This is a genomic window from Streptomyces sp. M2CJ-2 (genome assembly GCF_016757295.1).
Classification (GTDB): domain Bacteria; phylum Actinomycetota; class Actinomycetes; order Streptomycetales; family Streptomycetaceae; genus Streptomyces.
Window position 1 is genome coordinate 57,350 of sequence record NZ_JAESIF010000021.1, and the last position, 56,192, is coordinate 113,541.

Genomic DNA, 56,192 nt, shown 5'->3' on the forward strand with positions numbered 1-56,192 from the left:
AATGACCACGACGGCGAGTACCCGGTCCGCGGAAGCGGTGCCGGCTGAGGCGCAGAAGGGCGCGCGCGGTGTTGGGGGACGACGCGGAGTTGACCGCCGCGGTGGGGGCGGCACAGGACGGGGACGAGACCGCGTTCCGGACCGTGTACCGAGCCGTGCACCCGCGGTTGCTGGGATACGTGCGCACACTGGTCGGCGATCTCGACGCAGAGGACGTGACGTCCGAGGCATGGCTGCAGATCGCCCGGGACCTGCAGCGGTTCAGCGGTGACGCGGACCGGTTCCGCGGCTGGGCCGCCCGGATCGCCCGTAACCGCGCACTCGACCACATCCGCATGCGCGGGCGCCGCCCCGCGATCGGCGGTGACGAGACCGAACTGACCGGGCGGGCCGCGGCGTTCGACACCGCCGACCGGGCCATCGAGGCGATGGCCACCGACGGCGCCCTCGCCCTGATCGCCCGACTGCCGCAGGACCAGGCCGAGGCCGTCGTCCTCCGGGTGGTCGTGGGCCTCGACGCGAAGACCGCCGCCGAGACGCTGGGCAAACGGCCGGGTGCCGTACGCACGGCCGCGCACCGGGGCCTGAAACGGCTGGCCGAGATGCTCGACGGCGATCCGGAGGCACATCCGGAATCCACCGGGGTGCTCGATGCCCTCCCCCTCCAGAGAGAACCGCGCCGGCCCGCGGTGACGTCCGCGAGTGTGACGCATATGCGAGCGCGGACGCAGAAGGACATGTGATGGCCGACGAGCAGTACAGGTGGCTGAACCGCGAAACCGCGGAGCGACTGCTGAACGGAGAGCCATTCGAAGCTGCCGACCCGGCCACCCGTGACCAGGCAGAACGCCTCGCCCGAACGCTCGGCGCGCTCTCCTCTCCACCCTCGCCCCCGTCGGCCGACGAGGAACTCCCCGGCGAGGCCGCCGCGTTGGCCGCCTTCCGCAAGGTGCGCGAGGAGCGCGTGGGACAGTCGCACGCCGACTCGTCCGCCCCATCCGCCCCGTTCGACCCGTCCGCCGCGGACCGGGCCGGAACGCGGTCCGTCGACGCCGGGCTGATCCGTATCGGCACCCCGGGTGCGGACGGTTCCGGAGCCAGGCAAAGGCCCCGCTGGGCGCGCCCCGTGCGCTACGGGCTGGCGGCCGCGCTGACCGTGGGCATGCTCGGTGGAGCGGCGGTCGTGGCCGCGACCGGTGTCCTGCCGGTGTCGTCCGCGGGGTCCTCGGGCTCCGACCCCGCGGCCTCCGCCACGGCCACCGCCACTCCCGAACGCCTCCAGCCGCCGTCCCCGCCGAAGGGGGACCCGCGGGACGGAGCCACACCGGAGGGCGACCCGGGCAAGCGGTCCGGGGGCGACGAAGCGGTTACGGGGCAGGGGGACGGGCCGGGCGCCGACGAGGACGGCGGTACGGCGGCGCGACCGGGCGACCCGGTGGTCGGTGCCGGCCGCGGGCAGATCGCCTCGGCCTGCCGTGCGCTGCGCGACGGCAAGAAGCTGCAGGGCAACCGCAAGCGCGTCCTGGAGAAGGCCGCGGGCGGCTCCTCCCAGGTCGGGCCGTACTGCGAGAACGTCCTGGCCGCCCGAGCCGGGGGAGCCGGCTCAGGAGACGGCACGAGCTCCGGCGACAGCTCCGGTTCCGGCTCCACGGAGCAGAACGACGGCGACCCCGACACCCGCGACGAGGGCAGGGGCAACGGCAACGGCGGCGACGGCGGCAACAACGCGAACGGCGGCAACAACGCGAACGGCGGCAACAAGGGGAACAAGGGGAACAACGGCAACCAGGGCGCGGGCAACGGCAACGCCGACAACGGCGGCAAGGGCACCGGCGGCAACAACGGCAAGGGCGCCAACAAACCCGGCTGACCTGTGGCTTTGCGGGATTTGGTCACCTCTTGGCCGCCAAGTGTGACGTTTTTGGCCGCCGGTGCGCAGTAATGAGTGAGCCGACTGGTCATCGGCTTCGGCACTGAGCCAGGGTTCCCCCCGTACCTGTGGCTCGTGCATCTCGGCGCGGGCGGGACACGTTCCCCCGGTCCCGCCCGCGCCCTTCTCACCCCTCCGTGCCCGCGCGACGCTCACCCGTGGACGACGACCTTGTCGCCGTTGCGCACCTGCCCGTACAGCCGGGCGATGGCCGCCTCGTCCCGCACGTTGACGCAGCCGTGCGAGGAGCCCGCGTAGCCCCGCGCGGCGAAGTCCGCCGAGAAGTGCACGGCCTGGCCGCCGCTGAAGAACATGGCGTACGGCATCGGCGAGTCGTAGAGCGTCGACCAGTGGTCGCGGGACTTCCAGTAGACCTGGAAGACGCCGTCACGGGTCGGTGTGGGGTCGGCGCCGAAACGGACGGGCAGCGTCATCACGGTCCGCCCGTCGATCATCCAGCGCAGGGTGCGGGTGGACTTGCTGATGCACAGCACCCGGCCCGTCCGGCACCGCGCGTCGGGGGCGGCGGCCGGCTGGCCGCCCATCAGATACAGCTCCCACTTGCCCGGTTCGTGCGTCATGCCGAGCAGCCGCTGCCAGGTGACGGTGTCGGTCCTCCCGGTCCGCGGCAGTCCGCGCTTGCCCTGGAACCCCTCGACCGCCTCCCTCGTCCGGTCGTCGTACGTCCCGGTGGGACCGTCGAACAGCCAGGCGACCTGACGCAGCCGGGCCTGGAGCTCACGGACGTCACGCCCCGAGTCGCCGGGCGACCAGAGCACCCGTGCGGGCGGCCGTGGCGGGACGGCGGTCTCCGCGCCGCCGCCCTTCCCTCCGCCGTCGGAACCGGAACCGGAGCCGGAGTCCGGGGGGCGGTAGGCGGACGGCGTCCCGCCCGGTCTCTCGACGTGTATCGGTGACCGTTGCCTGCCGTCCGCGTCGACGGGCTGCACCGTGCACCCCACGACACCGCCGGCCAGGGCGGCCGACGCCAGGAACACGGCCACCGCTCTCCCCGTCCCCATGCCCGTACTACGCACGCGGCCCCCCCGTCGTCTCACCGGTCGCGGTCGGTCGTCATCCAGGGTTTTTCCCTGAGATGTTCCCCGGACGTGACCGCTTCCGAACCACGGGGCATGGTGGTGTGTGACGGGAAGACGGCCGGGGCGGCGTGTGCTGTGAGCGCGGTCCCACCGGCTCTGTGAGCAAGGTCCCAGCGTGCGCCTCTGCACCGGGCCGCATCCGCACGGCTACAGTCCGTCGAAGCGTCGGGTCTTTACTGGCGGGTAACTGACGGGTAACAGGCGAGCGGGCCGAGCAGCACCGCTCAGCGGGAGGCATCACACCATGGCGCGCGAGTCGGACAGTGCCCGGACCACCGAGAGCGGACTGCCCATCGAACCGGTCTACGGGCCGGATTCCCTCGAGGGCTGGGACCCGGCCGAGCAGCTGGGTGCCCCGGGCGCCTACCCCTTCACCCGGGGCGTGTACCCGACGATGTACACCGGCCGTCCCTGGACGATGCGCCAGTACGCCGGTTTCGGCACGGCGACCGAGTCCAACGCGCGGTACAAGCAGCTGATCGCCAACGGCACGATGGGCCTGTCGGTCGCCTTCGACCTGCCCACCCAGATGGGCCACGACTCGGACGCCCCGATCGCCTCCGGCGAGGTCGGCAAGGTGGGCGTCGCCATCGACTCGATCGACGACATGCGGGTGCTGTTCGACGGCATCCCGCTGGACCAGGTCTCGACGTCGATGACGATCAACGCGCCCGCCGCCCTCCTGCTGCTCCTGTACCAACTGGTCGCCGAGGAGCAGGGCGTGCCGGCGGGCAAGCTCACCGGCACGATCCAGAACGACGTGCTGAAGGAGTACATCGCGCGGGGCACGTACATCTTCCCGCCGAAGCCCTCCCTCCGGCTGATCGCGGACATCTTCAAGTACTGCAGGGCCGAGATCCCGAAGTGGAACACGATCTCGATCTCCGGCTACCACATGGCCGAGGCGGGGGCCTCCCCCGCGCAGGAGATCGCGTTCACGCTGGCCGACGGCGTCGAGTACGTCCGTACGGCGGTCGCGGCCGGGATGGACGTCGACGACTTCGCCCCGCGCCTGTCGTTCTTCTTCGTCTCCCGGACGACGATCCTGGAGGAGGTCGCCAAGTTCCGGGCGGCCCGCCGGATCTGGGCGCGGGTGATGAAGGAGGAGTTCGGGGCGAAGAACCCGAAGTCCCTGATGCTGCGTTTCCACACGCAGACGGCCGGTGTGCAGCTGACGGCCCAACAGCCCGAGGTCAACCTGGTCCGCGTCGCCGTCCAGGGCCTCGCGGCGGTGCTCGGCGGCACCCAGTCCCTGCACACCAACTCCTTCGACGAGGCCATCGCACTGCCCACCGACAAGTCCGCCCGGCTGGCCCTGCGCACCCAGCAGGTCCTGGCCTACGAGACGGACGTGACGGCGACCGTCGACCCCTTCGCGGGTTCCTACGTCATCGAGAAGATGACCGACGAGGTGGAGGCCGCGGCGCTGGAGCTGATGCAGAAGGTCGAGGACCTCGGCGGCGCGGTCAACGCCATCGAGCACGGCTTCCAGAAGAGCGAGATCGAGCGCAGCGCCTACCGCATCGCCCAGGAGACCGACTCCGGCGAACGGGTCGTGGTCGGCGTCAACCGCTACCAGCTCGACGCGGAGGAGCCGTACGAGCCGCTGCGCGTCGACCCGGCGATCGAGGCCCAGCAGGCCGAACGCCTGGCCAAGCTCCGCGCGGAGCGCGACCAGGGCGCCGTGGACTCGGCGCTCGCCGCCCTGAAGAAGGCGGCGGAGGGCGAGGACAACGTCCTGTACCCGATGCGCGAGGCCCTGAAGGCGCGGGCGACGGTGGGCGAGGTGTGCAACGCGCTGCGGGAGGTGTGGGGGACGTACGTGCCCAGCGACGCGTTCTGAGCCGACGGGTTACCCCGGACGGGTGATCATGGGCGGAACGTGCCCGGTTCCGGGTTACGGCCATGAAGGGTGTTCCCGGAAGGGGGTGCCGTGGCTGTGAACCTTGACAAGTCGCCGCTTGCCGATGCCGCTGAACGGATCTGTAAGGAGCTGCCCGCACACCGCGTGGAGATCCTCAACGGATGCATGAGCGTGACCCAACCACCGGGCGGCCCGCATCAAGAGTCGCTGACCTGGCTGGTCGAGAAGTTTTTCAGGGCCGGAGCCAGGCAAGCGGGACTCAGGTACATGCAGGGCATCGGCTTGTGGCTGCCGACGGGGCCGGACGACTACGCGGTACCGGATTTCTCTGTCGTCCACGCCGACTACAGGGACGCCTTGGTCGAGAAGAATCGCTACGCGCCGCACGTCTTCCGACTGGTCCTGGAGGTGACATCGTCCTACCGGACGTACGACACGGCCACGAAGGTCGATGCCTATGCCCGGGCCGATGTGCCCGCCTACATCATTGTCGACCGCACGCACGACGAGGCCCTGCTCCACACCGACCCGGCCGACGGCAAGTACCCCGACCCCCAGCGCTTCAAGCGGGGCCAGTCCGTCCCCGTCCCGGAGTCCGTCGGGATCACGCTCGACCTCTCCGTCGCCACACTGCTCGACGGCGACGGCGACGGCGACGGCTGACCGGACTCCGGACAGCCGGATCGGAGTGTCGTACCCCCGTGCGACACTCTTTTCCATGTTCGGTGTCATCGATCTTCCCACCTACCTCGCGGGCCTGATCCTCATCGTGCTGCTGCCCGGCCCCAACTCCCTGTACGTGCTGTCGGTCGCCGCCCGCCGGGGCGTGCGGGCCGGGTACACCGCCGCGGCCGGGGTCTGGTGCGGGGACGCCGTGCTGATGACGCTGTCCGCCGCCGGAGCCGCCTCGCTGCTCCAGGCGAACGCCTTCCTGTTCGGGATCGTGAAGCTGCTGGGCGCCGGATATCTGACCTGGCTCGCCATCGGCATGCTCCGCGCCGCCTGGACGATGTGGCGCACGCGCCGGGAGAGCGACCCGGCCGGTGTCCCGGCCGCCGCCACCGCCGCGGAGCGGCCCTTCCGCCAGGCGTTCGTCATCAGCCTCTTCAACCCGAAGGCGATCCTGTTCGTCGTCGCCTTCTTCGTGCAGTTCGTCGACCCGGGCTACGCCTATCCCGCCCTGTCCTTCGTGATCCTCGGCGCCATGCTCCAGTTCGCCAGCGGTCTCTACCTCAGCGCGCTGATATTCGGCGGCACCCGGCTCGCCGACGCCTTCCGCCGCCGCCGGAGCCTGTCGGCGGGGGCGACCTCGGCGGCGGGCGCCCTGTTCCTGGGCTTCGCGGTGAAGCTTTCGCTGGCGAGCGCGTAGGGCCACCGCCGGGCCCGCCCCGCGGGGCGGGCCCGGCGGTGGTCAGGCCGTCTCGGACGGGGGCTTGGCGGAGGGCCGGGACAGCAGGGTCCGGATCTTCGGGGGCAGGGTCTCCTCCACGTACCGGTTCAGCAGCCAGGCCAGTGCCAGCATCGCGGTGATCGTGAGGACGAAGGTCTCCGCCGAGCCGATGCCCAGGCCGCGGTGCAGGGCGTGGATGACCACCCAGCCCAGGTGTTCGTGGACCAGGTAGAACGGGTAGGTCAGGGCGCCCGCGACGGTCAGCCAGCGCCAGTTCGCCCAGTTCAGCCGGCCCAGCGCGATGGCGGCGACCGCGACGAAGCCGAGCGTGACGACCAGGATGACGCCGAACGAGGTCCGGTGGGAGAAGGCGTCCGCGCTCGGCGCGTGCCACAGGTCCCGGACCGCGTAGTGCTGGCCGATCAGCCAGCTCACGCCGACGATGCCCCAGGCGTACGCGTCCTTGCGGTCCCGGTGGACGAGGTACAGGCCGATGCCGCCGATGAAGAACGGGGCGTACTCCGGCATCAGGACGAGGTCGAGCAGCGGCTCGTTCGCGGCCTCGGCGATCGCGGCGGCCATGGTCCACACCGCGCAGAACAGGATCACCCGCCGCCGGCTCGCCCCGGGCATCACCACGAACAGGGCGAACAGCGCGTAGAAACGGATCTCCACCCACAGCGTCCAGCACACGCCCAGTACCCGGTCCGCGCCGAGCGGCTGCTGGAGCATCGTCAGGTTCACCAGGGCGTCGCTCGGGGAGACGGCCTCGTAGACGACCACCGGCAGGGCGAACACCGCCGTCACGAGCAGGACCGCCACCCAGTAGGCGGGCAGCAGCCGGGAGGCGCGGGAGGCGAAGAACGACCGCAGCGGCCGGCCCCAGCCGCTCATGCAGATGACGAATCCGCTGATCACGAAGAAGACCTGGACGCCGAGGCAGCCGTACGAGAAGTACGCGTGCAGGGTGGGGAACTGGTCCTTCGGTGAGCTTCCCCAGGCCGTGCTGACGTCGCCGCCCCGCCCGCCGTAGTGGTAGGCCGCGACCATCAGTGCGGCCAGCAGCCGCAGCCCGTCCAGGGCGCGCAGACGGCCGCCGGAGGTGCTGGACCGGGCCGGGGCGGCGGTGGGGGTGTCCCGCTGTTTCGCGGACGCCGTGGCGGTGGGCCGGGGCTGCGGCGCCGGGCTGACGGCCGTCTCGGTCACGCTGGTGGTCCTCCGTGCTCGTACTGTCCGCGCCGTCCGCGCCCTTGCCCCGCCCGGGTGTCAGGAGGCCCGTAGGAACGCGGAGTGGGACGCCTTGCCGAGGTAGGTGAAACGGGTGTCGCTCGTGAGGTGCTTGTCCAGCGCCTCCTTGATGCCCGGCCACTTGGGGTCGCCGAAGTCGTCGAGGACGACGATCGCGCCCGGGGCGGCGATCTCCTCCGCCCACTCGAGGTCCCTGGCGACACCCTCGGCCGAGTGGTCGCCGTCGACGACGATCACGCCGTAGCGGCGGTCCGAGACGGCGGCGCGGGTGTCGGGGTCCTCGGAGAAACCGCGCTGGATCCGGGCGGCCAGGCCCGCCGGACCGGCCAGGGCGAGGTTGGTGCGGACGGCGTGCTCGTCGACCGGGGTGCCGGAGGGGTCGTCGCGCCGCGGCGTGCCGGGCTGGAGCTGCACGCCGGCGAACGGGTCGACGATCGTCACGCTCGGGCTGCGGCCGTCGCGCTCCAGCATCCGGATCAGCCCGGTGGAGAACATGCCGTAGAGCGTGCCGATCTCGAGGACCTCGTCGTTCGGCGGGTCGAGCAGGGGGATGGTGCCGAGCTTGCCGCAGATGTTCATGGTGCCGCCGGCGATCCGGCCGACCCCGAGCGACTCCAGTGAGACCAGCAGCCGGAACGCGGTGGCGACGTTGCGCTCGGCGGCGGCCCGGTCCCCCGCCAACTCGGCCACCTCGGAGTGCAGGCGGCCCAGCGGGCCGGGGCTCACCCTGCGTGAAAGTCCTCGACCACGAGAGCCGAGCAGCAGGTCGAGGGTGAGTTGCCCGCGCTTCATCTCCTCGACGGCATCGCGGAGTCGCTCTCTCTCCACGGTGTCCGCGGCGGCCGCCGAGCGGATGCGCCGCTCGATGCGTCGGTCGATGAGATCGGCCACCGGGCGCAGCAGGCGCCGGGAAGCGGGGCTGGTCAGCAGGGAACGGCTGTTCATGGAACCGAATGCCTCAATCCGTCGGGAGTCGAGCAGGAGTGATGCGGCTTGCGGACTGGGGACAGGCTAGGGGCGGGGGCGCGGTGGGGGAGGAATACGAAGTCGATCGGCAGGCGAACAAGTGGCGAACTCCGTATGGAGCCCTCACGGGATCCGGGTGCGCCGGAGGCCGGAGGCCGGTGGACGCGGGAACGCCGAAGGCCCCGCCCCCGCGAGTCAGGTCGCCTCGGCGGGGTGGGGCCTCTTCGTGCGTACGCGCTCCGGCCGGCTCACCCGAGCAGGCGTCGCAGCTTCAGCCTCCCCCACAGCAGGCTGGTGGCGAACGACAGGGCGATGACGGTGATCAGCAGACCCACCAGGAGCAGCCCCGCCACCGGTCCGCTCAAGTCCGGCGACACCAGCGGGGCGACGATCTCCTCGACGAACAGCACATGCACCATGTACGCGCCGAGCGCGGCGTTGGCCAGCTTCCGCAGCAGGGGCCGCCGCTTCTCGGGAACCCTGACCCTGCTGATCAGAAGCAGCACGCAGATGCTCATGAGGGCGACGAACAGGTGCGCGTTGGGCATCACGTAATGGATCTGCGTGTTGTACCAGAGGGCCCCGACCATGGTGAGCGGCAGCAGGAGGAACAGCGGCCGGCGCGACCGTACGGCGCCGGCCGGGAGGGAGAACAGCAGCGCGCCGCCGACCGCGTACACCAGTGAGTAGGTGCCGAAGCCCCAGGCCGAGGAGGGCATTTCGTGATCCGTCACCTCGGCGAGAGTGGTCAGCACGCTGGGGAGGACCGCGATGCCGAGCAGGGCCGCCCCGAGCCCCCAGGGCCGCTTGCCGGCCTTGAGCAGCACCGCGAAGGCGAGCAGCATGATGATCGGGATGTAGGCGTACATGAACCACAGGTGGTAGGCGGGCTGCACGGAGCCGAAGAGGGAGTCCGTGGCCAGCTCGGTCACGGGCCGGTCGTTGCGGTCGCGCAGCCAGGCCCAGACGAGGTAGATCGCCGTCCACACGAAGAGCGGAACGAGGTTGCGGACGATCCGCTGCCACATCCGCGCGCTGTCCCGCGGGGGCGCGCCGACCAGTACGGCCCAGCCGGCGATGGCGAAGTACATGGGGACGGCGAACGGGTTGATCGCCTCCGCCACGTGTCCCGCCCAGTACGATCCGGAGCCGTTCTCCGGATCGTTGCCGGTGGCGCGGATGAACTGGGCGCCCACGTGTCCCAGCATGATGGTGGCGGAACAGACCAGCCGCATCAGGTCGATGTCGAAGCGGTGTTCGCGCGGTGCGGCGGTCTGTCCGGAAGGAGCGCTGCTCTGCTGCTGAGGCAGGAGCACTGCGGTGTCGTTCGGCACCGGGCCACTCTCCGTGTGCCCGGTGTACGGGAGTTGACGAGTGAATGGCTCCACTGTGACCGGTGGGTCTCGGTTGGCGGCCCGGTGCGGGTGAGGGGGGCTGGTCTTTTGGCGGCCGGGGCTGCGTCACCCCTTCCGGACGCCGCGCCGTACCGTCCTGCGCACCACGCGCTTCGCCCGGCTCACTTGGAGCTTGGCGCGCGATCGGGGTTTGCTGCCGGGAAGGCGGAGCTCGGCCAGCCGCGGTTCGGGGAAGTAGTGGCCGGGGCTGCCGGCCAGGTTGCGTCGCAGCCAGTCGGCCGTCGACTCCCGCAGCTGTGGGTACGTCTTGGGCTGCATGCAGAAACCCATCGCGCTCACCAGCGGTGACAACGTCTCGGAGGCCGCGCCGACGAGCGCCGGGTCCTGGCCGCGTTCCAGATCGGGTACCAGATGGTCGATCACGGCCAGGGGCACGCGGTTGCTGTTCGGATAGGGCTTGAGGCGCCCCATCACCAGTCCGGTCCCCACCCGTGCGACGGGCACGTCGTAGTAGGCGGAGGCGGTCACCATCGCCGTCGAGAAACAGCCGACGACGAGTGCGGGACGGCAGTGGTGGTACAGCGTCTCGGCCAGCAGCGGCGCGTCCAGCACGGTGAGCCGGACCCCGGCGTCCGCCGCCGCTTTGCTCAACGCCGCCGAGTAGCCGGCGGGCGCCGTCGGATGGGGCTTGAAGACCACGGACCGGTGGCCGGCCCGCACGGCCCCGGTGAGCATGCGGACATGGAGGTCCTCCTCCTCCTGCGCGCTCAGGATGTTGATCGCCGCCAGGTACTGGCCGAGCAGCACGGCCGTCGGCGCCTCCTCCAGGACGGGCGCCAACCGCGGGTCGTCCGCCGCGTCCCGGGAGATCTCGTCGAGCACCTCGCGGAACGCCTCGTCCGGGACCACCTCGGGCCCGACGCCGTACTCGGACAGCAGCAGGGGCTTCAGACCGGGGATCAGATCGAGGTGGAGCAGCCGCCGGATGCGGCGGGCGATGGTCAGCGGCAGCTTGTCCCGGGTCGGGCCGTAGCTCATGAGGCCGTCGGCGTACACGTGGACGGTGCTCTCGGAGAAGATCGCCGCCAGCGCGCGGGCCGGGTTGACCTGGATCGACTCGACGGCGAGCTCGATCAGGTCCCGCTCGCCGATGCCCCACTGCAGACGGAACGCCTTCTGCCACATCACCGTGTCGTTGCCCCGCGGGCCCCAGGCGCTGGGGTGGTGGGGACTGATCGTCTCGTTCCAGCTGACCACTGAGTCGAACCGGCCCGCTATGCGCGCGTAGCCGTGCATCTCGTCGAGCCGCAGGGCGGTCTCCGGTATGGCGGCGTTGTTGGAGACCAGCAGGACGCGCCGGGCCCCGTCGCGCGGTCCGAACAGGCCCGCGTCGAGCGCCGCGGCGAGGGTGGCCGCTCCGTAGAGGGTCGAGACCTGGAAGATCTGGGTCTTGCGGGACATGGATCAGGCAGCCTTCCGCCCGTCACGCAGGCGGCTGAGCAACCTGCTCCGAGTGCTGTCGATGGTTCTGAGGGTCTCCTCGAGCGCATGCTGGGGCATGCGGTGCAGCGCGGCTCGCGTCTCCTGCCGCAGCCGCTGCGCCGCCGAGGGCTCGTACTCGTCCGCCTTGCCGATGTGGAAGGCGATCATGGCGCAGTAGGTCCGTACGGCCTTGAGGAGGAAACGTTCTGCCTCCGGATCCTTCTGCAGCTCCCGCAGCAGCGTGTCGTACGACGGGATGAAGTCCAGCTGACGGGAGTCCTTGATCTGGGTGAGCGAGGTCGCGACGCCCCGCCGGTAGAACACGCCGTGCACACCGAGGGACGCGTACGTCCTGGCCTTCAGGTGCAGCTGCCAGATCCACAACCGGTCCTCCGCCGTGCGGAGTTCGGTCGCGAAGCGCATGCCGCCGTCGTCGAAGAGATGCCGTCGGTAGACCCCCGCCCAGACGAAGGGGTAGTCGACCATGGTCTCCATGTCGGCCGGCGCTATCCCCTCACGCGGATCCATCACGATGTTGCGCGCCGGTGCCGAGGGCCGCCGGATCACCCGCTCGGTGCCGGTGACCTGGACGTGATCGGTACGGGCGAAGTCGCAGCCCAGCTCGTCCATGGCGCGCACCAGTTCGGCGAGGTGGCCGGGCCCGTACCAGTCGTCACCGTCGAGGAACGTGATGAACTCGCCGTCCGCCGCGTCGATACCGCTGTTGCGCGCCTGGGCTATCCCCATGTTCTTCTCGTGCCGGATCACCCTGGCGCGGGGCTGCCGCTCCGCCCACCGGTCGATCACCGAGGAGGTGGAGTCCGTGGAACAGTCGTCCACGAGCAGGAACTCGACATCGGGGCCCGCGTTGTTGGCGAGGCTTCGCAGCGTGCTCTCGGCAAACGCTCCCACATTGTGCATGGGGACGACGACGGACAATCTCGGCACGGGGGCCTCTCACGCTCGAAGGATGGAGATGCGGAACAGTCTGTCGACTTTTTCGAAAGGGAAGATGCGGTCCGAGACGGAGAGGTGAATTCCGCACGCGTCGAAGGTGAATTCTCGGTGTCTCACGCTCGGCCGAAGGTTTTCCGGAGTCCGTCGATGTTCGACCGGGTGGTTTCCCACAGGAACTTCTGCGCGCCGTGCACGTCCGCCACGGCTGCCGCGTGGTCGTCGAGGATCGCCGCGGCCCGCTCCGTGAGCCGCGCGCCCAGTTCCCGGTCGTGCACGGACAGCCCCCACTCCGCGCGGCCGATGTCGGACAGGAAGTAGGCGAGTTTCGGGTGGGAGACCAGGCTGAGGATCGGGGTGCCGCAGCCGAAGGGGATCATGCCCGCGTGCCCGCGCATGCCGATCACCAGCCGCGACCGGCCGTACAGATCGCGGATGCCGTCGTTCGACATGTCGTACAGCTGCTCCACGGGCAGGCTGAGGCCGTGCTCCCGGCGCAGGTCGTGCACGAACTTCTCGTCGGCGGGCATGTGGGCCGCGTACCGCACGTCGGCCCTCTCCCGCAGGGCCCGCAGCGCGGTGGCCAGCTGGGCGAGGAAGTGGCCGTAGTCGTGGCCGAACCGCAGTCCCGCGCGGTCGTACGCGCAGTTGACCAGGACGGTGTCGGACCGCTCCGCCGGGTCGAGCAGTCCCGGGACGAGATACCGGGCCACCGTGGTCGGGCAGGGCTGGTAGCGCACCCGGTCGCGCAGCTCCTCGGGCAGCAGCTCGCGGACCCGCTCGATCGAGCCGTGGTTGCGCAACCCGAAGAACGCCGACCGCTCGACGAGGACCCGCAGACTCTCGGCGAACCGGGCCCGGCGGTAGAGCTGCCCGTCGAACACGTTGTAACCGACGGCGAACACCGCCAGGGGAGCGGTGATCCGGGCCAGGATCCCGTCCGGGACGTTCCACTGCCAGTGGCTGTTGCCGTTGGGGGAGGTGTCCGGGAGGAAGAGCCCGCCACCGCCCACGATCACCCCGCGCCGGGCGTTCAGCCGCTCCAGCGCCGCCTCGTCGACCAGGTGGTGCACCGGCTGCCGGTACCAGCGGCGCGGCCCGGTGTCGGCGTCGAAGCACATGCGCACGGCCTCGGGCAGGACCTTGTCCCCGGCGTTCTCCTGCCCCTCCGCGAACAGCGCCACGTGCGCCAGCTGGTCCGCGGCGGCGGTCGGCTGCCGCGGTTCCGGACCCTTCGCGCGGGTACGGACGTACCAGCTGTGGCACCCGGCGTCGGTGGGGTCGGCGTCCAGGCCGTCCCGGGCGTACGCGTGCGCGTCCTCCTCCCGCCCGCACAGCCACGCCAGGCGGGCGAGCTGGGCGAAGGCGCGCGGGGCGACATCGGGTGACGCCGCCGCCAGCAGCAGGTGGGCCTCGGCCTCGTCGTAGCGCGACAGCGCCATCAGTGACAGGCCGAGCGTCTCATGGCACCGCGGCGCGTCCAGCCGGTCCGCCACCACGGGCGCCAGGACGTCGACGGCCTCGTCGTGGCGGCCCTGCCGGCGGTACACGTCGGCCACCGTGCGGGCGAGGTCCAGGGAGGGGCGCGCCGCGAGCAGGGGCGGGGCGCAGTGCGCCAGGAGATCGGGGTGCTTGCCGCCGGGCAGGGCACAGTAGGCGGCCCGGAAGTCGTCGTCGCTCATCTCGAAGCGGCGCCGCGCCTCGGCGGCCGGACCGTACCCGGGCGCGTCGAACGGTTCGGTGAAGTGGAGGACGGCGACGTTCGGGGGCACCGGCGTGTCGTCGTACAGCCGCCGGGAGAGGAAGTCGTAGCGCGCGTCCAGCGGAACCAGGACGTCCGTCGGCGCGTCCGGACCGTTCTCCTCGAAGACGTCGGCGAACCGGACCGCCACGGCGTCGTCCACGTCGGCGCGCTGGACGACCAGGAGGCCGTCGGGCAGGACGGCGCGCCGTGCACCGCCCTCCGCGTCGCACAGCAACTGCGGTACGGCGCCCACACCGTGGCGCATCCGCAGCAGCTCACCGATGTCCCCGAGGACGACCATGGCCGGACCGAGGGCGATGACGGTGTCGTAGCCCTCCAGCCGGAAGAGGTCCGTACGGCTGTCCGCCCGGCGCGTGACGATCCGCGGGTGCAGGCGGCGAAGCGCGTCGAACGCGGCGTCGGGCAGCCCCGGGTGCAGGACCACGAAGTCCTCGCACACGCCCGGGTTGGTCAGCGCCAGGCTGCGTATCAGCGTGGGGAGAGCGGACACGCGGTCGGAGTCGGTGTGGACGGCGAAGGCCATCCGGCGTCTGCCGGTGACGGTGCTCCGGTCGTCCGCGGAGGAGTGGGTCATCTCAGGGCGATCCTCATCTTGCTGTCGTCGACGCGCGTCGCACGGTCCATGACCCACTCGGCTTCCCTCGGCCGCAGCCGGCCCGGCAGGCCGAAGCCGATGAGGTCCAGCCGGGGGCTGACATCCAGGAAGTCCAGCAGCCTCAGGACGGTGAAAGCGGTGGTGGTCGCCGTTTCCCAACTGTCCTCACCCAGCAGCGCGGGGTCGGTCAGGGGCCGGCGCAGGGAGGCGTCACCGATGTGTTCCTGTGCCCCGGGCACGAGCCGCTGTCGGGTGGCGCGGCGCCATCTTGCGGCCGGGTCGCCGAACACCAGCCGGATGCCGGCCGGCTCGGTCCAGGCGGGCCCGTTCCACGGGGTGTCGCCCCGCAACGAGACGGCGTGCAGGTCGGTGCGCTCGCCGGTGTCCTCGGCGCGGATGCGGAACGAGTCGCAGCGCACCACCAGGTCGTAGCCGTCGATCTCGGCGCCCAGCCCGCTCCCGGCTGTGCTCCCGGTTGCGTTCCCGCCGTGCGAGACCAGGCACACCGTCCGCCCCGCGACCAGGCCGCGCAGACCACTGACGCCGATCGGAGTGCTTCCGCCGAGCAGCGGGTCGGGCGTTCCGGTCCGCTCGACGAGCCGTCGGTACGTGCCGTACAGCGCCAGCAGGCGCCGTACGTCGGGGTCGGCGATGCCGCGCTCGGCCACCCGTGCCCGTACGTGGGCGGCGAATTCGGGCGCCGCGCTCGCGCCGGGCTGTCCGTGCGGGCCGTGCAGGGGGGAGTCGGCCCCGGGGGAGAGGGCGACGGCCGCGTCCAGGCACGCCTTCCGGCGGCGCAGGGTGTCGATCCTGCGGGCGATCTCGGGTGCTCCGGAGCCGTTCTGCCGCAGCGCGAGGTGGCGTTCGTAGCTCTCCAGAGCCTCCTCGTCACGACCGAGCCCGTCCAGGGCCAGGCCGTGCAGCCGCCAGGCGCCCTGGGACCGCTGACGGATCAGGGTCGCCGTCTCGGCGACGCCCAGGGCGAGGCGCAACGCGCCGTCCCCACCGGTCTCGAGCGCACGCTCGCCGACCTGGAGCAGGGCGTCGAAGGGGTCGGCGGACGGGGTCTCGAGGGAGACGGCGAAGGCGCCGATCGCCTGCGTCAGCCGGGCGGGGGCGGGCGTGGCGCCCTGTGCCGCGAGGTACTCGCCGCACAGGCGCGTGCTCCGGGCGAACAGGGCCGGCCTGGCGGCTTCCTTCTGCCGTGCCTTGAACAGTCCCGCCAGGGGGTTCGTCATACGTTCCACCGTTCTCGGATCGGAGGCCGAATGTGCCCCACTGTCACGAGCCGCGGGTGGCTTTCCGGCGGATGGACGGTGAACACTGCCCTTCGGACAGCCGACCGGTCCTCGCCGCCCGGCCGCACGTCGTTCCTCACCGCTTGACCGCGCGCCGGACGGCCCGCGCACGCCGCACCACTCTGCGTGCCGTCGCGTTGTGCCGCAGGAACGCCAGGCGCTGCGGAACGCCGCCGGGCAGGCCCAGCGAGGTGAGCCGCCGCTTCTTGAAGTACCGCCGGGTGCCGCCGTCCAGCCGGGTGGACAGGTAGCGCTCGGCCTGCGGCCGCAGCTCCCGGAGGATCCTCGGCTGCATCGCGAAGCCGACGGTGCGGACCAGGTCGCCGAGCGTGTCGGTGTCCACGGCCCCGCGCCGCTCGGCGACCGCCGCCGTGTCCGTCGGCGCCGGCAGCAGCGCGTCGACGATGGTGACCGGGATCCGGTTGCTGTTCTCATAGGGCGTCAGCCGGTCCAGCAGGGTGTCCGTGCCGACCCGGGCGACCGGCAGGCCGTACAGGGCGGACGCGGTCAGCAGGGCCGTGGAGAAGCAGCCGACGACCAGGGCCGGGCGCATCCGCTGGTACAGCACCTCGGCCAGGACCGGGGTGTCCACCACCGTGAGGTCGACGCCGAGCCGTTCGGCCTCCTCCTCCAGGGTGCGGACGAAGCGCGCCGGGGCCGTGGGGTGCGGTTTGAACACCACCCGGCTGTGACCGAGGTGCACCGCGCCCTTCAGCATCCGCACATGCAGGTTCTCCTCCTCCTCGGCGGAGAGGATGTCCAGCGCGGACAGGTACTGGCCCAGCAGCAGCGCGGGCTCCGTCACGTCGGGCAACTCGGCGTCGATGTCGACCAGCTCGGCCAGCACCTTGGTGAACGCCGGGGTCGCCACCACCTCCGGCGCCACCCCGAACTCGGTGAGCAGCAGCGGCTCGAGCCCCGGCACCAGGTCGAGGTGGAGCAGCCGCTCCACCCGGGTGCCGACCAGCGGGTCGATCTTGTTGCGGGTGGGGCCGTAACTCATCAGACCGTCCGCGTAGACGGTGACGGGCGCGTCGACGAAGATCTGCGCCACTCCGAGCGCCGGGTTGACCTGGATGGACTCCACGGCGAGCGCCACGTCGTCGTCACCCAGGTTCCACAGCAGCCGCAGATGGCGCTCCCACAGGGGCACGTCCTCGAGGCGCGGCGCCCAGTTGCCGGGGTGGAACGGGAAGACGGCCTCGTTCCACGACAGCACGTCGTCGAACCGGGACCGCAGGTGCTCGAACCCGGGCATCTCGTCCACGGCGGGCGTCGTCTCGGGCGTCGTCGCGTTGTTGGAGACCAGCAGGATCCGCCGGCCGGCCGGGGCGAAGCAGCCCGAGTCCAGGGCGGCGGCGAGGGTGGCCGCTCCGTAGAGGGTCGACGCCATGAAGATCTGAGTGGTCACGCGGCGACCTCCGAGGCCGGCACCGGACGGCGGCGCAGTCGGCGCAGCCGGGTGGCGCGCTCGGTGTCCATCGAGTCGAGTGCGTCGTCGAGTACGTCCTGCGGCATGCGCCGCAGCGCGGCGGTGCCCATGTCCTTCAGTTTCCGGGCCACGGATGGCTCGAACCTTTCGATGGATCCCAGATGGTGGGAAATGATGGCGCAGTAGGTGCGCACGGCCTTCGGCAGCAGCCTCGCCGCCTCGGAATCCCGCGCGGTCTCCTCGACCACCTGGTCGAACGCGCGAATGAAATCGAGCTGCCGGGCGTCGCCGATCTGGGTCAGCGACGAGGAGACACCGCGCCGGTAGAACACCCCGAGCAGGCTGGTCACCGCGAAGGACTCCGCCTCCCGGTGCAGCTTCCAGATCCAGGGCCGGTCCTCGGCGGTGCGCAGTCCGTCGGTGAAGTGCAGCAGGCCCCGTTCGACGAGCCTGCGGTGGTAGACGCCCGCCCAGGCGTAGGCGTAGTCGACGGAGGTGGTCCGGTGGGCGGGGAGGATCGCGTCGCGCGGGCTGAGCGGCACGTTGCGCCGGCCGTGCGGGACGCGGTGCACGGTGCGGGCCCGCGCCGTGCACTGCACATGGTCGGTGCGGACGAAGTCGCAGTCCAGCTTCTCGATCGCGGAGACCAGCCGGGCGTAGTGGCCCGGCGCCAGCCAGTCGTCGCCGTCCAGGAAGGTCAGGTACTCGCCGCGGGCCCGGTCGATGCCGGTGTTGCGGGCGGTCGCGAGCCCGCCGTTCCGTTCGTGTCTCACCAGCACCGCCCCCGGCAGTTCACGCTCCGCGCGCGCGAGGAGATCCGCGGTCCCGTCGGTCGAGCAGTCGTCGACGAGAATGAACTCGAAGTCGTCCCGCGCGTTGGCACGCAGACTCCGCAGGGCATCGGGGGCGTATGGGCGCACGTTGTAGAACGGCACGATGACGGAGAGCTTGAGCACGTCGGCGACGCTAGGCGGCGGCCCGTCATCCTGCTTTACCCACACCTTGATACGTGATGAACGACGCGTGTCGAAGCAGTGAAGCGAACATTTTTCCGGGCATCGGGCGGGCTGATTCGGCATTCGGCGATCTTCTGTTAACCATTTGTTGGATTCGGGTTGGGCCGCTACTAGAAATTGCTTCCTAGCGTCTTCGTCGTGCCAGTAAGTGCAACGAAGACCCTGCGAGTCGCCGTCCTCGCGGATTCCGACACCCGGTGGAAATGGGGCGCGCTCACCGCGAACCGCATCGCCCCGGAGAATTCGGACATCCGGCTGGACGGTTATCTCCTGCGGGGCCGTGCGACTCCCACCGCCCGTCAGCTCGAAGAGGTCGGCGTCCGGGCGGACGCCCTCCACGAGGTGACCGCGGTCCAGTTCCTGCACGCCATGCGGGAGGAGCCGTACGACGTCCTGGTCCTCGCCCTGGTCGGCGGCGGGGTCCAGGCGATGCTGCACGGACTCGGGCGGGTCTGGCAGGACGGCCCCGACGGCCGGCCGAAGCGGCCCGTCGTGGTCACCGGATACGTGGGCGTCGTCTACGAGAAGCTCGCCGACGGCCTGCTGCTGCGCCACGGAGCCGACCTCGTCCTCGCCAACTCCCGCCAGGACGCGGACCGTTTCCGCGCCGTGTACGAAGGAGTGGGCGCCGACGCCGGCTCGGTGACCGAGGTCGCGCTGCCCTTCCTCGGCGGCGCCGCCCACCCCGGGGAAGGGGAACACGACCCCTACACGGTCGTCTTCGCCGCCCAGCCCTCCGTCCCGGAGAGCCGCAAGGACCGCACCTACCTGCTGAACCGGCTGATCGAGCACGCCCGCCGGCACCCCGAGCGCGAGGTGCTGCTCAAGCTCCGCTCCAAGCCGGGCGAGCACACCACGCACATCGAGGAACTGCCGTACCAGAAGCTGGCCCAGCGGTTCGACCCGCCGTCCAACTTCCGCCTGGTGTACGGGCACATGGGCGAGGTGCTGGACCGCACCGACCTGCTGGTCACGATCAGCTCCACGGCCGCCCTGGAGTCCCTGCACCGGCGCATCCCGACCGTCGTCCTCACCGACCTCGGGGTGCGCGAGGCGCTCGGCAACCACCACTTCGTCGGCTCCGGCTGCCTCGCTTCCTGGGACCAGCTCGACGCCGGGCACCGGCCCGTGCCCGACGAGGAGTGGGTGTCCCGGCAGGGCGTCGCGACGGGAGGCTCGTACGCCACCGCCTTCGACGCCGCCCGCGAACGCGTCGCCGAACTGCTCGACCGCCCCGGCGGCCTGCCGCCGCTGGCCCCCTACTACACGTCCGTCACCGCGCCCGGCTATCTGCCCGGCCTGCTCGCCCGCCACCACCTCGGCCCGGACGGCACCCCGCTGCCCGGCGCCCCCGCCGCCGACAAGGAGCCCGGACCGGTCCGGCAGATCGTGCGCCGCGCGGCGCGCGGCGCCTACCGGCACGGCGTCCAGCGGGTGGCCCCGGTGGTCCGTCGGATGGGCGAACTGTGACCGCCTCCCTTCCTGCTCGAGGAGCTGATCCCATGACCGAACCGCAAGCGGGCCGAAGCGGTGTACCGGTACGCCGGGTGCTCGCCGTGATCCCCGCACGCGGCGGCTCCAAGGGCGTGCCCGCGAAGAACCTCGCACCGGTCGGCGGCGTACCCCTGGTGGTCCGCGCCGTCCGCGAGTGCCGGGCCGCGCGCCACGTCACGGACGTCGTCGTCTCCACCGACGACCAGGCCATCGCCGCCGCCGCCCGGCAGGCCGGCGCCGAGATCGTGCTGCGCCCCGCCGCCATCGCGGGCGACCTCGCCACCTCCGAGGCCGCCGTCCTGCACGCCATGGACGCCCACGAGGCCCTGCACGGCGCCCCGGTGGACGTCGTCCTGCTCGTCCAGTGCACCAGCCCCTTCCTGGTCCGCGAGGACATAGACGGGGTGGCCGGCGCGGTCGCCGAGCAGGGCGCCGACACGGCGGTGACCGTGGCTCCCTTCCACGGCTTCGTCTGGCGCGACGCGACGGACTCGACGGACGCGACGCCGGCGGACACCCGACCGGACGCCGGCAGCGGCGGATTCGGCGTCAACCACGACAAGTCGTTCCGCCCCCGCCGCCAGGACCGCCCCCAGGACCTCCTGGAGACCGGCGCCGCCTACGCGATGGACGCGACAGGCTTCCGCGAGCACAAGCACCGCTTCTTCGGCCGGACCGAACTCGTCCGCACCGACCCCGCGCGGGTCCTGGAGATCGACGACCCGCACGACCTCGCCCGCGCCCGCGCCCTCGCCCCGCTCTTCGACGCGGGCCGGCCGGACGCCCTCCCGACCGCGGAGGACATCGACGCGGTCGTCCTCGACTTCGACGGCACCCAGACCGACGACAGGGTGCTGATCGACTCCGACGGACAGGAATTCGTCGCCGTGCACCGCGGCGACGGACTCGGCATCGCCGCCCTGCGCAGGAGCGGACTGAAGATGCTGATCCTGTCCACGGAACAGAACCCGGTCGTCGCCGCCCGCGCACGCAAGCTCAAGCTCCCCGTGCTGCACGGCGTCGACCGCAAGGACCTCGCACTGAAGCAGTGGTGCGAGGAACAGGGCATCGCGCCCGAGCGCGTGCTCTACGTCGGCAACGACGTCAATGACCTCCCGTGCTTCGCCCTCGTGGGCTGGCCCGTGGCGGTCGCGAGCGCCCACGACGTCGTGCGCGGCGCCGCACGCGCGGTCACCACCCTCCCCGGTGGCGACGGCGCCGTCCGGGAGATCGCCGGCTGGATCCTCGGCCCCTCTCTCGATTCCCTCCCCAAGTAAGGAAACACCGTCATGAGCACCGTGAACCCCAGCTCCCGCATCCGCCGCTTCGGTACCCGCGAGGCCGGCCCCGGCCGCCCCGTGTACGTCACCGGTGAGATCGGCATCAACCACAACGGCGACATCGAGAACGCGTTCAAGCTGATCGACGCCGCCGCGGAAGCCGGCTGCGACGCCGTCAAGTTCCAGAAGCGCACGCCCGAGATCTGCACCCCGCGCGACCAGTGGGACATCGAGCGCGACACCCCCTGGGGCCGGATGACGTACATCGACTACCGCCACCGCGTGGAGTTCGGCGAGGAGGAGTACGGCCAGATCGACGCCTACTGCAAGAAGAAGGGCATCGACTGGTTCGCCTCCCCGTGGGACACCGAGGCCGTCGCCTTCCTGGAGAAGTTCGACGTCCCCGCCCACAAGGTCGCCTCGGCCTCCCTCACCGACGACGAGCTGCTGCGCGCCCTGCGCGCCACCGGCCGCACGATCATCCTCTCCACCGGCATGTCCACCCCGAAGCAGATCCGCCACGCGGTCGAGGTCCTGGGCAGCGAGAACATCCTGCTCTGCCACGCCACCTCCACCTACCCGGCGAAGGCGGAGGAGCTGAACCTGCGGATGATCAACACCCTCCAGCAGGAGTTCCCGAACGTCCCGATCGGCTACTCCGGCCACGAGACCGGCCTGCAGACCACCCTGGCCGCGGTCGCCCTCGGCGCCACCTTCGTCGAGCGCCACATCACCCTGGACCGCGCCATGTGGGGCTCCGACCAGGCCGCGTCCGTCGAGCCGCAGGGCCTGACCCGCCTCGTCCGCGACATCCGCACCATCGAGGCCTCCCTCGGCGACGGTGTCAAGAAGGTCTACGAGTCCGAGCTGGGCCCGATGAAGAAGCTCCGCCGGGTCCCCGGCGTCGTCGCCGAGGCGGAGATCGCCGCGGCCGCCGGCGAGCCGCTGACCGTCTGACCCTCCCCACCCACCATCCCCTTGACGACGGGAACGGTCGTACGTCGATGAGCCCCCGCGCCGGGAACGCCGGCTCCCACACTCTCGCCTTCGTCGAGAGCCCGGTACAGCTGCTGAACGTGCTGGAGTGGGCGCACGCGCATGCGCCCGGCGCGGGGCTCACCCTCGTGGTGCTGTCCCCCGTCGACCCCATGACCCGCGGCCAGTTGCGCCGCATGTCCGAACTGGCCCGCGAGGAGGGCCACGAGGTCCGCTGGGAGGAGGCGCGCGGCGGAGCCGGCGCACCCTTCCAGACCATCGCCGGCCTGGCCGGCCCGCTGCGCCGGGCCGACCGCGTCATCCTCGGGGACCCCTTCTCCCGGTACGTACAGCTCCTGCTGACGATCACCCGGGCCCGCGACCTCGTCGTCGTCGACGACGGCACGGCGACCATGGAGTTCGTCGGCCAACTCGCTCGCGGCGAACGCCTGGTGCGCTGGCACCGCAAGGGCGGCCGGCGCGGCCCCCGGGACCTCCTCCTCGCCCCGGTGTCCGGCGTCGCCCGGCGCAGGCTCACCCCGGGCGGCCGGCGCCGGGTGGAGGTCTTCTCCTCGATGCCGGTGGCGGACATCCCGCCCGGAGTCACCGTCAGCGCCAACGCCTTCGCCTGGACCCGGGCCCGGTTCGGCCCGCCCCGCATCACCAGGACCGCCGACATGGTGGGCACCTCCCTGGTGGAGACCGGCGTGGTGGACGCCGACGCCTACCTGGAGGCCGTCCGCTCCCTCGCCAAGACCCACGGCGCGACCCGCTACTTCGCCCACCGCCGCGAGAGCACCGAGAAACTCCACCGGCTCGCGGTCGAGACGGGCCTGGAGATCGTCCGCCCCGAACTCCCCCTGGAGCTGATCGCCCGCCGGGGCCCCATCGGCGGCACCGTCCTCAGCTTCCCGTCGACCGTCGTCCACACCCTCCCCCTCGCCCTGTCCGGCACGGAGGTGCGCATCGCGGTCTGCGACATCAACCCCGCCTGGCTCACCGAGAACGCCTCCCCCCGCGCCCAGGGCTTCCTCTCAGGCGTCACCGGCACCGCCCGCGACGTCCACCGCCTGTCGGCGGTGGCGACGGCGTGAACGGATGCCGGCGACCGCCCACTTGGAAGTGAGCGGCGGCGTCACCGCCCGCAGAGCGCACGGCGACTCTGCGGGAGCCCGGCCGGCCGGCAACGGTCACTGCCCCTCACGGACCCCGGCCACCGGGCCCTGCTCGTGCCCGTTCAGCTTTCTTGTCGGGCAGGGCGCCTGGTCCCTTCAGGGCCGGGGGGAATGACCGTTCCCGCGAAGCGGGGCAGAAAATGGCCGCCTCCTGCGGGGCGACGCGGCGTCCCGCAGGAGGCGGCAGGTTCGGCTCCAAGCAGGTGTGGCAGTGCGCAGCTGGGAGTGGTGGCGGGATCGGTCGCTCGTTCGGGTGAGCCCGGCCGGATGCGAAGAGGCGAGCGAGGGGCGGGGCTACGTTGGACGGCATGTCACGTTTCCGGATGTACCCGACCACCGCGCAGGAGCAGCGGATGCTGCTGCACTGCGCGCACGCCCGGTACGTGTGGAACCTGGCCGTCGAGCAGCACGCGCACTGGAAACCGGGCCGCAGACCTGCTCCCGGGTTTGCCGAGCAGTGCCGTCAGCTCACCGAGGCCCGGCGGGAGAACGCCTGGCTGCGGGCCGGGAACGCGGAGGTGCAGCAGCAGGCGCTGAAGGACTTCGCCAGGGCCAAGAACGCCCGGTTCGCTTCCGGGTTCGGCGAGCCGACCTGGCGCAGGAAGCATGTGCATGAGGGCTTCCGGGTGATCGGCACCGACCGGGTCCCGCAGTTCCATCCGGACGGCACCTCGCAGCTGAACGCCAGGGGCAGGCAGGTCATGGGCCGCTCGGTGGTGGTGGAGAAACTCAACCGGCGCTGGGCGCGGGTGAAGGTGCCCGGCTGCGGCTGGGTGCGCTTTCGCCTCACCCGCGCCGAGCTGCCGCAGGCGAAGACGTTCCGGGTCACCTTCCGCAACCAGCAGTGGCACATCGCCTTCGCCGTCATCCCCGACCCCATCGACGCGCCCGGCATGGGGAAGGTCATCGGTATCGACCGGGGCGTGAAGATCACCGCTGCCCTGTCCGACGGGCGGAGGCTGAACTGCCCGCAGCTCACCACCCGGGAGCGGGCGCGGGTCCGCAAGCACCAGCGCCGGGCGGCCCGCGCTCCCAGGGGCAGCGAGGCCAAGGCCGCCGAGTACGCGAAGGTGGCCAGGATCAAGGCGCGGGAGGCGGCCCGGCGCAAGGACTGGTGCGAGAAGACCTCCACCATGCTCGCCCGCACCTGCCGTCTGATCCGGTTCGAGAAACTGCACATCACGACCATGACCCGCTCGGCGAAGGGAACCGTCGCACAGCCCGGCAGGAAGGTTAAGCAGAAGGCCGGGCTGAACCGGGCGATCCTCGCCCAGGGCTGGGGCCTGCTCCGTCGCCGGACCGGGGAGAAGGCCCCGGGCCGGGTCGAGGACGTGCCCGCCCCCTACACCTCGTTGCGGTGCAGCGCCTGCGGATGGATCGAGAAGGACTCGCGCAAGAGCCAAGCCGAGTTCGTCTGCGTGTCCTGCGGGTTCACCTGCAACGCCGATGAGAACGCAGCGGTCAACGTCGCGGCAGGACAGGGCGGGATCCCCCGCCCCCGGCGGGCAGCCGGTGCCGGAGGGGTGACAGCGGCCACTGGCCGCTCGAGCGCCCGTGAACCTCGACCCACCCAGGTTGGAATCCCCTTCCTTTGAGGAGGGGGAGGATGTCAAACCGGACACGGCGACGGCACCACGATCGGCGCCGAAGCACCGCATCTGGCCGAATGGATCGCCTGCGGCCACTGAGCCGACCCCGGGCCGGTGAACGACCGGCGACAGCGCCTTCGTCGTGGTCACGTGCGCCTTGGTCGGAGCACATGATCAGACGAAGGCTGCCTCAGTGTCCGGAAAACGCCCAGGTGAGCGACCCCATTCGAGATGTCGTTCGACGCCGGAAGCCAAAAGAACAAGCTGAGCAGCCTTGTGGAGTCCTCAGGAAGACTGGCGCTGCGAGCGCCGTGCCGAAAGAAGAGTGATACCGAGGACTCCGCCTGCTCCACTGCCGAGCACCAGGCCCATCGCCATGTTGTCGAAGACGGCCAGCCCGAGCACGAGCCCGACTGCGATGCCGATCAGCATGCCTACAACAAGCCCTGTGCTGTTGGACGGTACTTGGGCGTCCTCATTTTTCGTCACACGATCATTGTGCCGAACGAGTTCCCGGAAGCGAGCCCCCATACGGCCAACCTTCGAGGCCGGCCAGACCTTGAAGACCAAGCTCAAGAAGGGGGGGCGGACAAGGGAAGTGCTTGGTCTACCAGCGGGCGAGGATCGCTTCCGGGATGCTGAAGAGTTCACCGCAGTGGGCGTGGCCGAACAGGTAGGGGAGTTTGTCGGCGACCTCGGGATGCCCATCGGAGAGGACGCGTGCGTGGAGCCTGGGGAGCAACCCGTCGGCGGTGGCCGGGTCCTGAGGCTGGAGCGGGATCGTGTGAGCCAGCTGCCGCTTGAAGTACATCTCGTCGGCGGTGGAGTAGTGGCCGCCCTCTCCGAAGACGATGAAGTTCTCCGAGAAGCAGGCCGGGCAGGGGACCCCGTACTCCTCTCCGTTCACCTGGTCGAGGTGCTCGCCCCAGCCTTCGACCCCCTCGAAGCTGAGCAAGGTCGCCAGGAGCTGAACGTAGTTCAGGGAGTCATCGGCGAGGGCGGGGTCGTCCAGTGCTTCCTCTGTCAGCGCCAGCAGTTCGGTGATGTCGGCAGAGTGGGTGACGAAGGGATCCACGACCTCGGCGCGGATGTCGCGACTGGCCACGATCTGGTCGGCCAGGTAGAGCGGCATGCGCCGTTCGGCGAGTGACCACTGGCGGGCCTTCGCCGCCAGTTCCGGCAGGGCGGCGTAACTGGCCGAGTAGACGCCGCCCTGGTGGTACAGGCGGGAGGCCAGAGCGTCCCAGCCCGGATCCTGTGGGTCCGGGCCGACGGCGTCGAGCAGGCCGGGAATGTCTTCCGCGGTCCCATAGGCGTGCTGGAGCTGAGACCAGTTCGTCATGTGGAGATCCAAGCAGAGGCCGATCCTCGGGTAAGACATCGGACTGTTGCTCATCCCGCCCACGCCCGAAGACGCCGGCGAGGAGTTTCTCGACCTCTCCTCAAGGGGCGCCGACGGCGATAGGCGGAGTGCAGTCCGGTACGGACCGTGTCCGTCGGCCGGGGACCTTTCCGACTGTCACGCCGGGCCTGCCCCCGTTGACCCGCTGGAAGGCGTCTCCGGTCTGCGGGCCAGGAGGAGGGCGCGGGGGCGTTTCTCGTCGGTGGTCGGCTCCCGCAGGGTCTGGGCGGTGAGTTCCAGGCCCGCCTCGGCCAGGTGGGTGATGACCGTGGCGGGGGAGCGCCAGTGGTAGTCCAGGGAGACGGCGTGGCCGAAACGCTCGTCCAGGTGCAGGCCGCCGTCCTCGTCGCCCGACTGGAAGGCCAGCAGGATCGGGGCGCCCGGTGCCAGGACGCGGTGGAACTCGGCGAAGAGGCCGGTGAGGTGGTCGTCCGGGATGTGGATGACCGAGTACAGCGCCACGATGCCGCCCAGCGTCCCGGCCGGCAGGTCCAGCGCGGTCATCGATCCCACGTGGAACCGCAGCTCCGGATGTGCCGCGCGGGCCAGGGCCACCATGCGGGGTGAGAGGTCGACGCCGAAGACCGGCAGACCGAGCCGGTGCAGCCGTGCGGTCACGTGTCCGGGACCGCTGCCGAGGTCGGCGACCGGCAACCGGGTGGTCCCCTCGCCCGACCCGGCGGTCCGGGCGAGGTCCGCGAAGGCCGTGAGCAGGGCGCGTTCCAGGGGCAGATCGGCCAGTCCGTCGGCGAACCGGTCGGTGTAGTCGTCGGCGATGGCGTCGTAGGAGACGCGGGTGGCGTGGAGGAACTCCGGCAGGTCGGCACGCATGGCCCCGCACCCTATCGGCGGAACCCGGGGCCCCGGAGACGCTTTCACCCGTACGCGTGGACGACGGCGGTGGCGCGGGTGCCGTGTCCGTCACCTGAACCGGTCGGCGTGCCCCGGGCGATGCGTGGTACACCGAGGAGAGGTGAAGTGCGGTGAAACGGGTGCCGGAGAACGGCGGAACGACGACGGAAGCGCAGCGGAACGGCCGCTGTGACCGATGTCACGTACCGGCGGACCGGGCGGCCTCATACTCCGCGCAAGAGCGACGAGTTTACCCATCCCGATGTACGGCTATGCGCGGGGCCGCCAGTTTTTCTTCCCCTGACGGGTTGATTTTTCTTGATCGGGGAGCAGCGGACCGTCCCGGCGTCCTACCCTTCAAAGGGTGAAGCAACTGATGTCACTGGAGTCCGAGGTCGATCTGCCCGGCGGGGCGGTGCTTCCGGGCGCCCTCCCCGAGATGCTGCGCACCGAGCTCATCGCGTTCCGGCGCGACCTGCACATGCACCCCGAGCTCGGCAACCAGGAGTTCCGCACCACCGCGGCGATCAAGGAGCGGCTCGAGCGGGCCGGCCTCGCGCCCCGCGTACTCTCCAGCGGAACCGGCGTCATCTGTGACATCGGGGTGACGGACGGCACCGGCATCGCCGCCGACGCGCCCGCGGACATCGGCACGGACACCGACGCACCCGCGGGCATCGGCGCGGACGCGGGCATACTCGCCATGCGCGCCGACATCGACGGCCTGCCCATCCCCGACATGAAGACCGGGTGCCCGTACCGCTCCACCGTGCCCGACCGCGCGCACGCCTGCGGTCACGACGTGCACACCACCGTGGTGCTGGGCGCCGGGCTCGTCCTCGCCGAACTGCACCGTCAGGGCCTGCTGCCCCGGCCGGTGCGGCTGATCTTCCAGCCCGCGGAGGAGGTGCTGCCCGGCGGCGCCTCCGAGGCCATCGTGGACGGCGCGCTCGACGGGGTCGGGCGGATCATCGCCGTGCACTGCGATCCCCGGGTCGACGCCGGGCGGGTCGGGCTGCGCCAGGGCCCCATCACCTCCGCCTGCGACCGCCTGGAGATCGCCCTCGACGGCCCCGGCGGCCACACCGCCCGGCCGCATCTGACCACCGACCTGGTCACCGCCGCCGCCCGGGTCGTCACCGACGTGCCCGCCCTGGTGGGCCGGCGGGTCGACAGCCGCAGCGGGCTCGCCGTGACCTGGGGCAGGATCGAGTCGGGCCACGCGCCCAACGTCATCCCGCAGCACGCCGAACTCTCCGGCACCGTGCGCTGCCTCGACCTGGACACCTGGCGGCTGGCCCCCGACCTCGTGGTCGCCGCGATCGACGAGGTGGCCAACCTGCACGGCGCCAAGTCGGAGATCAACTACGTGCGCGGGGTCCCTCCGGTGGTCAACGAGGACGGCGTCACCGAGCTCCTGCGGGACGCCATGATCGCCCGGCGCGGCTCGGAGTCCGTGGAGACCACCGAACAGAGCCTCGGCGGCGAGGACTTCTCCTGGTACCTGGAGCGGGTCCCCGGCGCCATGGCCCGTCTCGGGGTCCGCCCTCCGGGCGAGCGCACCGTGCGCGATCTGCACCAGGGCGACTTCGACGTCGACGAGCACGCCATCACCGTCGGCGTCGAACTCTTCACCGCTGCCGCCCTGCTGGACGCCCTGCGGTAACTGCCCCTGGTTTCCCTCCACTTGAGCTCCCCCTTGCGCTCCGCTCGTGCTCCGCTCGTGCGTGCGCCGGGGAGGGGCGGAGTGGTGCGCGTGCCACAGTGGCGGCACGAATGGATAACAGCCCCGCGGTCCCCCGTTCCCAGGAGTGTCTACGCGCGTTAATCTGCGCCGAACCGAGCACCCGATGCGGGGCTTTGCGGAATGGGGAACTTCAGATGCGTCGGATATCCAGACTGACTCGCGTCGCGGTGGGCGTCGCGTCGCTCGCACTCGCCGCCACGGCCTGCGGCGGCACCAGCAGTGACAGTGGCGACAAGGGCGGCAAGGGCGGCACCAAGGAAGACCTCGGTCTCGCCATCGCCTACGACATCGGCGGCAGAGGCGACCAGTCCTTCAACGACGCCGCCTACGCGGGTCTGCAGAAGGCTGAGAAGGAGTTCGGCTACAAGACCGCCGACATCGAGCCCACCGACGGCGAGACCGACGCGGACAAGGAGCAGCGCCTGTCCTCGCTCGCCAAGCAGGGCTACAACCCCGTCATCGGCGTCGGCTTCGCCTACACGGCGGCGTTGGAGGCCGTGGCCGAGAAGTACCCCGACACCACCTTCGGCATCGTCGACTCCGTGGTCGAGAGCGAGAACGTCGCCTCCCTCGTCTTCGCCGAGCACGAGGCCTCCTACCTCGCCGGCGTCGCCGCCGCCAAGGCCACCAAGACGAAGACGGTCGGCTTCGTGGGCGGTGTGGACATCCCGCTGATCCACAAGTTCCGGGCCGGCTTCGAGCAGGGTGTCAAGGACACCGACCCGAAGGTCAAGGTCATCTCGCAGTTCCTCACGCAGACCGCGGAGGAGGGTGGCTTCTCCAGCCCGGACAAGGGCAAGGCGGCCGCCGAGGGCCAGATCGAGAAGAAGGCCGACGTCGTCTACCAGGCGGCCGGTCTCTCCGGGCAGGGCGTGATCGAGGCCGCCGCCAAGGCGAAGGTCTGGGCGATCGGCGTCGACTCCGACCAGTACCAGCAGGAAGCCCTCGCCGGCTACAAGGACTTCATCCTCACCTCCGCCACCAAGGAGGTCGATGGTTCGGTGTACGCCCTCGCCAAGTCCGTCGAGGAGGGCAAGCCGCGGACCGGCACCCAGGTCTTCGACCTGAAGGCGGACGGCGTCGGCCTCTCCGAGAGCAACCCGAAGATGGCCGAGATCGAGGGTCTGACGGACGCCGTGGCCAAGGCGAAGGAAGGCATCGTCGACGGCTCCATCAAGGTCAAGTCGGAGTAGTCGGCAGGAGCCGGTGACACCGGCCGGCCGTACGAGAGCGTCGGCCGTCACGTCGAGCACGGGGGCGGGCACCCGAGTGGGTGCCCGCCCCCGTGCGTCAACTCCCGCGCCCCGCACGGCCACCCTCCGTTCGTGATCGGCAACGGTGTGAAACGGTGAGAAAGTGGGATTGGCCACGGGCCCATAACAAGGTGGACAGAAGGGTTTTCCCGGGAGGTCTACGCGCGTTAATCTGCGGCGAGCAGCGCCGTAGCCGAATCTTCCGGCGCTTGTACGAAGGAGCACCACACATGCGCCGGTTTTCCCGGATCACGGTCGCAGGCGCAGCGACCGCCTCTCTGGCCCTCACGCTCTCCGCCTGTGGCGGTACCTCGACCTCTTCCGGCTCGTCGGAATCCAAGGGCGACAAGGGCATCGCCATCGCGTACGACGTCGGCGGCCGGGGTGACCAGTCCTTCAACGACGCCGCGTACGCGGGCCTGGAGCAGGCCAAGAAGCAGTTCGGCTACAAGGTCACCGACGTCGAGCCCACCGACGGCGAGACCGACGCGGACAAGGAGCAGCGGCTGACCTCGCTGGCCAAGCAGGGGTACGACCCGGTCGTCGGGGTCGGTTACCTCTACGCCTCCGCGGTGAAGGCCGCCGCGGAGAAGTACCCGGACACCACCTTCGCCATCGTGGACGACGCCACGGTCGAGGCCGACAACGTGGCCGACCTGGTCTTCGCCGAGGAGGAGGCCTCCTACCTGGCCGGTGTCGCCGCCGCCGAGACCACCAAGACCGATGTTGTGGGCTTCGTGGGCGGTGTGGACATCCCGCTGATCCACAAGTTCCGGGCCGGCTTCGAGCAGGGTGTCAAGGACACGAACCCGGACGTCAAGGTCATCTCGCAGTTCCTCACGCAGACCGCGGAGGAGGGCGGCTTCACCAGCCCGGACAAGGGCAAGGCGGCCGCCGAGGGCCAGATCGAGAAGAAGGCCGACGTCGTCTACACGGCGGCCGGTCTGTCCGGTCAGGGTGTCATCGAGGCCGCCGCCGCCAACAAGGTGTGGGCGATCGGTGTGGACTCCGACCAGTACAAGCACGAAGCCCTGGCGAAGTACAAGGACTGGATCCTCACCTCGGCGATGAAGGACGTCGCCAAGTCCGTGTACAAGCTGGCACAGTCGGTCGAGGACCGCAGTCCCCGGACCGGTATCCTCAGGGGCGATCTGAAGGCGGGTGAGGTGAGCCTGTCGAACTCGAACCCGAAGTTCGCGGACAACGCCAAGCTCCAGGACGTCCTCGAGACGGCCAAGAAGAAGATCATCAGCGGCGAGATCAAGGTCAAGTCGAGCTGAGCCCGCAAGTCCTGAGCAACGTGTAACCCCTGGGGTTGCGACCGCTCGACGGGGTGCGGGGAGTAAGCTCCCCGCACCCCGTCGGTTCGGTGTGCCGCCCCCTTTGATGCCGTCGGGGCGCTACGCGCGTAGACGACCCCCGTCCCCAGGAGTGCGCCATCAACGCGTCCAGCAGCCCTCCGGCCGGAGCTGCGGTCAACGAATCGGTGACCGCCGTCGAGCTCGCCGGGATCACGAAGCGTTTCCCGGGCGTCGTGGCCAACCACGACATCCACCTCACGGTCCGCAAAGGCACCGTGCACGCCCTCGTCGGTGAGAACGGGGCCGGCAAGTCGACGCTGATGAAGATCCTCTACGGCATGCAGAAGCCGGACGAGGGCACCATCGCGATCCACGGCGAGCAGGTCGCCTTCTCCTCGCCGGCCGACGCCATCGCCCGCGGCATCGGCATGGTCCACCAGCACTTCATGCTCGCCGACAACCTCACGGTCCTCGAGAACGTGGTGCTCGGCAGCGAGAAGCTGTACGGCATCGGCGCGAAGGCCCGCCGCAAGATCAAGGAGATCTCCGACCGCTACGGCCTCGGCGTACGCCCCGACCTGCTGGTCGAGGAGCTCGGTGTCGCCGCCCGCCAGCGCGTGGAGATCCTCAAGGTCCTCTACCGCGGCGCCACCACGCTGATCCTCGACGAGCCCACCGCCGTCCTGGTCCCGCAGGAGGTCGACGCGCTCTTCGACAACCTGCGCGAGCTCAAGGCGGAGGGCCTGTCGGTCATCTTCATCTCCCACAAGCTGGGCGAAGTCCTCTCCGTGGCCGACGACATCACCGTCATCCGCCGCGGCACCACCGTCGGCACCGCCATACCCGCCGAGACCACCCCGCGCGAGCTCGCCGAGATGATGGTCGGCAGCGAACTGCCCACGCCGCAGACCGCCGAGTCCACGGTCACCGACCGTCCGGTGCTCACCGTCGACAAGCTGCGCCTGGCGGCCCCCGGCGGCAAGGCCCTGCTCGACGACATCAGCTTCACCATCCACGAGGGCGAGATCCTCGGCATCGCCGGCGTCGAGGGCAACGGCCAGACCGAACTGGTCGACGCGCTCATCGGCCTGCGGACCGCCGACTCCGGCGTCATCCGGCTGGCCGACGAGGAGATCACCGCCTGGCCCACCCGCCGGCGGCGCGAAGAGGGCATCGGCTACATCCCCGAGGACCGGCACCGCCACGGGCTGCTCCTCGAATCCCCCCTCTGGGAGAACCGCATCCTCGGCCACGTCACGGAGAAGCCCAACGCCAAGGGCGTCTGGCTGGACCTGAAGGCCGCCCAGAAGGACACCCGCCGCATCGTCGAGAAGTACGACGTCCGCACCCCCGGCATCGACGTCACCGCCGCCTCCCTCTCCGGCGGCAACCAGCAGAAGCTGATCATCGGCCGCGAGATGAGCCACCGGCCCCGCTTCCTGATCGCCTCCCACCCCACCCGCGGTGTGGACGTCGGCGCGCAGGCCGCGATCTGGGACCACATCCGGGAAGCGCGCCGCGAGGGCCTCGCCGTTCTCCTGATCTCCGCCGACCTGGACGAGCTGATCGGTCTGTCCGACACCCTCCGGGTGATCTACGACGGCAAGCTGGTCGCGGACGCCGACCCCACGACCATCACCCCGGAGGAGCTCGGCACCGCCATGACGGGTGCGGCCACCGGACACCTCGAACACGCAGAGACCCCCGAGACCCGGGCCGACGCCCCCGAGTCTCCGGAAGACGAGGCCCGCTGATGAAGAAGTTCGACAAGGAGCGCGTGCTCCTCGCGGTGGCCGGCCCGGTCATCGCGCTCGCCGTGGCCTTCGTGCTCAGCGCGATCGTGCTGCTCGCCTCGGGCAAGAGCCCGGTCGAGCCGTTCGCCCTGATGTTCGAGCAGGCGACGTTCTCCGACATCCAGGTGCTGATCATCAACCAGGCCTCGATGTACTACATCGCGGCCCTCGCGGTGGCCATCGGCTTCCGGATGAACCTCTTCAACATCGGTGTCGACGGCCAGTACCAGCTCGCCGCCATGATGGCCGCCATCGTCGGCGCCCACGCCGCCCTGCCGGCCGCCCTGCAGATCCCGCTGCTGCTCCTCACCGCCGTCCTCACCGGCGCCTTCTGGGCCGGCATCGCCGGTGTCCTCAAGGTCACCCGCGGGGTCAGCGAGGTCGTCGCCACGATCATGCTCAACGCGATCGCGACCTCCGTGATCGGCTACCTGTGGCTGCCGACCGTCTTCGGCGTCAAGGTCGGCAACAACAACACCACCGGCGTGATGCACGAGTCCGGCTGGGTCCCCGGCATCGACATGGGCGAGGCCGGCGAGATCTACGGCCTGGTCGTCCTCGCCGCGCTGCTCGGCATCGGCTACTGGGTCGTCCTCAACCGCACCCGCTTCGGCTTCGACCTGCGCGCCTCCGGCGCCTCACAGACCGCCGCCGCGGCCAGCGGGGTCAACCCCAAGCGCATGGTGCTCAGCGCCATGCTGATCTCCGGCGGTCTCGCGGGCCTCGCGGGCCTGCCCATCCTGCTCGGCGACACCCACACCTACAGCCTGAACTTCCCGACCGGCATCGGCTTCCTCGGCATCGGCATCGCCCTGCTCGGCCGCAACAGCCCGGTCGGCATCGCCTTCGCCGCCCTGCTGTGGGCCTGGCTCGACAAGGCCTCGCCCGAGCTGGACTTCCACGGCTACGACAAGGAGATCGCGGTCATCATGCAGGGCCTGATCGTGCTCTCGGTCGTCGTCTCCTACGAGGCCGTCCGCGAGTGGGGCCTGCGCCGTCAGCAGCGCCGGGTCGGCGCGGAACTCGCCGCGGGTCACGTCCTCGGCGCCGACAACAACTCCACGAAGGAGGTGGCCGGCCGATGACCGCCCCGACCACAGCGACCGACGTCAACCAGCCCTCGCTGCAGCCCGCGGCGCCCACCGGCCGCCGCATGTCGTGGCCCGTGCTGCTGCTGGTCATCGCCGGCGCCCTGGCCCTGGTCTCGATCGTCCGCATCATCACCGGCGCGGACGGCATCACCAACGTCAGCCAGATGTCCACCGCCCTCCAACTGGCCGTGCCCATCGGTCTCGCCGGACTCGGCGGTCTGTGGGCCGAGCGCGCGGGCGTCGTCAACATCGGTCTCGAGGGCATGATGATCCTCGGCACCTGGTTCGGCGCCTGGGCCGGGTTCCAGTGGGGCCCGTGGACCGGTGTCCTCGTCGGCCTCATCGGCGGTGCCCTCGGCGGCCTGCTGCACGCCTTCGTCACCGTCACCTTCAACGTCAACCACATCGTCTCCGGTGTGGCCATCAACATCCTCGCCCTCGGTGCCACCCGCTACCTCGCCCCGCTGGCCTTCGAGGGCCACCAGGGCGGTTCCGCCAAGCAGTCCCCGGCGGTCGAGTCGCTCGGCCACTTCACCGTGCCGGGGCTGTCCGACGGACTGCGCGACCTCAACGAGAAGGGCTGGTTCTTCGTCTCCGACATCGCCGGCCTGCTCGGCGGACTGGTCACCAACGTCTCCTGGCTGACCCTCATCGCCATCGCGCTCATCCCCGCGACCTGGTGGATCCTCTGGCGCACCGCCTTCGGCCTGCGGCTGCGCTCCTGCGGCGAGAACCCGGTCGCCGCCGAGTCCCTCGGCGTCAACGTCTACAAGTACAAGTACATCGCCGTGATCATCTCCGGCGCCCTGGCCGGCCTCGGCGGTGTCTTCCTGTCCATCGTCGCCAACCCCTTCTACCTGGAGGGCCAGGTCAGCGGGCGCGGCTACATCGGCCTCGCCGCGATGATCTTCGGCAACTGGATGCCGGGCGGCCTCGCCATCGGCGCCGGCCTCTTCGGCTACACCGACAGCCTCAACCTGCGCGGCGGCTCCGCCAACGTGCACGCGCTGCTGCTGCTCGGCGCGCTGCTGCTGGTCATCGGCGCGATCTGGCTGGTGGTCCGCAAGAAGTACGTGCACGCGCTCGTCACCCTGGTGGTCGGCGCCCTCGTCTACGCCTGGTACGCCGGCACCAACGAGGTCCCCAACCAGGTCGTCGCCGCCACGCCGTACGTCATCACCCTGGTGGTCCTCGCGCTGTCCGCGCAGCGGCTGCGCATGCCGAAGGCGGACGGACTGCCCTACCGGAAGGGGCAAGGCGGATGACCCCGCCCGAGGCCACCACCGCCGGCATCGACTGGGAGGCCCTGCGCGCGGTCGCGCGCGAGGCCATGACCCACGCGTACGTCCCCTACTCGGGCTACCCGGTCGGTGCCGCCGCCCTGGTCGCCGACGGACGCACGGTCTCCGGCTGCAACGTCGAGAACGCCAGCTACGGGATCGGCCTGTGCGCCGAGTGCGGGCTGGTCTCGGAACTGCACCGCACCGGCGGCGGCCGGCTCACGCACTTCACCTGCGTGGACGGCAACGGCGAGATCCTCGTCCCGTGCGGCCGGTGCCGGCAGCTGCTGTACGAGTTCGGCGGCCCCGAGCTGCTGCTGGAGACCCCGGCGGGCGTCCTGCCGCTGTCGGAGATGCTGCCCCAGGCCTTCGGCCCGCAGCACCTCGCCAAGTAACTCCCCTGCGGCCCCTCCGATCGACTGCCGCCACCGTCGGCCGGAGGGGCCGCGCCGTACTCTTCGCTCTCCGGAAGGAATGCCAGCCATGGCCATGGACGTCATCTCCGTCATCCGCACCAAGCGGGACCGCGGCGAACTCAGCGACGAGCAGATCGACTGGGTCGTCGACGCGTACACCCGCGGGGAGGTGGCCGACGAGCAGATGTCGGCCCTCGCGATGGCGATCCTGCTCAACGGCATGAACCGGGCCGAGATCGCCCGCTGGACGGCCGCGATGATCGCCTCCGGCGAGCGCATGGACTTCTCCTCGCTGTCCCGCCCCACCACCGACAAGCACTCCACCGGCGGCGTCGGCGACAAGATCACCCTGCCGCTGGCCCCGCTGGTCGCGGCCTGCGGCGCGGCCGTCCCCCAGCTCTCCGGCAGGGGCCTCGGCCACACCGGCGGCACCCTGGACAAGCTGGAGGCGATCCCGGGCTGGCGCGCGCTGCTGTCCAACGAAGAGATGCTGTCCGTGCTGGACGGCGTGGGCGCCGTCGTCTGCGCGGCCGGCGACGGCCTGGCCCCCGCCGACAAGAAGCTCTACGCCCTGCGCGACGTGACCGGCACCGTCGAGGCGATCCCGCTGATCGCCTCCTCGATCATGTCGAAGAAGATCGCCGAGGGCACGGGCGCGCTGGTCCTGGACGTGAAGGTGGGCAGCGGCGCCTTCATGAAGACCCTGGAGGACGCCCGCGAACTGGCGTCCACGATGGTGGGCCTCGGCACCGACCACGGCGTGAAGACCGTCGCCCTGCTCACCGACATGTCGACCCCGCTCGGCCTGACCGCGGGCAACGCCCTGGAGGTCCGCGAGTCGGTGGAGGTCCTGGCAGGCGGCGGCCCCGCGGACGTGGTCGAACTGACCCTCGCCCTGGCCCGCGAGATGCTCGACGCGGCCGGCCTGAAGGACGCCGACCCGGCGAAGGCCCTCGCCGACGGCTCCGCGATGGACGTCTGGCGCCGCATGATCGCCGCCCAGGGCGGCGACCCGGACGCGCCCCTGCCGACGGCGCGCGAACAGCACGTGGTGACGGCGACCGCCTCCGGCGTCCTGACCCGCCTGGACGCCTACGACATCGGCGTCGCCGCCTGGCGCCTCGGCGCGGGCCGCGCCCGCAAGGAGGACCCGGTGCAGGCGGGCGCCGGCGTCGAACTGCACGCCAAGCCCGGCGACACGGTCACCGAGGGCCAGCCCCTCCTCACCCTCCACACGGACACCCCGGACCGCTTCGACTACGCCCTCGAGGCGGTGGCGGACTCCTACGACATCGCGGCCCCCGGTACTGCCTTCACGGCCACGCCGGTGGTGCGGGAACGCATCGCCTGACCTGCGCCCGCGGCCGGAGGCCGCTGTCGGGTACGGCCCTTTCGGGTGAACGGGATCGGTGGACCCGCGCCGGTCCCGTTCGGCATGCTGGGATCGGTGACGCACCGATTGGAGAACCGCCATGAGCGCACTCACCGTCGACTACTCGATGGCCAGCGGCCACGAGTGGGACGGCCTCGTCCGAATCTGGCAGGAGACGGACGCCCCCGAGGGCTGCAAGGTGGAGGTCATCGAGGGGATCGTCACCGTGGCACCGCCGCCGTCCAACGCTCACAACGACATTGCTGACCTGGTCCAGCGCAGCCTGTACGAGGTCATCACCAAGGATTGGGGCATCTACCAGACTCTGGGAACGGCGGTTCCGTCCCGCGACGGCCTTTACATCCCAGATCTCGCGGTCGCGCCCAAGAAGGTCCTACGGGCTGAGAAGGGCAACTACATCGCCGCGGCTGCTGCCGAGCTCATCGTTGAGATCACGTCCAAGTCCAATGCGACCAACGACCGGATCAAGAAGGCCGCGGGTTACGCCCAGGCCGGCGTCCCGCTCTACCTCCTCATCGATGGCTGGGCTCCCGGAGGGCCCACGATCACGCTGTATGGCGAGCCCCAGGGGAGCGTCTATCGCGTCCTGCGCGCGGGGAAGTTCGGCGATCGGATCGAGTTGCCGGAGCCCTTCAACCTCACGCTCGACACCGCTGAGTTCCTTGAGGGGTAGAGCGTCACCCCAGCAGCGCCGCCGCCACCACCAGCACCGGTACCGACAGCAGGGTCGACACCAGGATCGCCTCCCGGGCCAGGGTCTCGCCGACGCGGTAGCTGCTCGCGTACGTGAAGATGTTCTGCGCGGCCGGGAGCGCCGAGGTCACCACCACGTCGAGCAGCTGCGCCCCGCGCAGCCCGAAGACCCCCATCGCCAGCGCCCAGGCGACCACCGGCTGGCCCACCGACTTCAGCGCCACGGCGAGCAGCACCGCACCGCGCTCACCGCCCCGCAGGGGCAGGGCGCTGCCGCGCAGCGAGATGCCGAACGCGAGCAGGACCGCCGGAACCGCCATGTTGCCGATCAGCGTCACCGGGTCCATGACCGGGCCGGGGATCTCCAGTCCGGACGCCGACACCGCCACCCCCGCCAGCGAGCCCAGCGCGACCGGGTTCCGCAGCGGTGTGAGCAGCCGCTGCCACAGCGGCAGCTTCTCCCCGGCGGTCGCCAGGTCCAGGATCGTCAGCGCGACCGGGGTAATCCCGACGAGCTGGAACAGCAGCACCGGCGCCACCAGTGAGGCGTCGCCGAGGACGTACACGGCGATCGGGATGCCGAGGTTGCCGGAGTTGACGTAACTGGAGCACAGGGCGCCGATGGTGGTGCGGCCCACGCCCCAGCGGCGTACCACACCCACCGCCACGAAGACGCCGGCCACCGCGGCCGTGCTCAGCGCGGTGACCAGCAGTCGGCCGGAGAAGACCACCGACAGGTCCGCCTCGGCGAGAAGGGTGAACAGCAGGGCCGGTGAGGCCACATGGAAGGCGAGCTTCGTCAGCACCTCGTGGGCCTGTCGGCCCAGAGACCCCCGGCGGCCGACCGCATAGCCGACGCCGATGACCACCGCGATCACCGCGAAACCGCTCAGCACCCCCTGCACAGCGGCTCCTCGCCGGGGCGGCGGGCACCGGACATCGCGGACGGGGAGGGTATGTGGCGCATACACCCAACCCTCGGGGGAAGGTCATGCTCGGGTCAATGTGATCTTCCCGGCGCCCGCACGCCGGCGAGAAGCCGCGATGAATTACGCGCCCGTGCCCGGTCTACCGCTCGTGGAAGCCAAGACACCGCCCGTACTCGTGCTGCGCGGCCCCGTCGCCCGGGACGGGGTGAGCGGGCCGAGCGAAGCGCTGCGGGCACTGCTGGACGACGGCGGCCGGGGCGGCGTCATCGTCGTCTGTGACGTGGGAGGGTTGGGGTCGCCGGGGCTCGCCGCCGTGAACCTGCTCGCCCGCCTCCAGCTCCTGGCCCGCCGGACCGGGGGCCGGATACGGCTGCGCGACCCCGACCCCGCCCTATGCTCCCTGCTCGACCTGGTCGGCCTCCGCTTCGAGGTGGAGGGGCAGTCCGAACAGCGGGAACCAGCGCTTGGTGTCGAGGAAGCAGTGGAACCCGGTGATCCGGCCCTCTGAGATCTCCAGCACCTGGACCGCCCACGGCGTGAAACCACCCGCCTCCGGGTCCGGCTTGTAGTGGGCGAACCCCGGCAGGCCGTTGGCCTGGAGAGGCAGCAGCCGCGAACCCGCACAGGAGGCGCCCAGCGTCGTCATGAAGCCCGTGATGTCGGCGGTGCCGGTCAGCCACAAGTCGAACGGCGGCATCGTCATGATGGCGTCCTCGTGCAGCAACGCCGTCAGCGCCGACATGTCGTACCCCTCGAACGCCGCCACATAGCGCTCCAGGAGCTTCTGCTGCTCCTCGTCCAGCGGGTCGGAGACGGACGCGTCGGCGCCCGGCCGGCGCCGCTCCGCGAGCGTCGCCCGTGCCCGCTGCAGCGCGCTGTTGACGGACGCCACCGAGGTGTCGAGCAGCTCCGCCACCTCGCTCGCCCGCCAGGCCAGCACCTCCCGCAGCAGCAGTACCGCCCGCTGCTTGGGCGGCAGCTGCTGGAGCGCGGCCATGAAGGCGAGCCGCACGGACTCCTTGGCGACCGCCGCCTCCGCCGGGTCCTCGACGGTGGGCAGCACCCGGGAGTCCGGCATCGGCTCCAGCCAGGTGTGGTCCGGTCGCGGCGAGAGGGCCGCCCGGGCCAGCGGGGTCGACTCCGTCAGATCCATCGGCCGGGCGCGCTTGTTGCCCGCCGTCAGCATGTCCAGGCAGACGTTGGTCGCGATGCGGTACAGCCAGGAGCGCAGGCTGGAACGGCCCTCGAACGTGGCGAAGCCGCGCCAGGCACGGACCATCGTGTCCTGCACCGCGTCCTCCGCCTCGAAGGAGGAACCGAGCATCCGGTAGCAGTACCCGGTCAGCTCGACGCGGTGCGCCTCGAGCCTGGCGTCGAGATCGGTCGTCGTCGCCGTGCCGTTCTTCATCGTCCACCCACCCCTGTGGCCTGTCTGCGGCGCGCCTTCGCACCCAGCACTTCGGAAGCTACCGCAGGCCACTGACAACGGCCCCCCGAGTGGACGAACGTGCAGGTCGGAGAGGCGAGTTCAACGGGCGGAACGAAATTCTCCGCCCGCCGGGCCGGGCGTGCGCGGCCTCACGCGGGGGCGAGCCGCCGCCGCTCCACCCGGGCCGCCCGGGTGCCCAGCGCCGTGATGGTCACGACCCCGGCCACCGCCACCAGACCGACCCCCACGGTTCCGGCCCAGCCCTCCGAGTGGAAGGCGAGCGCGCCGACCGTGCTGCCCACGCTGGAGCCGACGTAGTAGGCGGACTGGTACAGCGCCGACGCCTGGGCGCGGCCCTCGGTGGCCGTCCGTCCGACCGCCGAGGACGCGACCGCGTGGCCCGCGAAGAAACCCCCGGTGATCAGCACCAGGCCCAGCAGGATCAGGGACAGCGAGCCGGCCAGGGACAGCAGCAGACCCGCCGCGGTGGTCCCGCCCGCCGCGTACAGCGCGCCCCGACGGCCCAGCCGGTCCACCAGCCGCCCCGCCGCCGACGCCGACACCGTGCCGACCAGGTAGACCAGGAAGATCGAGCCGACGACGCCCTGGGGGAGCGAGAAGGGCGCCTCGCTCAGGCGGTAGCCGATCACGGTGTAGACCCCGCCGAACACCGTCATGAACAGCGCGCCGATCGCGTACAGGCGCCGCAGCAGCGGGTCGGCGAGGTGGCCCCGGACCGTGCCGGCCAGCACGCGCGGGCGCAGCGAACCCGGCCGGAAGTGCCTCGGCGCCGGCAGCAGCAGCCGGAACGCCACCGCGCACGCCACCGCGAGCACCCCGATCAGGCCGACGGCGACCCGCCAGCCCCACTCCTGCGCCACCCATCCGGTGACGACCCGGCCGCTCATCCCGCCGACGCTGTTGCCCGCGACGAACAGTCCGATCGCGGTCACCAGGGCCTTCGGCCTGACCTCCTCCGCGAGATACGCGGTCGCCGACGCGGGCACCCCGGCCAGGGCCGCCCCCTGGAGCGCCCGCAGCGCCACCAGGGCACCCAGTGACGGGGCGAAGGGGACCAGCAGCCCGACGGTCACCGCGACGGCCAGGGAGGCGGTCATGACCGTACGACGTCCGTAGCGTTCCGACAGCGCGCTCATCGGCAGCACGAAAAGCGCCAGACCGCCGGTGGCCGCCGCCACCGTCCAGCTCGCGTCGCCCGCGGTCACTCCGAGGTCTCCGGAGATCAGCGGCAGCAGGGCCTGGGTGGAGTACAGCAGCGCGAAGGTCGCGACACCCGCCAGGAAGAGGGCGAGGCTCATCCGCCGGTAACCGGGACCGCCGGGGGCCATCCGGGAGTCGGGGCCGCCCGGGGAGGCCGGGGCGGCGGACGACGTGGCGGAAGGCGAGGGAGAGGGCGAGGAAGAAGACGAGAGAGAGGGAGAGGAAGTGACGGACGGGCCGGCGTCCACTCGCGTGGACGCCCCGGTACTGACGGAAGACATGCCTCGAACCTACGGACGGCCCCGCTCATCCGTCCAATGCATGGAATCGCCATAATCGTTCCCATGGAGCATCAGTCGAGGTCACGGAGTCAGCTGTCACCGTCCGGTGACACAGAAGACATCGTCGCGCTGCTCGCGCCACGTCTCGTTCACTTCGCCGGCGTCGCCCGCACGGAGCACGTCACCCGTGCCGCCCAGGAGATGCAGGTCCCGCAGTCCACGCTCTCCCGGTCCATGGCCCGCCTCGAACACGACCTGGGCGTCGACCTGTTCGCCCGGCACGGCCGCACCCTCTCGCTGACCCCCGCCGGGCGCACCTTCCTCGCCTCCGTCGAACGCGCCCTCGCCGAGGTCGAGCGGGCCGCCGACGAGGTGCGCGCCGACGCCGACCCGGCCACCGGCAAGGTCGCCTTCGGGTTTCTGCACACCATGGGCGCCGAGACCGTGCCCGGCCTGCTGCACGCCTTCCGCGCCGACCACCCGCGCATCCGCTTCAGCCTCGTCCAGAACTACGGCGAGGCCATGCTGGAGCGCCTCCGTGCGGGCGAGCTGGACCTGTGCCTGACCTCCCCGGTCCCGGACGCCCCCGACCTCGTCGCCCGTCGCCTGGACGAGCAGAAACTGCGCCTGGTCGTCCCCGCCGACCACCGGCTCGCCGGACGGCGCCGTATCCGCCTCGCCGAGGCCGCCGACGAGACGTTCGTGACCCTGGAGCCCGGATACGGCCTGCGCCGCATCACCGACGACCTCTGCGCGCAGGCCGGTTTCCGGCCCCGGGTCGCCTTCGAGGGCGAGGAGGCGGAGACCCTGCGGGGCCTGGTGGCCGCCGGTCTGGGCGTCGCGCTGCTGCCCCCGCCGGCCGTGCCGCGCCCCGGGGTGGTGGAACTGACCGTCACCTCCCCGCGGGCGGCCCGCGCGATCGGCGTCGCCTGGCTGGCCGGCCGGCCGGACACCCCACCGGTGGCGGCCTTCAAGAAGTTCCTGCTGTCGAGACGGGGCCACCTGCTCCCGGACTGAACGACGACCACCCGCGGCCCACCGCCCATCACCTACCGTCTACCGGCGTAACGACGCGCCGAACCCCGAGGCCAGCGGCATCCGCAGCCCCAGGGGCGGGGGTGCCGCCAGGGCGTCCTGCACCGGACGGGAGAACGCCCGCCCGAACAGCGTCCCCATCATGAAGTCCTCGCACAGCGCCAGCACTTCGTCCCGGTACTGGTTCAACCCGTGTCCGTCGGCGTGCACTTCGAAGCGGCACACGTTCCGGTTCGCCTTCTTGACCCGCGACGCCATCCGGAAGGACAGTTCCGGGTCGGCCCGCGCGTCACGCGTGCCGTGCACGATCAGCACCTGCCGTCCGGCCAGCTGCTTCACCGGTTCGGGGGTCGCGGCCACATCCTCCTCGGGCAGCCAGGGAGCCAGCGCCAGTACGGAGCTGACGGCCTCGTGGCCGCCCGCGCGCAGCGCCGCCCGGCCGCCCATGCCGAGACCGGCCAGGCACACGGGAACGTCCCCGTAGCGCCGCACGATCTCGTCCACGGCCCAGGTGGCGTCACGCGCGAGATGCGCCTCACTGCCGTTCCAGCCCCGGTAGCGGTAGTGGACGACATGGGTGGCGAGACCCTCGGCCCGGCCCGCGCGGCCGAGACGGTGTCCCAGGGTGCGTACGGAGGCGGCCGCCACCACGGGGGACGGCCTGCGGCTGGAGACCGGCTCGCCGCCGGGGAGCAGCAGCACCGCGCCGCCCACCGCTTTCGGCTTCGGGCCGAGCACTCTCCCCAGCCGGGCCGTGCGCACCGGCGTCGCTTGCTGTGACATGGCAGCAGAGTGTCAGAAGCCCCGGTGTACGCCACCCTCGCGTGCGGTCACCGTTACGTATCGACGGATTCGCGCACCGGTGATCTACGCGCGTAGGCGCTAGAGTGCGGCAATGACGAGCCAGACCACTGCGAACACCCCGACCCCGGACCAGATCCGCCGGGCGCCCAAGGTGCTGCTGCACGACCACCTCGACGGCGGCCTGCGCCCCGGCACGGTCGTCGACCTGGCCCGCGAGGCCGGCTACTCCGGGCTTCCCCAGAGCGACCCCGACAAGCTCGGCCTCTGGTTCCGGGAGGCCGCCGACTCCGGTTCCCTGGAGCGGTACCTGGAGACGTTCTCGCACACCGTCGGGGTCATGCAGACCCGTGACGCCCTGGTGCGGGTCGCCGCCGAGTGCGCCGAGGATCTCGCCGCGGACGGTGTCGTCTACGCCGAGGTGCGCTACGCCCCCGAGCAGCACCTCGAAGGCGGACTGACCCTCGAAGAAGTCGTCGAGGCGGTCAACGAGGGCTTTCGGCAAGGGGAACGGCGCGCGCGGGAGAACGGAAACCGCATCCGCGTCGGCGCGCTGCTCACCGCGATGCGGCACGCCGCGCGGTCCTTGGAGATCGCCGAACTCGCCAACCGCTACCGGGACCTGGGCGTCGTCGGCTTCGACATCGCGGGCGCCGAGGCCGGTTACCCGCCCACCCGGCACCTCGACGCCTTCGAGTACCTCAAGCGGGAGAACAACCACTTCACCATCCACGCCGGCGAGGCCTTCGGGCTGCCGTCCATCTGGCAGGCCCTGCAGTGGTGCGGCGCCGACCGGCTCGGACACGGGGTGCGCATCATCGACGACATCCAGGTCCACGACGACGGCTCGGTCGAACTCGGCCGGCTCGCCTCCTACGTCCGGGACAAGCGCATCCCGTTGGAGCTGTGCCCCAGCTCCAACCTGCAGACCGGGGCGGCGGCCTCGTACGCCGAGCACCCCATCGGCCTGCTGCGCCGGCTGCACTTCCGGGCCACGGTGAACACCGACAACCGCCTGATGTCGCACACCAGCATGAGCCAGGAATTCGAGCACCTGGTCGCGGCGTTCGGCTACACGCTCGACGACATGCAATGGTTTTCCGTCAATGCGATGAAGTCGGCGTTCATTCCTTTCGATGAACGGCTGGCCATGATCAATGACGTCATCAAGCCCGGATATGCCGAGCTGAAATCCGAATGGCTGTTTCGGCAGACCGCCTCCACCAGCGGTTCTGTGGCTGAGGAGGGCTGACCGCGGCGTTCGCGGATTCCGGGAGGACGGGCGGCCTTCACTGATCGTCCGCATTTCGAGGTTTGCGGCGGGTGGTGCCGGGTGTCTACGGTCGAGGACCGCTCGTTCCCCCATTCCATTTCGAGGACGCATTTCATGAAGCAGTCTGCTGCCAAGACCCTCGGTGTCGCCGTTCTCGGCGCCGCCTTCGCCGTCGTCGGCGCGGGTGCCGCAAGCGCAGCCCCGGCCGTCCCGAACGCCGGTACCGCTCTGGACACCGTCGCTCAGAGCCTTCCGGCGGAGGACGTCTCCCGTGTGGCGCCGGGTGCGGACGGGGCCCTGCAGACGGGACAGGACGTGGTCGGCACGGGCATGACGACCGCGCGGCCGGTCGCCGAGCAGCTGACCTCCGAGGGCCCCCAGGAGCAGGTCGACGGTCTGCTCGGGGGCCTGCCGGCGACGGGGCTGCCCAAGGAGGGTGTCGCCGTCAACGGGGTCCCGCTCGGCTGACCCACTCCCCCTGATCCACCCGCGCGGACCCCGGCCGATGGGGCGCGCCCCGAGTCCGGGGCGCGCCCCATCGGCGTTCGCGCGCAGCGGCACACGGACTCACCAGGCCGTCCGCGCCTTGTCCTCCGACGGGAGCAGGATCCACAGCGCTATGTAGACCAGGAACTGCGGCCCGGGGAGCAGGCACGAGGCCAGGAAGATCACGCGCATCGTGGTCGCGGAGGTGCCGAAGCGCTGGGCCAGCGCGGCGCACACGCCGCCGATCACACGGTTGTCGGTGGGGCGGACGAGGCGGGACATCGCGGTCTCCTTCGTGGTGTGCGGTTCAGTGGCCCACGGCGCCGCATCGGCTTCCGTCGGCTGTTCCACCGCTCTCCACACTACGGAGACGAAGGGGGCAAAGCGTCACTCCACGGGGCGATCCCGACCCTGGGAATCGTCGGGGTCCGACCCTGAGCCGGCTCCTCCTGGCGCATTCCGGCGCCGGCCCGGCGTACGGTCCGGCGGCGCAGCCAGGCACGGCCCGCCGGTACCACGGCGACATGCGCGAGCGCCGCGCCCACCGTGTTCAGCAACAGCGCGTCGACGTCCACGACCCTGCCGGGCACCGCGGTCTGCAGCATCTCGATGCCCAGCGACAGCAGTGCCGCCGCGGCCATGGTGCGGATCAGCGAACCCAGTGGCGAGACGGTCAGCCTCCCTCCCGCCATCGGCAGCAGCACACCCAGCGGAGCGAGCAGCGCGAGCCCCTCGCCGACCCGGCGGGCCCCGGCACCCCAGCCCAGCGCGAAGTCGGCCCGGATGCCCTCGAAGAGCCGCAGGTTGGCGGGCATCACCCAGGGGACGTTCAGGGGGCGCAGCGTGCACCAGGCGACGAACACGAGGTACGCGGCCAGGAGGAGACCTCCTGTCACACGGACACGGGACGCGGCGGTGCCGCCGACGGGGCCTTGACGCTGCACGAAAACCTAGACGCGACGCCCGGCGGGATCGGTTCCGGCAAGTGCCCCGTTCGCCGGGTGAGGCATGCGCCACAGCGCCGCCGGCCACGGCCCGTGGCACCTGCCTTGCGCGGTCACCCCTCGGTGACCGCCGTGGACGGGGGTTCCGTGCCGCCCGGACGGGCCCGGACCTCGTCCGTGCACCGGTAGCGGCGCGGCGGCCCGTCGTCCCGGCCGCCCAGGACCACCGAGCCGTCGCCCTCGGCCGCCGCCGAGTCGGAGAAGGTGCAGACGATCTGCGCGAGCGCGTAGGACGTCAGGCTCCCCGGCGCGGTGCTCAGGCGCAGCGCGTCCTCCGGGTCGCCGGACCGCGGACCGCTCACGGTCATCCCGCCCCGTACGTTCGTCGTGTACCCGGCCTCCTTCTCGGCGGGCGTCGGCGGCGCCGAGAGCTGGTCCAGCAGGCCCTGCGCCACCAGGGCGCGCCGCTGCCCGGAGTCCGCCGCGCCCTCCGGCACCCCCACGGTCCGGTCGACGGCCATCAGCGACGAGCCGCAGAGCAGGAACACCCGCACCGGCAGGCCCCGCGCGGGTTGCGCCGCCCCGTCCGCCTCGGCCTGCGAGCAGCGCACCCGGGAGGGCGCCGGACCGAAGTCGGTCGGCACCTCGGTGGCCCGGATCCCGCACCCGGAGAGCAGGACGCCGAGCGCGGTGACGGCCAGCAGCCCCGGCAGCCGTCGTGTGCCTCGTACACCGCGTATGCCGCGTATGCCCGTCGGGCGCGGAGTCGTCCGGCGTATGTTCATCGGGCGTCCCCTTCGGCGTTCGACCGCCGGGGACCGGCGCCGCCCCCGTCCTGCCGGGCGTTGTCGGTGCTCTCGTCGTCCCGCCCGGTCAGGGCGGAGACGTCCCGAGGCAGCCGCAGTGTGAACACCGCCCCGCCCTCGGGGGAGTTGGCCGCGGTGATCTCGCCGCCGTGGGCATGGGCGTTCTCCAGCGCGATGGACAGGCCCAGACCGCTGCCCTCGGAACGCGGCCTGGAGGCACTGGCCTTGTAGAAGCGGTCGAAGACATGCGGCAGGACGTCCTCGGGGATGCCCGGCCCCTGGTCCCGCACCTCGATGACCACGGCGCCTCCGGCCATGGCGTCCCCGGCCACGGTGCCTCCGTCCCCGGTGCCCGTCCCGGCCTCTTCCCCGGCGCCGCCCTCGCGGGCCCCGCCGTCCTTGCGCTCCCCGCCGTCCGAACCGTCCCCGTCGGCGTCACCGTTCACGGGGCCTGAGCCGTCGCCGCCGTCCTCGCGGTCCACGCGCACCGACACCCGTACCGGTGAGCCGCCGTGCTTGAGCGCGTTGCCTATGAGGTTGGCCAGGATCACGTCCAGCCGACGCGGGTCGATCCGGGCGTGGATACCGCGCTCCGCGTCCCACTCGACCGCGTCCAGCCAGGCACGGGCGTCGATACAGGCGGTGATCTGGTCGGCGATGTCGACGTCGTCGAGGACGAGGCGGGCGGTGCCCGCGTCGAAACGGGTGACCTCCATCAGGTTCTCGACCAGGTCGTTGAGCCGCCGCGTCTCACTGACCACGAGCCGTACGGCGGGCTCGATCATCGGGTCGATGCCACCGCCCTCGAACTCCAGCTCCTCCTCGAGGACTTCCGTCACCGCCGTGATCGCGGTCAGCGGAGTGCGCAGTTCGTGACTCATGTCCGCCACGAACCTGCGGGACGAGGCGTCCCGCGCGGCCATGTCGGCCACCCGTTTCTCCAGCGCCTCGGCCGCCTTGTTGAACGTCCGGGACAGATCGGCCAGTTCGTCCGTCCCCGACACCCTCAGCCGGGTGTCCAGTTTGCCCTCGCCGAGCCGCCGGGCGGCGACCCCGAGCCGCTGCACCGGCTTCAGCACGGTCGTCGCCGCGGCCTGCGCCAGCAGAGCGGAGCCGATCAGGGCGAGACCGGTGGCGATACCCAGCGACCAGGCCAGCGAGTTGAGGTCCTTGGCCTCCGGCTCCAGCGACTTGAGCATGTAGCCGGTCGGTCCGCCGCCGATCGTCCGGGTGCCCGCCACCAGATAGGGGGTGCCGCCGTGGACGATCCGCTGCCAGTACAGACGGTAGGGATGCTTGTTGGTCGAGGTGATCTTCTGCCGCTCGTTCACCGCCTTGCGCAGCGAGGCCGGCACGTCCTGGGTCGAGAAGCCGCTCAGCCCGCCCGAACTGCCGTACACCGTACGGCCCTGCGGGTTCTCGGCGATCAACAGCACCGAGAACCGCTGACTGCTGTTGGCCATCTGGCCCGCGGTGTGCTGCAGTTCCTCCTGCGTCGGGTGCTCCGGCAGCACCCCCGCCCGGTTCTGCATCTCCTGCTCGAAGTCGCCCAGCACCGCGTCCTGGGTGCGGGTGAGCACCGCCTCGCGGTTGAGCCAGTACGCGATGCCCGAGGCGGACACCGCGGCGGTGAGCGCGACCAGCCCGAACACGACCACCAGCCGAAGCCGCAGACTGGTGAAGCGCAGCCGCGACCAGACTCCCTTGCGCGCCGCGGACCAGCCGCGGGAACCCCCTTGGTGCTCCTGTGTCACTGGGGCGGATCCAGTCGGTAGCCGACACCGCGCACGGTACGGATCAGGGTCGGGGACGACGGCACGTCCTCGACCTTGGCGCGCAGCCGCTGGACACAGGCGTCCACCAGACGCGAGTCGCCCAGGTAGTCGTGCTCCCACACCAGCCGCAGCAACTGCTGCCGGGACAGCGCCTGGCCGGGCCGCCGGCTCAGCTCGAGCAGCAGCCGCAGCTCGGTCGGGGTCAGCTGGAGGTCCTCGCCGTTCTTCGTCACGGTCATCGCCGAGCGGTCGATGACCAGGCTGCCGAAGGTCGCCGCGTCGTTGGACTCCCGCTCCCCGCGGCGCAGCACCGCCCGGATCCGGGCGTCCAGCACCCTGCCCTGCACGGGTTTGACCACGTAGTCGTCGGCGCCGGACTCTAGGCCGACCACCACGTCGATGTCGTCGTTGCGCGCGGTCAGCAGGATGATCGGCAACTGGTCGGTGCGCCGGATGCGCCGGCACACCTCGAATCCGTCGATGCCGGGCAGCATCACGTCCAGCACGATCAGATCGGGCCGTTGCTCGCGCAGCAGCTTCAGTCCGTCCTCACCGCTGGCAGCGGTCGCCACGCGGTGGCCCTGGCGCGTGAGTGAGAGCTCCAGGGCCGTGCGGATGGCGTCGTCGTCCTCGATCAGCAACAGGGAAGGCACGGGCTCATTCTGTCCCATGGAGGGCTCCCGGTTCGACCCGTGGGGGCGGAAGCCCGTGGGACCCGCACCCGGACGGTCACGTGCGCCGACATCCGTCAGGGCGCCGTGGTCGACGACCGGAGCCCGGCGTGGCGGCCCCTGTGACAGCTCTGTGACAGTCGGCGGACACGGCCATGAAGTCGCCCGGGCAGGATTTTCGTCACCAGCACAACAGCACATGAAGACACCGGAAGTCCACGACGGGGGGCGCGAGATGAACACGCTGCACGGCACCAGCTCCAGCGCGGTTGTCACGCGTCTGCACGACGTGCACCGATCCGGTGAGAAGTCCGGTGCCCTGGGCAAACGGGGGTGCGCTCGCGGTGCCGGGCGTCACACCGCCTGCATGACGGTGGTTGACGCGCCCACGGGGGGAACGAACACGGGGGAAACGCACGGGGGAAGCGGGTACGGGGAGGCAGAGGGGGAGCGCCGTTCGCTGTCGGAGGTGGAGTTCACCACCTACGTCCAGGAGCGACGCGCCTCCCTGTACGCGACCGCCTACCACCTGACCGGCGACCGCTTCGAGGCCGAGGACCTGCTGCAGAGCGCGCTGTTCTCGACCTACCGGGCGTGGGACCGGATCAGCGACAAGGCCGCGGTCGGCGGATACCTCCGCCGCACCATGACCAACCTGCACATCAGCGCGTGGCGCCGCCGCAAGCTGAACGAGTACCCGACCGAGGAGCTGCCGGAGACGGTCGGCGACACGGACGCGATGCGCGGCACCGAGCTGCGCGCGGTGCTGTGGCAGGCGCTGGCCAGGCTGCCCGAGCTCCAGCGCACCATGCTGGTCCTGCGCTACTACGAGGGCCGCACGGACCCGGAGATCGCGGACATCCTCGGCATCAGTGTCGGCACGGTGAAGTCCAGCATCTGGCGGTCGCTCCGCCGGCTGCGCGAGGACGAGGTCCTCAGCTTCGGCCGTGACCGGGAGGACGCCTTCGGCGAACTGGTCGCCTGAAGGTACGGGGGAACGGGGGAAACCGGGAAACCGGAAAACCGGGGGGAGGGAAACGGGGAACCGAGGGGATCGGGGGATCTCATAGGGGAACCGGGGGACACGGGGGACAACGGGGGAGCACGAAGGAGCGGGACTGGAGGGCCGGGGGGCCTTTCCGGTCCCGCTTTCGTGCGTACGCACCTGGTCCGCCCCGGCTACGCCGACTGCGCGGTCGACCTTGCGCCCGAGTCCGCGCCGGAGTCCTCGGTGCGCGTGTCCGCCCCGCCCTGCCTGTCGCCGCCGTCGGCCCCCGCCGCCGCCAGGCGGCTCAGGGCCTCGTCGCGGTCACAGGCGTACGCGCCGAGCGAGGTCTGACGGGCGACGATCGACCGCTCCAGCCGCATCAGCCGCCAGCCGCGCCGCAGCAGGAAGGGCACGGACTTGCGCCCCTCCCTGAGGTCCCGCAGGAAGCGGCGGCGGAAGGTCTTCATCGGGCCGCGGCTCAGGCACAGCGCGTCGGCCAGGAGGCCCAGCTCGCCGCAGCGCGTGACGATCTCCGCGGCGAAGATGCCCTCCGCGATGAACAGCGGAGCCCCGCCGATGTCGACCGTGTCCGCACCGGTCCGGGCGCTGAGGGAGATGTCGTACACGGGCACGTCCGTACGGCCCGTTCGGCACAGCCGGTCGATGGCGGCGACGGCGGCGTCCGCGTCCCACGATCCGGGGTGGTCCCAGTCGATGTCGGAGCTGCCCGCCACCAGGGGCAGCGTCGGGTCGTCGCCCTCCTTGTAGAAGTCGTCGAGGCGCAGCACCGGAAGGCCGGAGCGGGCCGCGAGGAGGGACTTGCCGGAGCCGGAGGGGCCGCAGAGCAGCACGACTCGCGCGGACATGGGCGACTGGGAACTCACGGGACACCAGTCTGATGCATGGAACGGGTCCTCAACGACCGTGCGGACCGGCTTTGAAGCGCGCATCACACTTCGATTACGCTGCGCGTCGAACCGGTTACCGAGAGAAGCAGAGGGTGGCACCAGTAATGGCCCGACACGACGCACCCAAGAAGCCGGCCGTCCGGCGCGCCCTGGCGACGCTCGCGGCCGCGGGAGTGGTCCTGGGGGTGGGCGCGACGACGGCAGCGGCTGAGTCCGGCTCCCCGCTGGACCTGACCGGCGCGGCCGGGCAGGCCGTCGGTCCGGTCGCCGGCCTCCAGCCCAACCCGCTCGCCGGAACCGGCGTCGATCCCCTCGACAACGGCGTCCGTACCCAGGTCGCCGACTTCACACCGGTGGACTCGCGCACGGTGACCGGTCCGGTCACCCAGGCCCCGTCGGTCGACGACGTCCCGGTGGTCGGCCGGGCGGCGGGGGCGCTCGGCGGCTGACCCGGAGGCAGGACGACGGCGGAGAGCCGCGCCCCCTCGGGTGGAGGGGGCGCGGCTCTCCGGGGTGCGGAGGGGTGCTCGGTCAGTAGGCGGAGCCCGAGGCGCCCAGGGAGCCCGTCGGGTGCCAGACCGTCTTGGTCTCCAGGAAGGCCGTCATGCGGTCCGTGCCCGGGGTCGCCGACCAGTCGTCCACAGGCTGTGGACGAAGGACGCGCTTGAGGTTGTCCGCCGCCGCGATCTCCAGCTCCTTCGCCAGCACCTCGTCGGCGCCCGCCAGGTCGATCGCGTTGACGTCCTGGTGCGCGGCCAGCGGCGCGGCGATCTCCGCCGTACGGCCGGAGAGGACGTTGACGACACCGCCGGGCAGGTCGGAGGTGGCCAGGACCTCGCCCAGGGAGAGGGCGGGGAGCGGGGACCGCTCGCTCGCGATCACGACCGCGGTGTTGCCGGTGGCGATCACCGGTGCGACCACCGAGACCAGGCCCAGGAAGGACGACTCCTGGGGCGCCAGGACGGCGACCACACCGGTCGGCTCGGGGGAGGACAGGTTGAAGTACGGGCCCGCGACCGGGTTCCCGCCGCCGACCACCTGGGCGATCTTGTCGGTCCAGCCCGCGTACCAGACCCAGCGGTCGACCGCCGCGTCCACCTGCTCGGCCGCCTTGGACTTCGGCAGTCCCTCGGCCTCGGCGACCTCCCGGACGTACTGGTCCCTGCGGCCCTCCAGCATCTCCGCGACGCGGTAGAGGATCTGGCCCCGGTTGTACGCCGTCGCGCCCGACCAGGCGCCGAACGCCTTGCGTGCGGCGACCACCGCGTCCCGGGCGTCCTTGCGGGAGGCGAGCGGTGCGTTGGCCAGCCAGTTGCCCTTCGCGTCAGACACCTCGTACACCCGGCCGCTCTCGGAACGCGGGAACTTCCCGCCGACGTACAGCTTGTAGGTCTTGAAGACCGAGAGCCGCGGTTCGGCCCTCTCGCCCTTCTCGCTCTTCTGGGCCTTCTCGGCCTTGTCGGCCTTCTCGATCTTCTCGGACTTCTCAGACATCGAGGTACGCCTCCAGACCGTGGCGACCGCCCTCGCGGCCGAAGCCCGACTCCTTGTAGCCGCCGAACGGCGAGGTGGGATCGAACTTGTTGAACGTGTTGGACCAGACGACACCGGCGCGGAGCTTGTTCGCCACCGCCAGGATGCGGGAACCCTTCTCCGTCCAGATGCCCGCCGACAGGCCGTACGGCGTGTTGTTGGCCTTGGCGACGGCCTCGTCCGGGGTGCGGAAGGTGAGCACCGACAGCACCGGGCCGAAGATCTCGTCGCGGGCGACCGTGTGCGCCTGGGTGACGCCCGTGAACAGCGTCGGCGCGAACCAGTAGCCGTTCTCCGGGAGTTCGCAGGGCGCCGACCAGCGCTCGGCGCCCTCCGCCTCGCCCTGCTCGACGAGCGAGGTGATGCGTTCGAGCTGCTGCGCGGAGTTGATCGCGCCGATGTCGGTGTTCTTGTCCAGCGGGTCGCCCAGGCGCAGCGTGGACAGCCTGCGCTTGAGGGAGTCCAGCAGCTCGTCCTGGATCGACTCCTGGACCAGCAGGCGCGAGCCCGCGCAGCAGACGTGGCCCTGGTTGAAGAAGATGCCGTTCACGATGCCCTCGACCGCCTGGTCGAGGGGGGCGTCGTCGAAGACGATGTTGGCGCCCTTGCCGCCCAGTTCGAGCGTCAGCCTCTTGCGGGTCCCGGCGACCGTCCGCGCGATCTGCTTGCCGACCGCGGTGGAACCGGTGAAGGCCACCTTGTCCACGTCCGGGTGGGCCACCAGCGCGGCGCCCGCGTCGCCGTATCCCGGGAGGATGTTGACGACGCCCTTGGGCAGGCCCGCCTGACGGCAGATGTCCGCGAAGAAGAGCGCGGAGAGCGGGGTCGTCTCGGCGGGCTTCAGGACCACCGTGTTGCCGGTCGCCAGCGCCGGGGCGATCTTCCACGCCAGCATCATGAGCGGGAAGTTCCACGGGATGACCTGGCCGGCCACGCCGAGGGCCCTCGGGTTCGCCCCGTAGCCGGCGTGCTCGAGCTTGTCGGCCCAGCCCGCGTAGTAGAAGAAGTGCGCGGCGACCAGGGGCAGGTCGGCGTCCCGGGTCTCCCTGATCGGCTTGCCGTTGTCCAGCGTCTCCAGGACGGCCAGCTCGCGGCTGCGCTCCTGGATGATCCGGGCGATCCGGAACAGGTACTTGGCACGCTCGGCTCCGGGCAGCGCCGACCACTTCGCGAAGGCCTTCCGCGCGGCCCTCACCGCGCGGTCCACGTCCGCCTCACCGGCCTGGGCGACCTCGGAGAGGACCTCCTCGGTGGAGGGGGAGACGGTCTTGAAGACCTTGCCGTCGGCGGCCTCGGTGAACTCGCCGTCGATGAACAGGCCGTATGACGAGGCAATGTCGACGACCGAGCGGGACTCGGGCGCCGGTGCGTAGTCGAAAACAGGTGCCATGGTGATCAGTCCACCGTCACGTAGTCGGGGCCGGAGTAGCGGCCGGTGGCCAGCTTCTGGCGCTGCATCAGCAGGTCGTTGAGCAGGGAGGAGGCGCCGAAGCGGAACCAGTGGTTGTCCAGCCAGTCCTCGCCGACGGTCTCGTTGACCAGGACGAGGAACTTGATCGCGTCCTTGCTGGTGCGGATGCCGCCGGCCGGCTTCACCCCGACCTGGACACCGGTCTGCGCACGGAAGTCGCGGACCGCCTCCAGCATCAGGAGGGTGTTCGCGGGCGTGGCGTTCACCGCCACCTTGCCGGTCGAGGTCTTGATGAAGTCCGCGCCGGCCAGCATGCCGAGCCAGCTCGCCCGGCGGATGTTGTCGTACGTCGACAGCTCGCCCGTCTCGAAGATGACCTTCAGCCGGGCGCTCGCCCCGCAGGCATCCTTCACGGCGGTGATCTCGTCGTACACCTTCAGGTAGTTCCCGGCGAGGAACGCGCCGCGGTCGATGACCATGTCGATCTCGTCGGCGCCGGCGGCGACGGCCTCCCGGACGTCGGCCAGCTTGACCGCGAGCGGGGCGCGGCCGGCCGGGAAGGCGGTCGCGACGGAGGCCACCTTGACCGCGGAGCCGGCGACGGCCTCCTTCGCCGTGGCCACCATGTCGGGGTAGACGCAGACCGCGGCCGTGGCGGGGGCCGTGCGGTCGGTCGGGTCGGGACGGACCGCCTTCGCGCCGAGCGCCCGGACCTTGCCCGGGGTGTCCGCGCCTTCCAGCGTCGTCAGGTCGACCATCGAGATGGCGAGGTCGATGGCGTACGCCTTCGCGGTCGTCTTGATCGAGCGGGTGCCGAGCGAGGCGGCACGCGCCTCCAGGCCGACCGCGTCGACACCGGGCAGCCCGTGCAGGAAGCGGCGCAGCGTGCCGTCGGACGCGGTGACGTCACTGAGAGCGTGTGGTGCAGTGGAGGACATGGTCACCAGCCGAGCATATCTACGCGCGTAGCGGCTGTACAGTCCTCCCACCCGTTTCCGACCGGCCCACCACCCGCCGGTGCGTGCGGACCCGTCGGGCAGAATCGGGGGCATGAACACCCCAGAGCAGCAGCCGTCCGCCCCGGAGCCCGGGAGCGGGCACGGGCCCGAGGGCCCCGAGGCCGAGGACCGGGTGTACCGGTCGACCCCGGGCATCGCCGGTGGCGTGCTGCTGCTGGTGATCGTCGGCTGGCTCTGCGTCGACGCGGTGGTCACCGGCGAGGGCCGGGCCCCGTGGCTGGCGCTCGCCACGCTGCTGGCGATCGTGCCCCCGGTGGTCGCCTACACCCTGCTGCCCGCCGTTTACGCCGACGACGACCGGCTGCGCGTCCGCAATCCCTTCCGCACGATCGTGCTGCCCTGGGGCCGGGTCGCCGCGCTGCGCGCCGGTTACACCAACGAGGTCGTCTCCGACGCCGGCACCAAGTACCAGCTGTGGGCCCTGCCCGTGTCCCTGCGGGCCCGCAAGCGGGCCGCGCGGAAGGAGATGCGGGCCGCGGGCGAGCGGGCGCAGGGCGTCGACGTCCGCGCCGCGGGAACGCGGAGCACCTCGACCTGCTGGGTGCCGGCTGCC

Annotated in this window: 52 protein-coding genes and 1 pseudogene; 27 read left to right on the top strand and 26 right to left on the bottom strand. The window is 71.2% G+C overall.

The window, feature by feature from the left end; all coding sequences use genetic code 11:
* Window positions 1-68 precede the first annotated feature (68 nt).
* Entirely contained in the window at window positions 69-743 is a 675-nt protein-coding gene (locus tag JL475_RS18190; RefSeq protein ID WP_202278780.1) for an RNA polymerase sigma factor, read from the top strand.
* Window positions 743-1,870, top strand: coding sequence for a hypothetical protein (locus tag JL475_RS18195; protein ID WP_202278781.1), 1,128 nt, complete (start codon window positions 743-745; stop codon window positions 1,868-1,870). Before JL475_RS18190 ends, JL475_RS18195 begins: the two co-directional genes overlap by 1 nt.
* Before the next feature lie 212 nt (window positions 1,871-2,082).
* Here the strand turns inward: JL475_RS18195 and JL475_RS18200 are convergent, their stop codons facing one another.
* Window positions 2,083-2,952, bottom strand: a complete 870-nt coding sequence (locus JL475_RS18200; protein ID WP_202278782.1) for a L,D-transpeptidase family protein — start codon at window positions 2,950-2,952, stop codon at window positions 2,083-2,085.
* 322 nt (window positions 2,953-3,274) lie between these two features.
* Here JL475_RS18200 and JL475_RS18205 point away from each other — a divergent pair, with 322 nt between their 5' ends.
* The 3 genes from JL475_RS18205 (at window position 3,275) to leuE (ending at window position 6,263) form a co-directional block, all read left to right on the top strand.
* The gene (locus JL475_RS18205) at window positions 3,275-4,873 is read left to right on the top strand and encodes a methylmalonyl-CoA mutase (protein WP_202278783.1); all 1,599 of its coding nucleotides are present in this window, start codon (window positions 3,275-3,277) and stop codon (window positions 4,871-4,873) included.
* Between the two features lie 90 nt (window positions 4,874-4,963).
* Complete coding sequence (locus JL475_RS18210) at window positions 4,964-5,557, top strand: Uma2 family endonuclease (protein ID WP_202278784.1); 594 nt, start codon at window positions 4,964-4,966, stop codon at window positions 5,555-5,557.
* Window positions 5,558-5,612: 55 nt separating this feature from the next.
* A complete protein-coding gene (gene leuE / locus JL475_RS18215) occupies window positions 5,613-6,263 on the top strand; it encodes a leucine efflux protein LeuE (protein ID WP_202278785.1) in 651 nt (216 codons plus the stop codon).
* 42 nt (window positions 6,264-6,305) lie between these two features.
* On the opposite strand, the gene JL475_RS18220 is transcribed toward leuE, so the two are convergent.
* From JL475_RS18220 to JL475_RS18260, 9 genes are all read right to left on the bottom strand, one after another.
* Window positions 6,306-7,490, bottom strand: a complete 1,185-nt coding sequence (locus JL475_RS18220; RefSeq protein WP_202278786.1) for an acyltransferase — start codon at window positions 7,488-7,490, stop codon at window positions 6,306-6,308.
* A gap of 60 nt (window positions 7,491-7,550) precedes the next feature.
* Window positions 7,551-8,477, bottom strand: coding sequence for a class I SAM-dependent methyltransferase (locus tag JL475_RS18225; RefSeq protein ID WP_202278787.1), 927 nt, complete (start codon window positions 8,475-8,477; stop codon window positions 7,551-7,553).
* 269 nt (window positions 8,478-8,746) lie between these two features.
* Window positions 8,747-9,832, bottom strand: coding sequence for an acyltransferase (locus tag JL475_RS18230; protein ID WP_202278788.1), 1,086 nt, complete (start codon window positions 9,830-9,832; stop codon window positions 8,747-8,749).
* 126 nt (window positions 9,833-9,958) lie between these two features.
* On the bottom strand, window positions 9,959-11,314 hold the full coding sequence (locus JL475_RS18235; RefSeq protein WP_202278789.1) for a polysialyltransferase family glycosyltransferase: 1,356 nt from the start codon (window positions 11,312-11,314) through the stop codon (window positions 9,959-9,961).
* 3 nt (window positions 11,315-11,317) lie between these two features.
* Window positions 11,318-12,283 carry a glycosyltransferase family 2 protein gene (locus tag JL475_RS18240; protein ID WP_202278790.1) on the bottom strand — a complete coding sequence of 322 codons (966 nt, stop codon included), beginning with the start codon at window positions 12,281-12,283 and terminating at the stop codon, window positions 11,318-11,320.
* 122 nt (window positions 12,284-12,405) lie between these two features.
* The gene (locus tag JL475_RS18245) at window positions 12,406-14,628 is read right to left on the bottom strand and encodes a polysaccharide pyruvyl transferase family protein (protein ID WP_202278791.1); all 2,223 of its coding nucleotides are present in this window, start codon (window positions 14,626-14,628) and stop codon (window positions 12,406-12,408) included.
* On the bottom strand, window positions 14,625-15,887 hold the full coding sequence (locus tag JL475_RS18250; protein WP_202278792.1) for a glycosyltransferase family 29 protein: 1,263 nt from the start codon (window positions 15,885-15,887) through the stop codon (window positions 14,625-14,627). Before JL475_RS18250 ends, JL475_RS18245 begins: the two co-directional genes overlap by 4 nt.
* A 136-nt stretch (window positions 15,888-16,023) precedes the next feature.
* Window positions 16,024-17,358: an alpha-2,8-polysialyltransferase family protein gene (locus JL475_RS18255; protein ID WP_202278793.1), complete on the bottom strand. Its 1,335-nt coding sequence runs from the start codon at window positions 17,356-17,358 to the stop codon at window positions 16,024-16,026.
* A complete protein-coding gene (locus JL475_RS18260; RefSeq protein ID WP_202278794.1) occupies window positions 17,355-18,335 on the bottom strand; it encodes a glycosyltransferase family 2 protein in 981 nt (326 codons plus the stop codon). Before JL475_RS18260 ends, JL475_RS18255 begins: the two co-directional genes overlap by 4 nt.
* Window positions 18,336-18,533: 198 nt before the next feature.
* Here JL475_RS18260 and JL475_RS18265 point away from each other — a divergent pair, with 198 nt between their 5' ends.
* The 6 genes and pseudogenes from JL475_RS18265 to JL475_RS18290 form a co-directional block, all read left to right on the top strand.
* Entirely contained in the window at window positions 18,534-19,865 is a 1,332-nt protein-coding gene (locus JL475_RS18265; RefSeq protein WP_202278795.1) for a DUF6716 putative glycosyltransferase, read from the top strand.
* Window positions 19,866-19,897: 32 nt separating this feature from the next.
* The gene (locus JL475_RS18270; RefSeq protein WP_202278796.1) at window positions 19,898-21,166 is read left to right on the top strand and encodes an N-acylneuraminate cytidylyltransferase; all 1,269 of its coding nucleotides are present in this window, start codon (window positions 19,898-19,900) and stop codon (window positions 21,164-21,166) included.
* 21 nt (window positions 21,167-21,187) lie between these two features.
* Window positions 21,188-22,126 (top strand): N-acetylneuraminate synthase family protein, encoded by a 939-nt coding sequence (locus tag JL475_RS18275; RefSeq protein ID WP_202278827.1) that lies wholly within the window; start codon window positions 21,188-21,190, stop codon window positions 22,124-22,126.
* A gap of 47 nt (window positions 22,127-22,173) precedes the next feature.
* Complete coding sequence (locus tag JL475_RS18280) at window positions 22,174-23,238, top strand: hypothetical protein (protein WP_202278797.1); 1,065 nt, start codon at window positions 22,174-22,176, stop codon at window positions 23,236-23,238.
* A gap of 389 nt (window positions 23,239-23,627) precedes the next feature.
* Complete coding sequence (locus tag JL475_RS18285; RefSeq protein WP_202278798.1) at window positions 23,628-24,914, top strand: RNA-guided endonuclease TnpB family protein; 1,287 nt, start codon at window positions 23,628-23,630, stop codon at window positions 24,912-24,914.
* Window positions 24,915-24,929: 15 nt separating this feature from the next.
* Window positions 24,930-25,007 (top strand): annotated as a pseudogene (locus JL475_RS18290) (MBL fold metallo-hydrolase); the annotation flags it as partial.
* A 186-nt stretch (window positions 25,008-25,193) separates the two neighbouring features.
* Here the strand turns inward: JL475_RS18290 and JL475_RS18295 are convergent.
* The 3 genes from JL475_RS18295 to JL475_RS18305 form a co-directional block, all read right to left on the bottom strand.
* Window positions 25,194-25,397: a hypothetical protein gene (locus tag JL475_RS18295; protein ID WP_202278799.1), complete on the bottom strand. Its 204-nt coding sequence runs from the start codon at window positions 25,395-25,397 to the stop codon at window positions 25,194-25,196.
* Window positions 25,398-25,515: 118 nt separating this feature from the next.
* Complete coding sequence (locus tag JL475_RS18300) at window positions 25,516-26,250, bottom strand: hypothetical protein (RefSeq protein WP_202278800.1); 735 nt, start codon at window positions 26,248-26,250, stop codon at window positions 25,516-25,518.
* Between the two features lie 177 nt (window positions 26,251-26,427).
* Window positions 26,428-27,141 (bottom strand): class I SAM-dependent methyltransferase, encoded by a 714-nt coding sequence (locus tag JL475_RS18305; protein ID WP_202278801.1) that lies wholly within the window; start codon window positions 27,139-27,141, stop codon window positions 26,428-26,430.
* A gap of 397 nt (window positions 27,142-27,538) precedes the next feature.
* Here JL475_RS18305 and JL475_RS18310 point away from each other — a divergent pair, with 397 nt between their 5' ends.
* The 9 genes from JL475_RS18310 (at window position 27,539) to JL475_RS18350 (ending at window position 38,109) form a co-directional block, all read left to right on the top strand.
* Window positions 27,539-28,828, top strand: a complete 1,290-nt coding sequence (locus tag JL475_RS18310; protein ID WP_202278828.1) for an amidohydrolase — start codon at window positions 27,539-27,541, stop codon at window positions 28,826-28,828.
* Between the two features lie 215 nt (window positions 28,829-29,043).
* A complete protein-coding gene (locus JL475_RS18315; RefSeq protein WP_202278802.1) occupies window positions 29,044-30,102 on the top strand; it encodes a BMP family protein in 1,059 nt (352 codons plus the stop codon).
* A 290-nt stretch (window positions 30,103-30,392) separates the two neighbouring features.
* Window positions 30,393-31,442: a BMP family protein gene (locus JL475_RS18320; protein WP_202278803.1), complete on the top strand. Its 1,050-nt coding sequence runs from the start codon at window positions 30,393-30,395 to the stop codon at window positions 31,440-31,442.
* A gap of 206 nt (window positions 31,443-31,648) precedes the next feature.
* Window positions 31,649-33,217, top strand: coding sequence for an ABC transporter ATP-binding protein (locus JL475_RS18325; RefSeq protein ID WP_202278804.1), 1,569 nt, complete (start codon window positions 31,649-31,651; stop codon window positions 33,215-33,217).
* Window positions 33,217-34,341 (top strand): ABC transporter permease, encoded by a 1,125-nt coding sequence (locus tag JL475_RS18330; protein ID WP_202278805.1) that lies wholly within the window; start codon window positions 33,217-33,219, stop codon window positions 34,339-34,341. Before JL475_RS18325 ends, JL475_RS18330 begins: the two co-directional genes overlap by 1 nt.
* Window positions 34,338-35,612 carry an ABC transporter permease gene (locus tag JL475_RS18335; RefSeq protein WP_202278806.1) on the top strand — a complete coding sequence of 425 codons (1,275 nt, stop codon included), beginning with the start codon at window positions 34,338-34,340 and terminating at the stop codon, window positions 35,610-35,612. Before JL475_RS18330 ends, JL475_RS18335 begins: the two co-directional genes overlap by 4 nt.
* The gene (locus tag JL475_RS18340) at window positions 35,609-36,022 is read left to right on the top strand and encodes a cytidine deaminase (RefSeq protein ID WP_202278807.1); all 414 of its coding nucleotides are present in this window, start codon (window positions 35,609-35,611) and stop codon (window positions 36,020-36,022) included. Before JL475_RS18335 ends, JL475_RS18340 begins: the two co-directional genes overlap by 4 nt.
* Window positions 36,023-36,116: 94 nt before the next feature.
* Window positions 36,117-37,394, top strand: coding sequence for a thymidine phosphorylase (locus JL475_RS18345; protein WP_202278829.1), 1,278 nt, complete (start codon window positions 36,117-36,119; stop codon window positions 37,392-37,394).
* A 121-nt stretch (window positions 37,395-37,515) separates the two neighbouring features.
* Window positions 37,516-38,109, top strand: a complete 594-nt coding sequence (locus JL475_RS18350; RefSeq protein WP_202278808.1) for a Uma2 family endonuclease — start codon at window positions 37,516-37,518, stop codon at window positions 38,107-38,109.
* A gap of 4 nt (window positions 38,110-38,113) precedes the next feature.
* On the opposite strand, the gene JL475_RS18355 is transcribed toward JL475_RS18350, so the two are convergent.
* Complete coding sequence (locus tag JL475_RS18355; RefSeq protein ID WP_202278809.1) at window positions 38,114-39,034, bottom strand: AEC family transporter; 921 nt, start codon at window positions 39,032-39,034, stop codon at window positions 38,114-38,116.
* A gap of 139 nt (window positions 39,035-39,173) precedes the next feature.
* Between JL475_RS18355 and JL475_RS18360 the strand changes: the two genes are divergently transcribed.
* On the top strand, window positions 39,174-39,566 hold the full coding sequence (locus JL475_RS18360; RefSeq protein ID WP_202278810.1) for an STAS domain-containing protein: 393 nt from the start codon (window positions 39,174-39,176) through the stop codon (window positions 39,564-39,566).
* Here the strand turns inward: JL475_RS18360 and JL475_RS18365 are convergent.
* A complete protein-coding gene (locus tag JL475_RS18365; RefSeq protein WP_202278811.1) occupies window positions 39,450-40,466 on the bottom strand; it encodes a sigma-70 family RNA polymerase sigma factor in 1,017 nt (338 codons plus the stop codon). The two genes, JL475_RS18360 and JL475_RS18365, sit on opposite strands and share 117 nt — an antisense overlap.
* A 170-nt stretch (window positions 40,467-40,636) precedes the next feature.
* Window positions 40,637-41,989: an MFS transporter gene (locus tag JL475_RS18370; RefSeq protein ID WP_202278812.1), complete on the bottom strand. Its 1,353-nt coding sequence runs from the start codon at window positions 41,987-41,989 to the stop codon at window positions 40,637-40,639.
* A 63-nt stretch (window positions 41,990-42,052) separates the two neighbouring features.
* On the opposite strand from JL475_RS18370, the gene JL475_RS18375 reads away from it, so the two are divergent.
* Window positions 42,053-43,006: a LysR family transcriptional regulator gene (locus tag JL475_RS18375; RefSeq protein ID WP_202278813.1), complete on the top strand. Its 954-nt coding sequence runs from the start codon at window positions 42,053-42,055 to the stop codon at window positions 43,004-43,006.
* 39 nt (window positions 43,007-43,045) lie between these two features.
* Here JL475_RS18375 and JL475_RS18380 read toward each other — a convergent pair whose 3' ends face one another.
* Window positions 43,046-43,807, bottom strand: coding sequence for an alpha/beta hydrolase (locus JL475_RS18380; RefSeq protein WP_202278814.1), 762 nt, complete (start codon window positions 43,805-43,807; stop codon window positions 43,046-43,048).
* 112 nt (window positions 43,808-43,919) lie between these two features.
* Here JL475_RS18380 and JL475_RS18385 point away from each other — a divergent pair, with 112 nt between their 5' ends.
* Window positions 43,920-45,077, top strand: a complete 1,158-nt coding sequence (locus JL475_RS18385) for an adenosine deaminase (protein ID WP_202278815.1) — start codon at window positions 43,920-43,922, stop codon at window positions 45,075-45,077.
* A 135-nt stretch (window positions 45,078-45,212) separates the two neighbouring features.
* A complete protein-coding gene (locus tag JL475_RS18390; protein ID WP_202278816.1) occupies window positions 45,213-45,566 on the top strand; it encodes an ATP-binding protein in 354 nt (117 codons plus the stop codon).
* 99 nt (window positions 45,567-45,665) lie between these two features.
* Here the strand turns inward: JL475_RS18390 and JL475_RS18395 are convergent, their stop codons facing one another.
* The 5 genes from JL475_RS18395 to afsQ1 all read right to left on the bottom strand — a co-directional run bounded on the left by JL475_RS18395 (window position 45,666) and on the right by afsQ1 (window position 49,762).
* Window positions 45,666-45,866: a PspC domain-containing protein gene (locus tag JL475_RS18395; protein ID WP_202278817.1), complete on the bottom strand. Its 201-nt coding sequence runs from the start codon at window positions 45,864-45,866 to the stop codon at window positions 45,666-45,668.
* Between the two features lie 80 nt (window positions 45,867-45,946).
* The gene (locus JL475_RS18400; RefSeq protein WP_202278818.1) at window positions 45,947-46,528 is read right to left on the bottom strand and encodes a VanZ family protein; all 582 of its coding nucleotides are present in this window, start codon (window positions 46,526-46,528) and stop codon (window positions 45,947-45,949) included.
* A gap of 113 nt (window positions 46,529-46,641) precedes the next feature.
* The gene (locus tag JL475_RS18405; RefSeq protein ID WP_237407499.1) at window positions 46,642-47,313 is read right to left on the bottom strand and encodes a hypothetical protein; all 672 of its coding nucleotides are present in this window, start codon (window positions 47,311-47,313) and stop codon (window positions 46,642-46,644) included.
* Window positions 47,310-49,088: a HAMP domain-containing sensor histidine kinase gene (locus tag JL475_RS18410; protein WP_202278819.1), complete on the bottom strand. Its 1,779-nt coding sequence runs from the start codon at window positions 49,086-49,088 to the stop codon at window positions 47,310-47,312. The genes JL475_RS18405 and JL475_RS18410 overlap by 4 nt, the downstream gene beginning before the upstream one ends.
* A complete protein-coding gene (gene afsQ1, locus JL475_RS18415; RefSeq protein ID WP_158101933.1) occupies window positions 49,085-49,762 on the bottom strand; it encodes a two-component system response regulator AfsQ1 in 678 nt (225 codons plus the stop codon). The genes JL475_RS18410 and afsQ1 overlap by 4 nt, the downstream gene beginning before the upstream one ends.
* A gap of 253 nt (window positions 49,763-50,015) precedes the next feature.
* Between afsQ1 and JL475_RS18420 the strand changes: the two genes are divergently transcribed.
* Window positions 50,016-50,765 (top strand): SigE family RNA polymerase sigma factor, encoded by a 750-nt coding sequence (locus JL475_RS18420; protein WP_202278831.1) that lies wholly within the window; start codon window positions 50,016-50,018, stop codon window positions 50,763-50,765.
* 194 nt (window positions 50,766-50,959) lie between these two features.
* On the opposite strand, the gene JL475_RS18425 is transcribed toward JL475_RS18420, so the two are convergent.
* The gene (locus JL475_RS18425; protein WP_307825089.1) at window positions 50,960-51,652 is read right to left on the bottom strand and encodes a uridine kinase; all 693 of its coding nucleotides are present in this window, start codon (window positions 51,650-51,652) and stop codon (window positions 50,960-50,962) included.
* A gap of 128 nt (window positions 51,653-51,780) precedes the next feature.
* Between JL475_RS18425 and JL475_RS18430 the strand changes: the two genes are divergently transcribed.
* Entirely contained in the window at window positions 51,781-52,125 is a 345-nt protein-coding gene (locus JL475_RS18430) for a hypothetical protein (RefSeq protein WP_202278820.1), read from the top strand.
* An 82-nt stretch (window positions 52,126-52,207) separates the two neighbouring features.
* Here the strand turns inward: JL475_RS18430 and JL475_RS18435 are convergent, their stop codons facing one another.
* From JL475_RS18435 to deoC, 3 genes are read right to left on the bottom strand one after another with little or no spacing between them, the layout of a single operon-like run.
* Complete coding sequence (locus tag JL475_RS18435) at window positions 52,208-53,170, bottom strand: aldehyde dehydrogenase (RefSeq protein ID WP_202278821.1); 963 nt, start codon at window positions 53,168-53,170, stop codon at window positions 52,208-52,210.
* A complete protein-coding gene (locus tag JL475_RS18440) occupies window positions 53,163-54,599 on the bottom strand; it encodes an aldehyde dehydrogenase family protein (protein WP_202278822.1) in 1,437 nt (478 codons plus the stop codon). Before JL475_RS18440 ends, JL475_RS18435 begins: the two co-directional genes overlap by 8 nt.
* A 5-nt stretch (window positions 54,600-54,604) precedes the next feature.
* On the bottom strand, window positions 54,605-55,558 hold the full coding sequence (gene deoC, locus JL475_RS18445) for a deoxyribose-phosphate aldolase (RefSeq protein WP_202278832.1): 954 nt from the start codon (window positions 55,556-55,558) through the stop codon (window positions 54,605-54,607).
* 112 nt (window positions 55,559-55,670) lie between these two features.
* On the opposite strand from deoC, the gene JL475_RS18450 reads away from it, so the two are divergent.
* Window positions 55,671-56,192 (top strand): PH domain-containing protein (locus JL475_RS18450; protein ID WP_202278823.1); only part of this gene is annotated, 522 nt, incomplete at its 3' end.

Excerpts from the sequence above, each read along its gene's own strand:
- JL475_RS18195 (WP_202278781.1), top strand. The coding sequence starts at position 743 with ATGGCCGACGAGCAGTACAGGTGGCTGAACCGCGAAACCGCGGAGCGA.
- JL475_RS18200 (WP_202278782.1), bottom strand. The coding sequence starts at position 2,952 with ATGGGGACGGGGAGAGCGGTGGCCGTGTTCCTGGCGTCGGCCGCCCTG.
- JL475_RS18205 (WP_202278783.1), top strand. The coding sequence starts at position 3,275 with ATGGCGCGCGAGTCGGACAGTGCCCGGACCACCGAGAGCGGACTGCCC.
- leuE (WP_202278785.1), top strand. The coding sequence starts at position 5,613 with ATGTTCGGTGTCATCGATCTTCCCACCTACCTCGCGGGCCTGATCCTC.
- JL475_RS18225 (WP_202278787.1), bottom strand. The coding sequence starts at position 8,477 with ATGAACAGCCGTTCCCTGCTGACCAGCCCCGCTTCCCGGCGCCTGCTG.
- JL475_RS18235 (WP_202278789.1), bottom strand. The coding sequence starts at position 11,314 with ATGTCCCGCAAGACCCAGATCTTCCAGGTCTCGACCCTCTACGGAGCG.
- JL475_RS18245 (WP_202278791.1), bottom strand. The coding sequence starts at position 14,628 with ATGACCCACTCCTCCGCGGACGACCGGAGCACCGTCACCGGCAGACGC.
- JL475_RS18250 (WP_202278792.1), bottom strand. The coding sequence starts at position 15,887 with ATGACGAACCCCCTGGCGGGACTGTTCAAGGCACGGCAGAAGGAAGCC.
- JL475_RS18270 (WP_202278796.1), top strand. The coding sequence starts at position 19,898 with ATGACCGAACCGCAAGCGGGCCGAAGCGGTGTACCGGTACGCCGGGTG.
- JL475_RS18280 (WP_202278797.1), top strand. The coding sequence starts at position 22,174 with ATGAGCCCCCGCGCCGGGAACGCCGGCTCCCACACTCTCGCCTTCGTC.
- JL475_RS18285 (WP_202278798.1), top strand. The coding sequence starts at position 23,628 with ATGTCACGTTTCCGGATGTACCCGACCACCGCGCAGGAGCAGCGGATG.
- JL475_RS18300 (WP_202278800.1), bottom strand. The coding sequence starts at position 26,250 with ATGACGAACTGGTCTCAGCTCCAGCACGCCTATGGGACCGCGGAAGAC.
- JL475_RS18305 (WP_202278801.1), bottom strand. The coding sequence starts at position 27,141 with ATGCGTGCCGACCTGCCGGAGTTCCTCCACGCCACCCGCGTCTCCTAC.
- JL475_RS18310 (WP_202278828.1), top strand. The coding sequence starts at position 27,539 with ATGTCACTGGAGTCCGAGGTCGATCTGCCCGGCGGGGCGGTGCTTCCG.
- JL475_RS18315 (WP_202278802.1), top strand. The coding sequence starts at position 29,044 with ATGCGTCGGATATCCAGACTGACTCGCGTCGCGGTGGGCGTCGCGTCG.
- JL475_RS18320 (WP_202278803.1), top strand. The coding sequence starts at position 30,393 with ATGCGCCGGTTTTCCCGGATCACGGTCGCAGGCGCAGCGACCGCCTCT.
- JL475_RS18330 (WP_202278805.1), top strand. The coding sequence starts at position 33,217 with ATGAAGAAGTTCGACAAGGAGCGCGTGCTCCTCGCGGTGGCCGGCCCG.
- JL475_RS18335 (WP_202278806.1), top strand. The coding sequence starts at position 34,338 with ATGACCGCCCCGACCACAGCGACCGACGTCAACCAGCCCTCGCTGCAG.
- JL475_RS18340 (WP_202278807.1), top strand. The coding sequence starts at position 35,609 with ATGACCCCGCCCGAGGCCACCACCGCCGGCATCGACTGGGAGGCCCTG.
- JL475_RS18345 (WP_202278829.1), top strand. The coding sequence starts at position 36,117 with ATGGACGTCATCTCCGTCATCCGCACCAAGCGGGACCGCGGCGAACTC.
- JL475_RS18350 (WP_202278808.1), top strand. The coding sequence starts at position 37,516 with ATGAGCGCACTCACCGTCGACTACTCGATGGCCAGCGGCCACGAGTGG.
- JL475_RS18360 (WP_202278810.1), top strand. The coding sequence starts at position 39,174 with ATGAATTACGCGCCCGTGCCCGGTCTACCGCTCGTGGAAGCCAAGACA.
- JL475_RS18365 (WP_202278811.1), bottom strand. The coding sequence starts at position 40,466 with ATGAAGAACGGCACGGCGACGACGACCGATCTCGACGCCAGGCTCGAG.
- JL475_RS18370 (WP_202278812.1), bottom strand. The coding sequence starts at position 41,989 with ATGTCTTCCGTCAGTACCGGGGCGTCCACGCGAGTGGACGCCGGCCCG.
- JL475_RS18375 (WP_202278813.1), top strand. The coding sequence starts at position 42,053 with ATGGAGCATCAGTCGAGGTCACGGAGTCAGCTGTCACCGTCCGGTGAC.
- JL475_RS18380 (WP_202278814.1), bottom strand. The coding sequence starts at position 43,807 with ATGTCACAGCAAGCGACGCCGGTGCGCACGGCCCGGCTGGGGAGAGTG.
- JL475_RS18385 (WP_202278815.1), top strand. The coding sequence starts at position 43,920 with ATGACGAGCCAGACCACTGCGAACACCCCGACCCCGGACCAGATCCGC.
- JL475_RS18390 (WP_202278816.1), top strand. The coding sequence starts at position 45,213 with ATGAAGCAGTCTGCTGCCAAGACCCTCGGTGTCGCCGTTCTCGGCGCC.
- JL475_RS18395 (WP_202278817.1), bottom strand. The coding sequence starts at position 45,866 with ATGTCCCGCCTCGTCCGCCCCACCGACAACCGTGTGATCGGCGGCGTG.
- JL475_RS18405 (WP_237407499.1), bottom strand. The coding sequence starts at position 47,313 with ATGAACATACGCCGGACGACTCCGCGCCCGACGGGCATACGCGGCATA.
- JL475_RS18420 (WP_202278831.1), top strand. The coding sequence starts at position 50,016 with ATGAACACGCTGCACGGCACCAGCTCCAGCGCGGTTGTCACGCGTCTG.
- JL475_RS18430 (WP_202278820.1), top strand. The coding sequence starts at position 51,781 with ATGGCCCGACACGACGCACCCAAGAAGCCGGCCGTCCGGCGCGCCCTG.
- JL475_RS18435 (WP_202278821.1), bottom strand. The coding sequence starts at position 53,170 with ATGTCTGAGAAGTCCGAGAAGATCGAGAAGGCCGACAAGGCCGAGAAG.
- JL475_RS18440 (WP_202278822.1), bottom strand. The coding sequence starts at position 54,599 with ATGGCACCTGTTTTCGACTACGCACCGGCGCCCGAGTCCCGCTCGGTC.
- deoC (WP_202278832.1), bottom strand. The coding sequence starts at position 55,558 with ATGTCCTCCACTGCACCACACGCTCTCAGTGACGTCACCGCGTCCGAC.